Below are 57,671 nucleotides of genomic sequence, written 5' to 3'. Positions count from 1 at the left end.
CGAACTGCTGCCACTGCGGCAGCATCACCGCCTCGTGCACGATCGCATTGGCTCGCCCGGCCAGCACGTGGTCCAGCGATTCGAAGGGGCGTTCGTCCGCCAGGAATTCGCCATCCCACCCGATGACATCGATGCCGGCGCGGTCGAGCAGTGCGTGCGCGGCGAGACCGACGTGATTGACCCCGTCGTGGATCGCCGTCGCCACCGTCAGTCGCGGCGCGCGCGCACGCAATTCCGCGAAGGTGGTGACGCCGAGAGAACGGTGGATCGCCACGACCAGGCGGTCACGTTGTGGGACGACACCCAGTGCGCGCAGATCGGGAAAGAACTCGTCGCAGTATGCGCCACGGCCGTCGAGTGCGGCCGCCGCGAACGCGGCGGGCGTGGTGAGGGCGATATCGACCTCGCGGCGTCCGACGGCACGGACGCCGTCGATGAATCCGCGACCGTTCCAGATCGCGATCCGGGTATCGGGTCCGCTGCGGTCACCCAATTCCTGGGCCACCCAACCGCATACGCGATGCAGATTCGCACCTCCCCAGTCGCCCATCAGTTGCAGGGTCAGGGAGCGGTCGAGCCTCGGCTCGTCGGGGCGGGTAGTCATCGGGACGCGACCTCCGGCTGCGGGCCGTCGGCGCGAACCCGGTTACGGAGCACGCCTACGCCGTCGACCTCGACGCTGATCGAGTCACCGTCGGTGAGGAACAGCTGCGGGTCACGCCGGAAACCGACCCCGCCCGGGGTGCCGGTTAGGATCAAGTCTCCTGGGGTGAGCGTGGTGAAGGTGGAGATGGTGGCGATCAAGCGCGGAATCGAGAAGATCAGCATCGACAGATCCGATTCCTGAACCTTCTCGCCATTGAGAATCGTTCGGAGACCGACTTTGTCGATATCGACGCCGTCCGGTGGGATCAGGTAGGGACCGATCGGCGTACTGGCATCCCAGGCCTTACCCTGCATCCACTGGTGGGTCTTGTACTGGAAGTCGCGCATGGTCACGTCATTGGCCACCGTGTAGCCGAGGACATGGTCGAGGGCGTCGGATTCGGCGATGCGGCGGCCGGGGCGGCCGATCACCACGACCAATTCGCCTTCATAGTCGACCTGCTCGGACTCCGCAGGCAGCACGATGTCGTCGTAGGCGCCGATGAGGCTGTCGGCGAACTTGGGGAAAAGCACCGGGTACTTCGGCATTTCCCGGTTCGTCTCGGCGACATGTTCGCGGTAGTTGAGCCCGACGCAAAAGACCTTCGACGGCCTCGGCACCACGGGCAGAAGCCGCACCTCATCGACCGGGACGGTGCCACGAATGTCTCGGACAGCGATGCGCAGCACGTCCGGGGTGGTATCTGCCCCGATTTCACGGAGTTCCGCCAACGGCACCAGTGACGTACCCTGCACTTCGCCCACCCGCCGGACTCCGCGGCGCTCGAAGGTTGCGTAGGCCATGGTCATTTCCCTTCGCTGGTCTTGCGCCACGAGGCGAGTTGGCCGCCCCACAGGTTCACGGTGTTGGGGATCGGCTTCCAGCGCCGCGGCACGTAGGTGACGCGGTCGTCGTGGAACTTCTCCATCTCTGCGGAGAGTTCGATGTGGTTGCCCGCTGGGTCGTCGAAGAAGACGAACAGGTTGTTGCCGGGCCCATGTCGACCGGGTCCCCAAGTGACCTCGATGTTTTCGTCGGTGAGCCGGTCACACCAGGTTTTGAAGTCCTTCCACTGCGCCAGGTCGTAGGAGTGGTGGTCGATATCGCCGCCGTGGCCGACATTCACCACGGCCAGAGTGTGGTGGTCGCGGTCGCTGCGCAGCCAGGCGAAGCGGCCGTCGTCGAGCTGATCGGAGATACGGAAGCCGACCACATCGACGAAGAAAGCCACCATCGTTTCGACATCGTCGGTGCCGAGGGTGATGTGCTGGTATTTGATCGGCCGGCGGCCGGTGTCGGCGGCATGCTCGCCCTCTCTGCGCACCGCGCTGTGAAAATGCACGGGGGTGCCGTGCGGGTCGGTCACCACGATGCCGTGTGCAGTACCGACGCCGCTGTCGAGATAGCCGGCGTCGAGGTCGGTCACGGTGTGACCGGCGCTGGTCAGCCGGTTGGCGATACCGTCGATGCCAACCGGGTCGCGAACTTCGAAACCGTAGTGCCGCAGGGCTTTTTCGCCTTCGAGCAGTTCGATGACGTGGTGGCCGCCGCCCCAGCCCAGGCGCAGTCGTCCATCGGGCAGCTGCTGCTGTACGACCAATCCCAGTACGCGCCGGTAGAACTCGGTGGTGCCGGCAAGGTCGGGAACGGTGAAACCGATGTGCGAGACCGTGGTTCGGGTCAGTGTTCCGGCGGCGTCGCGTTCCCGCAGCACTACGCGTTGTGGTTCATCCATGGCTGAGTGCCCTTTCTGATGGCGAGATCGTCTCGACGGTGTCGGGTGTCCAGGTCCGGACTCGGAGGACGAGGTCGGCGCTGTCGTGCGGAAGCCAGGCGGCTGCCACGATGCGATCGGGTCGGACCAGCACGAATCGTGCGTTGTAGTCGGCGAATTCGCTGATCAGGTCACCGTCCACATCGATGACGACGCGGCGGACGGTGCGCGGCATATGGTCGGTGACAGTCACTTGCACCGGGACGGCATCGAGGCTCACCCTGACGGGTTCGACAGCCTCCCATTCCGTTTCGTCGACTTCGACAGCGAGCAACGCCCAACCGCAGCCGATCACCTCGTCGAGTCGGCGCAGGCGGTGGGTGTCGGTGTCGAATACGAGGGGCTGGCCGATCGGAACCCCCACCAGCTCGGGCCGGTCGGTGGCCGCGATCAGGCCCTCGGTGTACCGCTGCACCGGCCGGTACCGCATTTCCTCAAGGTAGGTACGTCCTTCGTCGGTCGCCAGCGCCAGGGCGACGGCGCGATCCCGCCGGTCGGCGACTCGCGGCGAGGTCGTCATGACGATTCTGCCGAGTCGTTCGGACAGGTCGACGGTCGCCGATGCGTGTGGGTACCGTTCGCTCTGATACGTGTCCAGGGCCGTCGGCGCCAGCCGCCCAGCCAAGACATCGGCCACCTTCCAGGTCAGGTTGGCCGCGTCCCGGATTCCGGAGTTCAAGCCCTGCCCCGCGAACGGCGGCATCATGTGCGCAGCGTCGCCGAGCAGGAAAGAGCGACCGATCATCCACTGATCGGCGACCACGGCGTTGAAGCGGTAGTTCACCGCACGTTCGACCTGATCGGGAGTGATCGAGCGATACCGGGCCACGAGCCGTTCGATGAGCTCGAATGGCGGTTCCTGCTCCGGGGTGCCTTCGCCGGAGAACAGTCGAAACTCGTAGCGGCAGCGGCCATCCAGCCCGGGCACGATCACGTGCGGCCGGGCCGGGTCACCATGATGCATCGCGTATCGCTCGGTGTGGGGGTCCTCGAGGGTATCCACGACGAGCCACACATCCTGGAAGCTGCGCCCGGTCATCTCGATGCCCTGCAGCAGCCGGGTCGCCGACCGGCCACCGTCGCAGCCGAGTACATAGCTGGCGTCCAGCGCGATCTCGCTGCCACCGATCGCCGCACGCACCCGCACGTGGTCCGCATGCTGTTCGAAGCCGATGACGCGAGTTCCGAAGCGCAACTCCACATTCGGCGCTGCCTCGAGCGAATCCGCCAGCACGCGTTCGAGATCGGGCTGAGCGAACGGATTCTTGAACGGATAGCCCAGCCGGAACGGTCGCGGCCCCCGCGCATGGAACAGCGCGACACCATTGCGGTCGTAGTAGCGGGTGCCGGTGCCGGGCACCACCACAGGCATGACCCGATCGACGATTCCGGCCTGCTGGAATACGCGCAGCGCCTCGTCGTCGATGCTGATCGCCTTGGGCTCGTTGCTGGTGCTGGTGTGCTGCTCGAGCACCACGACGTCGACGCCGCGGGCCGCGAGTAGTGCGGCGGCTGTCAGGCCCACCGGCCCGGCCCCGCAGACCACCACATCGGCGTAGCCGATCGGCATGGTCGGCGCCATGGCCTCACCTTCTTCCCGTCCGATGATCGGTTTCTCCCAGCCTAGATTTGGTGTCCTGTTTTTCGAAATATATGTCCTGATTTACAGGACTGCCGATCACGACTACGGTGTTGCACATGGTCGAGAACCCCCCCTCCACCGGCACCTATCGGGAGCGCAATTCCACCGCCGATCGCGCGCTCGACATCCTGCTGCTGTTCAGCGCCGAGCGACCCGTCTGGTCGGGTGCGGACATCGCCGCACGCCTGGGCGTGGCGCGCTCGACCGGCTACCGGTATCTGCAGAGCCTGGCCGGTTCCGGGTTCCTCGAGGATGCCGAGGGCGGATTCCGGTTGGGGACGAAGATTTTCGAGCTGGCCCGGCTGGCACGCGCCGGCCTCGGGCTGTCGGAGATCTCGCTGCCCGCCATGCGGAGGCTGGCCGCGCAGGTGAACGAAACCGTGCTGCTGACCAGACGTTCGGGCCGCTCGGTCGTCTGCCTGGACCTGGTCGAAGCTCAGCACGCGGTACGGCTGTCCTACGAGCGCGGACATGTACTGCCGATCAACGCGGGCGCGGCGGCCGAGGTTCTGCTCGCCTGGGCGGACCCCGACGAGATCACCGCGGTTCTCGAACAAGCACCTTTGGAAAGGTTCACGGCAAAGACTCTCGTTGATCCCGAAGCACTGCGAATTCGCTTGGCCCGCATTCGGAAGCGTGGTCTCGCCGTATCTCAGGGCGGGCTGGACGAGCACGTCCTCGGTGTCGCCGCCCCGATCCGCAATGCCGCCGGTTCGGTATGTGCCGCGGTCAGTGTCGCCGCGCTGGCGGCTCGCGTGCCACGGAGCGAAATCAAATCGGTCGAGACCGCGGTCAGCGAGGCCGCTGCCGCGATCTCTCGTCAGATCGAATTGCGGGACGCCTGACTAGGCTTCGGTCACCGAGACGACTTCATAGACATGCGGATCCGCGATGATCGTCGGGTCTGCGACATGCGCGAGACCGTTGGCGGTGTCGCGCATGGCCTGCCAATGCTCACGAGTACGCCACTGGATGTACTCGGTGACTCGGGTGCCGTCCTCGCTGCGGTGGATGGCACAGCACAGGAAGCCGTCCAGCGTGGAATGTTTCGCGGCGACGCTGCGCAGGCGCTCGACAAGGGCGTGCTGATTCTCGGGTTCGACGGTGAAAACGACGATGAGCGTGTGAACGTCGTTGGATTCGGCGATGGTTGCCATGGTCGGCACTCCTCAGGGCTCGAGGTCGGTGTGTATCACACCGGGTTGGACGCCGTTGCGGGGCAACGGAGTCAGTGATCGCCAACTCGCCGTCGCCACCTCGGAGATGAAGGGCAGGTGGCGGGTGAACCCCGGCTGTTGCCGCGCGAAGGCCAAGTCCTGTTCGGATCGCCAGACCACGTGTTCGTGCACTACTGGTCGATCATGTTGCAGGAAGAAGGATGCGGAGCGGAACCCGGGTAGATGCCGGATGGCCGAGGCAGTTTCGGCGATATTGAAGTCAGCGAGCAGGCGCTGCTGGTCCGGGCCCGTCGCCAGTTCGATCCACACCTGATACTTGTCCCCGCTGTCAGGGCCGAGCGAGGGCTCGTCCGGATCGGCGGTGATGGTGCAGTAGTGGTCACAGATGGCGATCGTCGGTTCCGCCACCCCCATCGTCGCCCCGAGCCCGGCCGCCGCCTCGGCGCGACGACCGGGCAGGATCAGCAAGAGCTGAGCATCGTCGGTGGTGTAGCACGACAGGTTCTCGCTGGTATCCGGAACGACGGGTCGATTGTGCGGCGCGCCACGCAGGATCGTGAACAGTCTCGGCTCGGTCATAAGGTGGGTTCTTTCAGTGATTGCAAGCGCCGGTAGGAAATTGGGCTGTTCAGGCCACCGGAGACGGGCAGGCGGGCACCGTTGAGGAAACTCGCCTCGTCGCGAGCCAGCATCGCGACCACGCCGGCGACGTCGTCGGGGGTACCGGTGCGACCGACTGGGGTCAGCCCCGCGATCATGGCCGGGATCGCGGGTGGCAGGTGACTGCTGGCTTCGGTGCCGATATAGCCTGGATGAATCAGGTTCACGGTGACCCCCGGCCCGGTGAGCTCGTCGACGGCATAAGCGACATACGCGGCCAGCGCGGCCTTGCTGACACCGTTCGCGGCCATCCCCGGTGCGGACGGACCATCGGCCTGCAAGGAACCGATGAGCATGATCCGGCCGTATCCCCGATCGAGCATGCCGGGAGCCACCGCCGTGACCAGCCGGTGTACGGAACCGATGTCGTGACCGAGCTTTCCGGACAACTGCCGGGCGGACAGTTCGAGCAACGGAACCTTCGGGTACGGGGCGGCCGCGTTGGCCACCAGAATGTCGACGCTGTCGACAACGCGGGCAACGGCCTCGAGTAGTGCGTCGGCACCTTCCGGAGCCGTCTCGGCCGCGGTCAGATTGAAGGTGACCAGATGCACCGGGACGGCGTGCTGCTCCCGAATGCCGACAGCCACTTTCTCGGCCGCGGCGCGATCGCGGTGATAGGTCACCACGACGGTGGCTCCCAGGGCGGCCAGCGCCCGAGCGCTGGCGGCACCGATTCCCCGGCTGCCTCCGGTAATCAGCGCGGTGCGGCCGGACAGTGGCCGTTCGGCGCTCATGCCTGGGGGTGGTGGATGGACCGTACCCGCACCAGGGTCGGATCGTATCCCTCGGCGATCGCCGCCGCCTCGGCGATATGTTCGCGGACATCGACGCGCTGCAACGCTTCCTTGTACTGCTGTTCGCTCGCCCACTGGGCATAGTTGACGACCCGCTTGCCGTCCATGCTGAGGTGCATGTTCGCGGAGATGAAGCCGGGAACCGTCACGAAGATCTCCGTGGTCGACCTTTCGAGGGCGGCGACCAGCTCGAGCTGCCGCGCCGGATCAACGGTGAACACGTTGACCAGGGTGACCAGATCGGCGTCGACGGTAATCACGGTTGTCGGGGTGCTCATTGATTCCTCCTGAAAATGAGATGCCTTGGTAGGTTCCGGCCGGTTCCGTGCCTATCTGCTGGCCGAGTACAGCCAGATCGAGTCGCCTTAGCATGCTAATGCGCATAAGCATGCTAAGGCAATGGGTAGTATTGCGCTGTGAACTTTCATGTCGATCCGGATCACTCGATAGGGTTCGCGCTCAAGCGGCTGCAGCAGGCGCTGCGCTCACGCATGGACGCGGCACTGGCCGAACACGGTCTGACCACCCCGCAATACGCGGTACTCGCCATGCTCGGAGAGCACCCGGGGATCTCCAATGCCGAACTGGCCCGCCGCAATTTCGTCGCCCCGCCCACGATGCTGCGGATGCTGCACGCCCTCAGCGAGTCCGGGCTCATCGACCGCGCCGCACCCTCGCCCGACCAGCGCTCTCGCGGGAACGCGCTCACCAAGACGGGCGAGCGCCGGCTCGCGGCGGCCTCCCCGTCCGTGCAGGGGTTCGAGGACCTACTCCGCACGCAGACCGACCCCGAACAGGTAGAGATCATCATGGCCTGGTTGCGCGATTGCGCCGAGCAACTCGACGGCTGAACGCTGCCCCTACCCGGCGCTGTGCGCTCCGGTCATGAGTGCCGCGAGGTCTTCGGGAGCCAGAAATGACGGTGGCGGCGGCGGACCCCAGTTGAACAGTCCTTTGGCTCCTTCGAATGTCTCGGGCGTCCAGAGCTGGCCGTCGACGATGCAGTCCATATCGGAGTAGTACTCGCTGAAGTTGCCCGCCGGATCCTTGAGATACCAGAAGAAGTTGGACCCGGCGTGGTGGCGGCCGAGCCCCCACACATGCCGCGACGGGTCGGCGTCCAGCATCCGGGTGGCACCGCGACCGACGTCGTCGATGTCGTCGACCTGCCAGGAGGTGTGATGCAGGAAGCTGACCGGCGCGTTCAGCACGAGCACATCGTGGTGATCGATCGAGCAGCGCAGGAACGCGCCGGCGCCCTTGATCAGGTCGCTGACCTGGAAGCCGAGCCCGTCGGTGAAAAATGTCCGGGTGACCGCGAAATCGGTGGTCCCGAGCACCACGTGCCCGAGTTTACGGGGGCGCACCGGTTCCTCTCGCACGACTCCCGGTGCGCGAAATCCGACCCGCTCATAACGCCCCGGACCGTTGTAGGCGGTCGGCGCGACGGTCGGCTGGGTGAGCCGGGCGGCGACCTCCACGGTGGCGCGCACGCCGGTGGCCTGTTCGACCGCGCTGATGCGGTGCGCGGTACGGGAGGCATCGATACCGAGGCGGGTGAGGCTCGCGGCGATCCGGGAGATGTCGTCGGCGTCGTCGGCACCGATGTGCAGCTCTACCAATCGGCGTGCCGGAGCCTGCACGATGCGGAGCTGGCGGCCGCCGTCACGGGTGGTGAACCAGCCGTCACCATCCGGAGTGAGACCGAAATCGGTGTAGTAGGAGGCGGTTTCGGCGACGTTGGGGACGCCGATGGTCACCGAGGTGAGGTGATGCAGGGTCATTGCTGGTGGCCTTCCGTGCCGCCCGCGACGAAGCGCTGGCGAAGTTCTCCGATGCCGGTGATGTAGCTGACCAGTTCGTCGCCCGGAGCCAGGAACCGCTGCGGATCACGGCCGACGCCGACACCGGCGGGAGTGCCAGTGAAAAGCAGGTCACCCGGAAGCAGCGGAAGTTTGTGCGACAGCTTCGAGATCAGGGCCGGAATGGTGAATATCAGGTCGCGGGTGCGCCCCTTCTGCATCTCCTCACCATTGATCGCACAACCGAGCTCGAGGTCGTCCGGGTTGTCGAATTCGTCGGGCGTGACCACCCAGGGACCGGTGGGGCCGAACCCCGGCAGCGACTTGCCGAGGCTGAATTGCGGTGATGGGCCGCTCATTTGAGTGATGCGCTCGGAGAGGTCCTGCCCGGCCGTGAGTCCGGCCACGTGGTCCCAAGCATCGGCTTCCGATACCCGGTAGGCCCGTTTGCCGAGGACCACGACGAGTTCGACCTCCCAATCGGTATGCCCACCGACGGGCAGGTCCACCACCGTCACCGGCCCGGTGAGGCAGGAAGTCCACTTGGTGAACATCACCGATGGCGAGTCCGGCGGTTCGAATCCCGATTCCTTGGCGTGCTCGCGGTAGTTGAGACCGATCGCCAGCACCTGACGCGGCGCGGGTACGGGTGCACGGAGGTCGTCGACGGTGAACGGGGTACCGGCGGGCAGATCGGCGACTGCGGCCCAGGCCGTGAATTCCGGCCACACGTCATAGACCGATTGCGGGTCCGGACCGAACCGTCCATCGCTGGCCCGGCCGATATCCACCGCGGTGACGCCGTCCGCGCCGACGAGAACGAGACGGCCGGAAAGATTGGCGATACGCAATTGAAAGTTCCTTCTCTGGATCGAATCCGGCCGGTTCAGACCAGCGGGGTTACGCTGTCCTCGACGCCGAGCAACGCCTTGCCGAACACCTCGTAGCCGACGACCGGCAGCACCACCGCATGCCGCGCGGCCGTCGCCGAGTCGCGCCAAATCCGCTGCAGCGGATTGACTTCCGCGAACGAAGCCGCGCCGTGGGCGGACAATAGGATCTCGATCGCGCGGGTGACGCACTCGGCAACGTACCCGGTGTCAGAACGGACGCGGGCGCGCGCGAGAAAATCGGGGTAGTCGCCGCGGGTCGCGGCGGCGTCGATATCGGCGGCGGCACGGTAGGCATGCAGATGCGCGGTATCGATCAAGCGGGCCGCCTCGGCGATCTGCAACTGAAATGCGACCGAATCCCGTTGCGCGGTAAAGAAAGTGTAGGAGATCGGCTTGTTCGCGGCTTTGCCGATCACATAGTCCAGAGCGGCCTTGCCCATACCCAGCTGTGGACCGATCAGCACCAGCGCCAGGATCGGCACGAACGCCGACCGATACAGGATCTCGTCGGCATGCTCGGTCGGATAGCTACCGGTGATCGCGGGCGGCACCCGCATCACCCGATGCTCCGGCACGAAAACGTCCTCGGCGACCAGGCAATTGCTGCCCGACGACTTCATCCCCGCCACGAACCAGGTGTCCTCCAGATCGAGTTCGGCCCGCGGGATCAGCGCCATACCCTGATCGACCACCTCGCCGGTCTCGTCGGTGATCGGGATACCGAGCGTCGCCCACGTCGCATGCCAGGAACCGGAGTTGTAGTACCACTTGCCGGCCACCCGCCAACCGCCGTCGACCTTGCGGGTCCGGGCCGTCGGTGCCAGCACCCCGGACACCTTCGCCTCCGGGTCCGCGCCGAATACCTCGTCCTGAGCACGCTCGGGGAACAGGCTCGCGATCCACGCGCACACGTTGGTCAGGGTCAGCACCCATGCCGTGCCGCCATCGGCCGCACCTACAGCGGCGGACACATCGAGCATGGTCCGCATCGAAGTCTCGTATCCCCCATAGCGTTTCGGGACCGCGAGCTTGAACAGGCCCGCGTCGGTCATCGCCTGGATGCTCACTTCGGCGACCCGCCGGTTCTGCTCGCCGGCCGCGGCGTTCTCGGCCAGTAGCGCGTGCAGGCCCTGCGCGCGGGCGACGAGTTCAGCGGCGGTGGGTGCCGCCGAAGCCGTGGGTGCCGCCGAAGCGGTGGGTCTCTCCACGTCGGTGTGGGATGTGGCGGTCATGGGTGGTTCTCCTTGATTCGAAAGGATGAGCAGGCACCGAGGTGCCCGGTCAGCGCGAGCAGGCCGCGATATGGTCGGTGATGGATTTGCGGGGACGGACAGCGAAACCGGAATGGGTGCCGAAGGTGCGGTATCCGTACACCAGCGGCGGCTGCGGAGTGGACTCGACGTGGGTGGCCGAACCGATCAACAGCAGGTGATCCCCGGCCTCGACCGTCTGCCACAGATCGCATTCAGCCCACCCGGCCGCCTCCGCCAACCGGGGCAGCCCCCCTGCCGGCGACCACGAGGTGTTCCCGAACCGGTCCGCGCCACGACGGGCGAACAGCAATGCGAGCTTGTCCTGCCCAGCATGCAGGACGTTGATACCGAAACGCCGGGTCTCGAGAATCCGCGTCAGCACGCCTGAACCGCGGTCCAGCGCGATCGACAGCAGCGCGGGTCGTAACGACAGCGAGGCCAGCGAGCTCACCGTGACCCCGTGCGGACCGTCCGCGTCCGCAGTGGTCACGATGGCGACTGGCGCACACACTCCCGCCATCAGGTCCCGGAAGTTCTGGTCCAACATCTCAGCCTCCGTGCGCAGTGATCGCGTAGCCCTCGGGGCCCAGAAAGGTAAAGGTGCGGCCGAAGGGACCGACCTGTGGCGGGCTGACAACCCCTGCTGCTTCGACATCGCGCACCTGCAGCGCGACGCAGTCAGGGCCATCGACGTTGATGGTCATGGGTTCTCCTGGGTTCTTACGTTGTCGCCAACCGAGCGCCGGCAATCACTCGGGCGCTTGGTGATACCAACGGTCCGGCGTCGACCAATCCCAATGTGCTCGCCTGACTCGCTGGTCTCGCCGGTATTCGAGCAAGAACTCCGATGACGCTGTCGAGGCGGCCCCGAGCATGACGACACCGTTCAGGAAGTGCTGCCACACAACGTGTTTCGACAATCGCCTCAGCATGTTGGCCTCCGGAACGTGGACGCGGCGCCTGGCTCGGCTCGATCCGCGCTGGTGCACAATACTGACAGACTGTCCTGATACGCGAAATGATTGTCCTGCGATGCAGGACTGACATCTACCGCTAGCCGGGGCGCGTCGCGGCAGCCGATACCCGGTGGGGAAGTACTGCGTCGCAGCCGGAGTCGACATCGATATCCACCTGCGCTCCAGCCTCCTGATGACGCCGTATGCCGCGTGACGGGCGTTTGATCCACCTCGAAACGAGCGGCTGAGCTTCATCCTGTGCATGTGAACCGGTGTGGATGCACCGTGGGTTATCCGAAGGGCCTCGGTGTGGCCGCGACGATCCCGGTTGTTGCACGGTCGCTGCCGCTAACGGTCCGGGGTGAATCTGATCGTCATCTCGAGCACGTCCAGCTGCCGGCGGCCGTGGTGCTCGAGGGCGTCGAAGTCGGCCGACGTGGCACGGGCGTGGACAAGGTCGACACCGAGCCGGAGCCCTCGTGCACCGCGGCTTGGTGGGTGCCGAGTGGAATGCCCTCGCGTGTCCACTGTGCCTCGGCAACGCGACGCTGGCGGTGGGGTGATTGCGGCGCGGCATCGGGCAACTGTCATGAGCACGGCGCGCCGGGGACGGGCAGGGGCTGGGCTGGTTCGGGTTGGAGGATCTCATCGAGGGGTCATTCCTGGCACCAACCCAGTCCGGGATCGGCGCATCGGCGTCGATCGGCCGCGAGCGCGAAGCCCGGCGACGACCATGTTCGTCATCGAGTCGGGCGCTGCCCTCGGTCGTGCCGTCCTGATGCCAGCCGCCATGCGGATCATGGGCGATTGGAACTGGTGGGCGCCCGCATCGCTACGCACGGTGCACGCGCGCATCGAGATTCGCGAGCAGGTTCCGGTCGTGGTGTGATCGTTCAAGACAGCGCTTTGCGTATCAGATCCACAGTGTCGTCGGCGATGCGCTCGGCGCGCTCTCGCGACACGATTTTCCTCGATATAGGTGAAATTCCAGAACAGTGTGCCGTGGCTGGAATTCACGGCAGCCAAGAAGTATCCGGTGGTCGAGATTCCACCAGCGACCAGCGCGCCGGACACCGTCCAGTCGCCGATACGGTCGGCGAAATCGAAGCGACCGAGATTCGACAGATAGACATTGCCCGGTCCGCGTTGCTCGGCCATCCGCACGGCATTCGCGCTGCGCGCCAGCGACTTCGGCGTCACGATCCCGAGCATCGCGACCAGTGCGAAGCGCTGTTGCGCCGTGATCCGTGCACGCAGGTCACGGTTGGTTCGGTGGGCGACATCCCAGAAATCGACGGCCGGGCCGTACTCGAGCACGGTGGGCAGTGTGCACGCGTAGGCACCGGCTTCCTCGGAGCCGACCGGTGGCATCAACTCGGCGCGGAAATCGACCGGCGAACCGATGGCGAGTTTGCCAGCAACGCAAACGACGACGACCGGCGTGAAGCATTCATGAGCTCCCGGCTGTTCGTCGGAGCGCGGGGCGGCCGGATCGCCAGCGGCGACCTACGCAAGGCGACGCACTGGGACGAGGTGGTCGCGCAGTTGGCCTACGAGCATCTGCGGCGACACGACCTGCGGCACACCGGACTGACGTAGTTCGCCGACGCGGGGATGTCCCTACGGTATTCGACTAAGGCAACGGTGCGCGCGCAGACGAACGAAACGGGCGCGGGCCACGAGTCGACCAGATGGAAGTACCGTCCATTCGAGGGCTACGATTACCAACCCTGTCTGCCACTGAAGCCCAGGTGAGGACCGGCGACAAGATGCACGAGATTCCCCGGCACGAGATCAGCGTGGATTTCGCCCGCAATCAGGTGGACACGCTTCAGCGCTTGATCGAGTCGTCGCTGGAGGACGTCGAGACGGACCCGGACGCGCTCAGCGCCGCACGCAGGCGCGCGCTGATGCGCTTCGCGTACCTCACGGCGCTCGACCCGGCCGCGGGCAAGGAACAGACGTGGCAGGCGGCCGTGTTCGCGTCCCAGACGGCGAACGCGATCTTCGCCCGTACGTCCAAGTCGGACGACACCGTCCGCTACGCGCTGGGCGACCGGGAGTACGGGCTGCCCGTGCTCGGTCCCAACCACCACGCCACGCCGGTCGACTGGCTCTGCGCGGCCTGGCTCGCCATGATCACGCGCAGCGAGCAGCGCATCGCCGAGCTGTGCGAGGTCGGCAAGTACACGCTGCGCAGCAGCGGCGCGCAGGTGGAGGACTACGTCCACCCGTGGGTCGAAACCATGCAGGCCTACCTCAGCGGCGCCCCCGTACCGCCCGCCCTGCTCGAATCCGTGATCGACCTGACCGACCCGGGACAGGCGAAGTTCGCCTCGCGCGACTACATGCTGCTCGTCGCGTACCCATCGGCGAACATCCTGTTCCGCCTCCTGCGCGACACCACCGAGGAGTTCAACGACGCTCTCGTGCAGGCGACCACGGCCCACCGCGACTACTGGCGCCAGGCCGACTTCGAGGACAACCCCGACGGCTTCGTCGCACTGGCCGTGCTCGCCATGGCGATCCGCGGCCGCGACAACGGCTTCCCGGTCGAGATCGAGTCCGACTACCTGCCCGAGAACCTCGTGAACGGCACCTGGTCAAGCCGCTGACGTCCGTGCGGCGGCACTCCGCCGCGTTGGGGAGTCCCGAGTACCTCCCACAGTGTATGTTGCCATGATCGGAGAGATATGAGTTCGCCTGGTGGATATGGCAGGTTCCTCGAGCACATCGAGGGCAAGCTCGGCGGGATCAAACACGTCGAAAGCCCTGAGGTGAGCGGCTCCAACCGGGGATACGCGCTGATCTACACCGACCTCGCCGATCCTGGTGTCGCCACTGTGACGACGAACGGCGTGCGGTTCCAGCAGATCACCTCGATGCTGCCAGCGGAGTTCACCTGCTCACTGCAGGAAGACCAGGAACACATCGCGCGCTACCTGGTCGACACCGTTGCTGGCCTGGCCATCAGCAGCGGCGGCGGCCTGGAATACGAACAGGTCGTCGTCAAGAACGATCAGCCGATCATCGCGGACACCGCGATACACGGCATCCTTACTTCGCCGAGCCCCTTCTTCGGTGGCGAGTTCGACCTCTACCGCGACGACAACGGTCAGCCGTCGTTGCAGATCATCACGCTGCTACCGGTGACCTCGGCCGAAGCTGACTTCGTAGAGGAAGCCGACGCCGAGGAGTTGTACGACATCTGGCGAGAGAACCGGACGAACCTGCTGAACGTCTACCGCGAGTCTGCGCTCTGAAGCTGCCAAATGCCGGGTCACGCGTGCACCAGCACAACCACCCAACGCCAGCGCGACCGCACCCAACAGTTGTCGAGACCTGCCACGACGGATCGTGGAGCTTCGTATAGCAGGCCAACGCCGCATAGAAGTTGCGCATCGCAAAGATTCCAGGTCCAGGTCCCGCGCCGATGTCGATCGCCGCAAAGTGGTCGCCTCTGCCGACCGGAAGCCTTCCGTCAACCAACAGACGTTCGAGTACCTGGAACATCCGGCAGTAGCGGTCAGGCAGGTGAAGAATCAGGTAGGCGAGGGCCTGGAAGATGTCCTCGAACGATAGGTCATCGCAGCGACTCAAAACCGATGGGTACTGATTGATAACCTGACGAGCTCGTTCGGGGTCATCACCAACCACCCAGTCGACCGTTGTCTGCACGGCGACACATACATCGTCCAGCATTCGCTGAGCGACTCCCGACGAACGCATCCACCCGACCGCAGTCTGCCCATGAACACGCTGCCACTGGCGAGCTGTCGGAGGGATTCGAGGACCCGCAAAGTCTCGAGGCTCAGTCACCCAGCCAGACCACCATCTCGGAGCGAATCTGGCAACCGGATCTCGCCATTCGCAGAGGTCCGACAGAAGTGATGACTGATCGCCGATCGAAGCCGACCAGCGCCATGCGTCAGCGTCATTCTCATTTTCCTGCTCAAATCGGGTCCACAGCAGGTAAGGCCGTGCCGACATCGGTCCTCAAGTACTCGTAGAGGGTTTCGCGAACGACGCCGAACTCTCTCGCGAAGGCCGCCTCCAACTGCCGGGTCTGTCCAGTCATCGGCTCTGTCCCACTACTTTCGGCTCTGTCCCACTTTCGGTGGTGACGCTGCCGTGACGGCACGATGTCGTGGTGTGCGAGGTGAATGTGGCTGCTGCTGTGGTATTTTCGGCGTTGTCACCGCTGGTGGTGGAGGAAGTGGTCGATGAGGGCATGCGGGTCTCGGTGCGGGCGAGAACGGCCGGCGGTCCAGCCGAATGTCCGGGTTGCGGGGCCGAATCCGCACGGGTTCACGGCTATCAGCAGCGGACGGTGACGGACGTGCCGCTGGATGGCCGCCCGGTGGTGGTGCGGGTGCGGGTTCGTCGGCTCGTGTGCCCAACGATCGACTGTCGCAGCACGTTTCGTGAACAGGTGCCCGGTGTGCTGGAGCGGTATCAGCGGCGCACCGCCCGGTTGACCGGGCAGGTCCGGTCGGTGGTGCGGGAGCTGGTCGGGCGGGGCGGTGTCCGCCTGCTGCCGGCGCTGTCGGTGCGTCTGTCCAGGCAGACCGCCATCCGGGTGCTGCTGCGGATCCCGCTGCCGCCGCGGCCGGTCCCGGCCGCGATCGGGGTCGACGACTTCGCGTTGCGGCGTCGGCACATGTATTCGACGATCGTGATCGACGCCGACACCCACGAACGCATCGACGTGCTGCCCGACCGCAAGGCCGACACCCTCGCCGACTGGCTGCGCGAGCATCCCGGCGTCGAGGTCGTCGCCCGCGACGGGTCCACCGCCTATGCCGAGGCCGTGCGGCGGGCGGTGCCCGCGGCGATCCAGACTTCGGACCGGTGGCATTTGTGGCACGGGCTGGCGCAGGCGGCCGAAAAGGTGGTCGCCGCGCACTCGAGTTGCTGGGCCGCCGCGGGCCCGAAGCGGCAGTCGCTGGTCCGGGAGGAAAGCACCATCGAACGCTGGCATGCCATTCACGACCTTCTCGATCAGGGAGTCGGGTTGCTGGATTGCTCACGGCGACTGGGGCTTTCGCTGAACACGGTCAAACGCTACTCCCGGGTGCCCGAGCCGCAGCGGCTGCGCCGCCCACCCCACTACCGGGCCTGCCTGGTCGACCCCTACCGCGACCACCTGCGCGCTCGCCGCGCCGCCGAGCCGGGCGTCCCGGTGCTGCGGCTGCTCGCCGAGATCACCGAACTCGGCTACACCGGTGGCCAGAACCTGCTCTACCGGTACATCAACCAGGGTCGCCTCGAGGGCGACCGGATCACACCGTCGCCACAACAGGTGACCCGCTGGATTCTGACCCGCCCGGACAACCTGCCCGACGGACGACGCTCTCACCTGGATGATCTGCTGGCCGCCTGCCCCGAGATGACCGCCTTGGCCGATTTGGTTCGCGAGTTCGCGCAGCTGATGACCGAACGTCGCGGCGCCGAGATCGACGCCTGGATCAAGCAGGTTCGAGAGGCTGGTCTCATCGAGCTCGAACCGTTCCTCACCGGCCTCGACCAGGACCACGACGCCGTCGTCGCCGGGCTGACCCTGCCCTACAGCAGCGGACCTACCGAGGGCGTGAACACGAAGACGAAGCTGATCAAACGCCAAATGTACGGCCGCGCAGGCTTCCCCCTGCTCCGACATCGCATCCTGCTCGGATAGCCAGGGCTACCACCGAAAGTGGGACAGAGCCGTTGTCTTTACAGTCCCGACTTCACCGCGGAGGCTAGTGGTTGGCCCACGGGTGACGAGTGTTGGTTACCGGTCGTGTCGGCGTTAGTGTGGTTGCGCGATCAAGCGGGTGGGGTTCGTTGGTGAGTGTTGCGAGTGCGTGGGCGATTTCTTCGTGGGTGGCGCGGATGTAGGTAGTGGTGGATGCGGTGCTGTCGGTGTGGCCGGCGTGGGCGACGGCGTAGCCGAAGTTGCGTTCAACCCAGGTGAGGGTGGTGTGGCGCAGCCAGTGGGCGCTGACGTTGTAGGCGGCGACCCAGGGCAGCTGTTCGCGCAGCCGGTTCCAGAGGTGGTCGTAGCGGCGGGAAGTGAGGTGTCGGCCGTTGCTGTAACGCAGGACAGAAGCGTTGTCGGATCGGTCCTGGCGAGAGGCGCGGGAGGAGGGACGTTGGCGGATGTGGTCCTGCAGGTGGTGCATGAGGGTGGGGGAGATCGGTTGCCACCGTGTCGTATCGTTCTTTTCGCGGAGGTAGACCTGGCTGTAGCGGGGGTCGAGGTCTCGGATTCGAAGATTTAGTACTCCGCCTCGCCGGCAAGCGGTTTCGACGTGCAGGCGCAGGATGAGCGCGTCGAGTTCGCGGTCGTTGCCTGTGGTGGCCGCGGCATGGAAGATTTCCGACAGCTGCTGGTCGTTGAGGGCGTGGCGGCTGCTGGGCGGCCGTCGGTTCTTGGGTACTCGCAGGGCCGGGTTGTCGGTGAGGTAGCCGTCGTCATTGGCGTGCCGGTATACCCGCCGGATCGCTGCGAGCATGTGCTCGTAGGCACTGTGTCCGCCGCGAGAGTTGCGCCGCACCACAGCATGTTTCTTCGCGTGTTCGGCCAAGGCCCGAATCTCGAGGGCGCTGGGCTCGGTGATCAACCGGCTGCCCCATACCTCGACGAGCCGCTTCCAATATGGACCGTAGTTGCGTAGTGAGCCCGGGGAAGCCGCCGCCTCAACCAACGCGACGTAGGCAGCGAATGTCGGAATCGTCGTCGACCCTGGTGCATCGGCGAGCCTCGCTCGAGTCGGGGACGGTTTCTCGGCAGGTGCCGATCCGGTTGCGTCTGTGATGTCGAGCAGTTGTTCGGGTTGGATGCCGAGTTGGTCGAGCAGCACGCGGGCGGCGGCGATCGCAGACTTGTCTTTTCACCGTGACTCCTCTGCGGTGTGTTGGTGGTGGGTGGAGAGGATGGCGGTGAGCACGTGCGGGGGGGTAAAGCCTCACCGATGACCTGCTCACGGACCCGACCATCAGGACTTGATCACCGGGGTGCAGCCGACATCCGCGGCGTGTGTCGGCTGAGAGGAAGACCCAGCCCTCGCGCAGGGCCGCCGATCGAGGCGTCGATCCTGGTGTGAGGACGATTGCTCCGGCGCCGATGCCCACCGCGAGAGTTCGTAGATCCGACCAGCCCAGCTCGTCGGTGATTCTTTTCAAGCACAAGCGGCCGTGGTGGGTCATGGCCGATACCGCGTAGTGTTCGCGCTCGCCGCGGATGGGTGCCAGCGCAGCAAGATCCGGCATGGGGAGCCGCTGGGATCCTCGCGGGAACCGCCGCAGCGGTGGTGGTGCCCGCGGGCCGGGTAATCGGTGTCATACGACCCCCACCGGGCCGGCGCCAATGAACTGCATCTCGAGCTCCGATCTCTTCGCTGAAAACGGACGTGCATTCACTGCAAGGTTGCCGAGAAGTGGTCATCACACGGTGTCGTGCTGAGGAAGCGGCGAGCTGACGCGCTTCGCGTGAGGGATCGCATCGCCGCGGACCAGGATTATAGGACGTTTATGCATGGGATGGTAGTGCATAGGACGATTACGCTCTGGATCAATGCGCGTGCGACGTATGTGCTTGGGCCGACATGTCCAGTCCAGGAAAGCCCGCGCTCAATCCGACTGCTGCGGCGTTCGGAGCACGCGTGCGTGCCCGTCGGACCGAACTCGGCTGGAGCCAAGAAGCCGCCGCGCATGCTTGCGGAGTCCACTGGACCTACCTCGGGCAAGTCGAACGCGGGCAGCGCAGTCCGCGGGTGGAGAACATCATGAAGTTTGCTGCTGGTCTGCAGACGACGCCAGGACAGTTAATGGATGATCTTCCTGTCCCAGCGGACTCGGTGTGAGGAAGCCGCTGTGCGCGGTCAAATGGTCAGCGCGTCGCGCTGTGGTCGCCGGTGTGGCTGTGCGCAGAGCGGTCGGCGCACATGATGGGCGGCGATCTTCAGGTCGCTTCAGTTCGTTCGATCTGATCGGTCGTCTCGGCGAGCTCTAGCAGCCAGTGGGGACGAGGTTGTGGTGCGGCATCCTTGCGCCGTTGGTGTTCAGTGACCTATTCGGGGTTCGAGGCGGACATCTGCCTCCCGCGTCGTGTGGGTGACCGTCGTGGTGTCAGCGGTGGGGATGCTGTTCGATAGGTGTCGTGGACAGTGTCGACTTCGCGCGGGTCGTAGCGGAATTCGGTCCCGGCTCCGCGCTGCTGGTCGAGCCGGGGTCCTCGGCCGCGGCCCATGTGCCGGCGCGGTGGGCCGGGATCGCAGCGGGTGGGGATTCGCACGCCCGGCGCGCGGCCGCGGTGGCTCTGTGGAATCTCGACTTGTTCGTCGAGGTGCTGCCGCGGTTCGGGGTTGTGTTGGAGGAATGCCTCGACGATGTGCGGGTCTGCCTGCTGCGTGGTGACTGGGTGCTGCTGTATGCGCTGCGCAAGCCGTTTCAGCCGCACGAGTTCCGTATCGGATGGGATCCGGAAACGTTTGGCACCGACCGGCCGCCGTATTGGGACGCGCTGCCGGGTGCGCTACGGGTGTTCCTCACCACGGTGCACGCGGGTTTCACCGATCTCGATGGGGTTTCCTATGGTCCCACCCGCCCCCGGGGCATGCAGACCTATTCCGTGCTGAACTTGCCTGAGGCCGTGCGTAATTGGGAAACGAACGAGGACATTCCGGGTGACCGGGCGATGCTCATCGCCAAAGGATTGGGCGATACCCGCTACTTCGTCTCGCCCGACCTGCCCCGAGGCGCCATCGGCTGGGAGGCCGACGGCCACATGGAGCGGCCACTGGACTTCGCTGGAACCTTTGACGAACTGATGAGCTACGGCTTCCAGCTCGAGCGCGATCGCCCACCCGAGACCACCGCGCCCGAGACACCGCCGACACCTGAAGAATTGCGGCAGGCGATCATGTCCCTGCCCAGGGCGGCGCGGGCGGTCGTGTGGAACCGCGAACTCACCGAGGACGCCGCGCGCGACCGTATCCGCGATCTCGTCGCCGAGCTGCTCGACGCGCTGGGCAGGCAGATGCGCATCCGCCCGCAGGAAGGCCTCGACGGCGAGACGATACTGCCGTTCGATGACGACGCGGGCAACATCTACCAGGTCGACCGACTCGAGGCCCGCTACTTCCTCGACCCACCCGCCCTCGACCGCGCCGACATCTACCCGCCAGTGATCGTCCGGATCTGGGAGCAGCAGGGCTGGACTGTGACGCTGTCCACCGACCCTGACGGCATCGTCACCCACGCCCGCACCTCCGACTGGTACGAACTGACCCTGACCCACCGTGACGACACGTTGCGTCTGTCTGTTGCATCGCCAGGTTTCCACCGACCACACTGATCACTCGGCGGTATGCGACGACCGCAACCACTCGAGCCAGCGGACTCGCTCAGATGCGGCCGAACCTGGCCTCTGCCTTCCAAACCCCGCACCGGCATCCGCACTGCAAGCTCCCAGAACTCCTTGCCGCCGTGCCAAGGCGAGCCAACTGGACCCTCTGAAAAGGCGGCACTGGACGCCCGTACTCTGTGTGTGCCCACGACCTTGTCCTGCCTGCCGGGAAAGCGGTCGCTGACGACTCTTAGCCGGTGTCCGCGCGAGGCGGGATCGCGCCGCTTGCATGGGGATGGTTCGGTCGGACTGATTATCTCGTGCACTCCAGGGGAATGGACCTCGGCGCTATTACTGGGAGTGCAGCCATCGACGGGAACTCGGCAGTTTCGCCGCATTCGGAGGTTCGGCTGATCGTGGCGGCCGGTGGCACTGGCGGGCATATCTATCCCGCGGTCACCACAGTGCGCGCGCTGCGTGAGGAACTGGCCAGCAGCGGGCGTCGGCTCGAGGTGTTGTGGATCGGGCAGGCCGGCGGGTTGGAATCGAGGATCGCGGCCGGCGAGGGTATCCGGTTCGCTGCGGTGGCGACGGGCAAGATCCGTCGCGCGGCTAATCCGTTGAAGATGGTGACTCGCGCCAACGTTGCGGACATGCTGCGTGTTCCGCGCGGTATCGCCGAGGCGTGGCGGACGGTGGGCCGGTTCCAACCAGATGTGGTGCTCGCGACCGGTGGGTACGTCACCGTGCCGGTCGGGTTGGCGGCGTGGCTGCGGCGTCGGCCGCTGGTGGTGCACGAGCAGACTGTCCGTTTGGGCCTAGCCAATCGGGTGCTGGCCCGTCTTGCGGCTCGCGTGGCCCTGTCGTCGGCGTCCAGTCTGGCGTTGCTGCCCCACCGCGCCGCGCGAAGTCCGCGGTCACCGGTAACCCTGTTCGGCCGGAGTTGTTCGACGGTGACGCTGACAAAGCTGTCGCCGCTCTAGGCGCTGACGGTTTCGACCGCAGCTTGCCGACCGTCCCAGACTTTCGCATAATTCGTCTCTTTCATCGACCAGATTGACGAAGCGTATCCCTGCGTGGATGCCGAGATGCTTCGCCCGGCAGCTTCCATGCCCCAAGACGCTCGGGTGCGAGTGCAGATGCACCACCAACGGGCAGCACATGCGGCGGCTAATCATCAGCGGTGTGCTGCGACATCAACACGGCGCTTCATTCCGGTGTCACACCGGCCGGATTCCTGAGGGAAGACGATGAAGCTCCTACAGCGGTGAGCAGCGTCTAGCGTTCGCGTGAGCTGTCGATGGCTCGAGAAGGTAGTTCGCGCTTGCTCTACCCTGGATCATGGCGCACTCGCCGCTGCTCGGTGACCGACACTGGCTTGAGTAATTTGCGACTTGGTCACCGGCTGCGCTCTCCATCGCTACCCACAGTCGTGCCACCCATTACTGCTTCGAGAGAGTCACGATGCGCGCCCGGTAACGACATCGATCTCGCGTACGGATTCCTGTTCGGCGAGAACATCGTCGAATCCGTCGACGACTTGGTCTCCGCCCGATACTGCGCGGGAACCAACGCCGACGGCCGCAACACCTACAACATCCTCGACGTCCAACTGCGCGCTCCGAAACGCTTACCGAAGCGGCGATCCATCACCAACAGCGCCTGCGGCCTCTGCGGCAAGACCGCTATCGAGCATCCGGACCCGCACCCGATTCCGGCGCGAACATACCTATTTCGGCATCGACTCCGGTGTGCTGGCCGGTCTGCCCAGTGAATTGCGCTCACAGCAGCTCGTTTTCGCCGCCACGGGCGGACTACACGCCGCCGGTCTGTTCACGGCGGACGGCACCGCGTTGGTGGTCCGCGAGGACCTCGGACGGCACAACGCCGTGGACCAGGTGATCGGCTAGGCGGTGCGCGAAAAACGCATTCCCTCAGCTGATCTCATGCTCATTGTAAGCAGCCGCGCATCCTTCGAACTGGTGCAAAGGCCGTCATGGCCGGAATCCCGATCCTGGGCGCGGTCTCTGCCCCCAGCTCGCTGGCGGTGGACCTCGCCGCCGAGGCCCGGCTCACCCCTCGTCGGATTCCTGCGCGGCGACACCATGAACATCTACACCATGCCCCAGCGCATCTCGATTCCTCCCGGCGCTGCCGCCGGATAACTGACTCTGGCCGACCGACGCCGACGCCGCGGCCGAGCTGCTCGGCCACCTGCACTTCCGTGGCCACCCCACCCCGATTCAGCCGTTCAATCGAGCAACCGATCCCATGCTGTCGCCCGTCAAACGCACACCTTCGCCATGGGATCACCCGTAGGCAATTCTCTCCAACAAATCCAGCGCTTCGACCACCTTATGAAGTTCGCCGGATGGCAGGCTTTCCGACATGATTTGCGCGAGAGCATTGTTCAGTGGTGCCCGCTGCCCGCCAACCCAGGCCCGACCTTCATCGGTGAGCATCAGGTTCACGCGGCGTCCGTCGATCGGGTCGCGCAAGCCGACAATCAGCCCCTGATCTCGTAACCCGTCGACGACGTTGCGCATCGTCTGCGGGCGCAACATCTCCAGGCGAGCCAGATCGACGGCGGCCATGGCTCCGCATCGATGCAGGCGTCCCAGCACTGCCCATTGCGTCGGGGACAATTGACGCTCATGGGGATCTCTCCGGGCGCGGCGCAAAATCACGGTCAGCGCAGTGCGCAGGCGCGCCGCCGTGGTGGACAGTGCTGTGGCGTCTGCGGTATCAACGCTCACGTACAACTCCTAACTTACTGATCGGTAGCGATCCATAGGCGACGATGGCCGTGCAAAGCCCATCAGCCTGCCTGAACTTTTGCGTCACTAATGGCGATATTGGCATGGTTCTTATTTCGATCCGCCACAGGCCGGCAAGCCCCTGATCCGCGCTCGGCGATTGCGCAGGCGTCGAGGGCACCGGAGGGGTCGCCGTGCATGAACACGGCCCGACGTCCGGGCTGTTCGCCTGATCCCGGCGCTGGCCCGGCTCTGCGGCACCCGCCCTGGCGGGATGGTGCCGCAGCATGCAACCCCTCCGGTGCCCGCTCAACAAACTCCAGGCCGACCTTGGCGCGCAGGGTGCGGGCGGTGACGACTCCGAACTGGAAGCGCGGAGTCGTGCGCACCATGAAGGGTGTCGCCACCGCCGAGTGCGCCCGGACTAGCCGATAGGCAGGCAGAAGGTGTTCTCGGCCGAGCCAAGGGGGATGGGAATACACAATTCCACCGAGCCCGTAACGGGGGTGGCCGCGGGCGCATCCGCTGAGGCTGTGCCGACACCGAGGGCGGTGGCGGACAGCGCGAATGCGACGACGGCGAGCGGGCGGATAATTCTCGAGTTCATACAGTCATCCTCAGTCGTGTTCATGGGGAATTTCCCGGGTTCGGGACGGAACGATCAGATCACGAACTCGAGGGTCCTTGCATGTCGTTTTCCAGAATTTGGATTTCTAGATCAACTCTTTCCGGAGTCGTCGTAGATCATCACAGTAACCAGTGGCATCAACACTAACTGTGACCCGAATGCACACGATAGCGCTGCTCATTGCTTGTGGCAGTTCGTCGCCCGGCATCGGATACGCCGACGTCGACCATGAGTGCCTGTCGTGCTACACCCGTTCCCCGCGCTGTCGGAAACCCATGTACAGCGGCGTGCCCGCCGTCGCAGGAAACTCATTTCTGAAGCAAATTTTCCCGGTGGACGCTGTGAAGCCGAGGAAGACGCTGCCCCTCGAAATAGTGCCGGTCACAAACATTCGTTCGTCCCGTTTTTCGCTTCGCTATTGCCAGTACGTTGAGATCCGAAACTCCCCATGCTGGAGAGGCTGCCGGACACTGATATCTCGGAACCGTCGTCGTTCCGCGGCTGCTTTCGATGCCTGGAGAAATGTTCGACCGACCGGACCGGCCTGTAGGCCTGGTGAAGGAGAAATATGTCCACCGACACCGATGCGACCCGTGTATCGGCCGCTCCACCGGGGAGCCTTTGGTCCGATCGGCTTTCGTCGATCTCCCGCCATGATCTGCCCGCCTCGATCGTGGTGTTCCTTGTCGCCCTGCCGCTGTCGCTGGGCATCGCCATCGCCTCGGACGCTCCGATTGCCGCCGGCCTGATCGCGGCCGCTGTGGGCGGCATCGTGGTCGGGTTCCTCGGTGGGAGCCCGCTACAGGTCAGCGGGCCTGCGGCCGGCCTCACCGTGGTGGTCGCCGAGACCATCCACGAGTTCGGCTGGAAGACCACCTGTTTCATCACCGCAGCGGCCGGCCTGTTGCAGATCGTGTTCGGATTGAGCCGGATCGCGCGCGCCGCGCTGGCGATAGCGCCGGTCGTCGTGCATGCCATGCTCGCCGGTATCGGTGTCACCATCGCGCTGCAGCAGGTGCATGTGTTGCTGGGCGGGTCGTCGCGCAGCTCGGCCTCCGAGAACATCACCGAACTCCCCGGCCAGCTGCTGAACGCGCACGGTGACGACTTCGTCATCGGCGCGATCGTCATCGGCATCATCGTCGCCTGGCGCCGGGTGCCCGAGAAGGTGCGCCTGATCCCGGGCCCGTTGGTCGCGGTGCTGGTGGGTACGGTGCTGTCGCTGGCGCTGCCTGGTGATCCGGACCGTATCAAGATCGACAGCTCGCTGTTCGACGCCATCGGCCTGCCCGCCCTGCCCAGCGGCAACTGGGGCGGAGTAGCGCTGGCGGTGCTTACGATCGCCTTGATCGCCAGTGTGGAGAGTCTGCTGTCGGCGGTGGCCGTGGACAAGCTGCACACCGGCAAGCGCACCGACTTCGACCGCGAGCTGATGGCTCAGGGCACGGCCAACATGGCCTCCGGCATGCTCGGTGGACTTCCGGTCACGGGCGTGATCGTGCGCAGCTCCACCAACGTGGCCGCCGGTGCGCGCACCCAGTCCTCGGCGATTCTGCACGGCGTATGGATTTTGGTGTTCTCCCTCGCGCTCGTCGGCGTCGTGCAGCAGGTCCCGAAGTCCGCACTGGCCGGGTTGCTCATCGTGGTGGGCGTCCAGCTGGTGAAGCTGGCCCACATCCAGCTCGCCCATCGCACCGGCGACCTGGCGGTATACGCGGTGACCATGGTCAGCGTGGTGTTCCTGAACCTGCTCGAGGGCGTGCTGATCGGCTTGGCTATGGCGTTCGCGATGCTGCTGTGGCGAGTGGTGAAGGTATCGATGCAGGTCGCACCGATGCCAGGCACCGACCGCTGGATCGTCCGGGTCGAGGGCACGTGCACGTTCCTGGCATTGCCGAAGCTGACCAAGAAGCTGGCCATGGTGCCGACCGGCACCGACGTACTTGTCGAGCTGACCGTCGACTTCCTCGACCACGCCGGCTACGAGGCCATCCACGACTGGACTCGCCAGCACGAAAGTACGGGTGGCGCTGTGGAATTCGTCGAGATCGGTACCGCGCGCATGGAACACGCCATGACCGGACCACCTCGGCGCGGCCGGGCACGCGGCATGCTCGACGAGGTACTCGGCCCGTGGCGCGAGCGCAGCGGCGACGCGGTCGCAGCGGGAGTGGTCGCCTACCATCGCAGCCACGCCCACGTGATCCGGCCGCACCTGGATCAGCTGCGTGACCGGCAAGATCCGCACTCGCTGTTTCTCACCTGTGCCGACTCGCGCATCGTGCCCAATGTGATCACCAATAGCGGTCCTGGTGACCTCTTCACCGTCCGCAACGTCGGCAACCTGCACCCCGCCGACGGATCGGACGCCTCGATCGAGGCGGCCCTGTCCTTCGCGGTGGACCACCTGAAGGTGCGCGACGTGGTGGTGTGCGGCCATTCCTCCTGCGGCGCCATGCAGGCCTTGCTAACCGGCACCTCCACCGGACCGGGACTGGACAACTGGCTCGCCCATGCCCGCCCGAGCCTGGATGCCTACCGTGCCGGGCACCCGGTGCGGGCGTCCGCGGCGGCCGCGGGTTATGACGAAACCGCCCAGCTGAGCATGGTCAACGTCGCCGTTCAGCTCGAGATTCTGCAACGCCACCCGGTGATCCGTCAGGCCGCGGCTGCCCGCGGCCTGACGGTATCGGGCCTGTTCTTCGACATCTCCACCGCCTGCATGCTCGAGATCACCACCGACGGCGTCAACGAATTCACTGACCGGGTCACCGAACCGGTCATGGTGACCGGTCGGGGGCGAGTTCGCCGGTCCGTCCGATGAACTCGTGCCCCATGGTGATGGCAACACCATCCCGACCACACGTCGACCGCCGAATTGCGGTGTACGCCGCTGCAAAGAGTGAATCCAACCGCTACGGCGGTGCTCCGGCCGACGCGCCTCGTCGGATCTGCTTCGGTGATCGCATCGCTTTCGCGGTTTCCTGGCGGTGCCCTTCGGAGTCCGGGCTGGACTCCTATGCGTGACTATCTCCCCACTGCCCCCGCCGTTGTGCCACACCGCGAGTGCGTGGCACCGCCCGCCGTCGTCTGTCGGCCGGGAACATCGGTGAAGGTGGGTCGAGAAGCGGATCAATGTCTCCGCAGTTCGGTGATGGCCTGGTCAGCGGTGGGTAGGAGGTCGCGACAGTCGCCCGGCTCGCCACCGTGCTGTTGCCCGCCCGATCTCGGTTGTCGGGGGCTCGCCGTAGAGCCATTCACGGGCCAGTCGATGCCAATTGTTGGTCGTCTCGAGCTGGCCGAGTGCGGCGAAGGTGAACAACTCCGCACGCTTGGAGAACACGTGCTCAGCTGGAAGCAGTTGATGCCGCATACCGCGGAATTCGTCCGCCCTCGGATCGACGGCGAGTACCACTGCCGCGGTGGCGAGTTCGGGGGTGATCGTGATCTCCTCGTCGAGCAACTGCCAACCCGAAGCTGCCCAGACGTACTCCAGGCATTCCTGCGGTGTGACGCCCGCGTCCGGGTCGATGATGCCGCGGCCGACCCACGCCTGGTACAGATCCTCGGCCCGGTGTTCCCCGGCGGCGAGCAGGGATGCACGCTCGAACTCGGCGTCCGCGGGGTTCATCCGGTAATAGAGCCCGAAATCCACGAAGGCGAGGCGACCGCCCCCGTCCAGAAGGATGTTGCCGGGATGCGGGTCACCGCAGAACTCGTAGTCGGAGAACAGCGAACCGATGTAGAAGCGGTAGATCAGCTCACCGATCCGGGCTCGGTCGGCCTCAGGCAGAGCCTGAATCTCTTGGAAGGAACTTCCTTCGACGAACTCTGTCACAAGAACGTGGTGCGTGCAGTGTTCTTCGACGCTGTCGGGCACGGTGATGAAAGGATGTTCGTGGAAGCGCGAGGCGACTTCGTGCTGAGTCCGCGCTTCGCGCAGGTAGTCGAGTTCACCGCCGACGTTGCGTGCGATCTCGTCCAGCACGGCGGCGTCGGCCGCGCTCGGCAGCACGGATCTCCACAGCTTGGCGAACAACTGCAAGTTACGCATGTCGGCCTGGACAGCCTCGTCCACACCGGGGTATTTCACCTTCACCGCGACCATGCGCCCGTCACGCAATCTCGCCCGATACACCTGGCCGATCGAGGCTGCGGCCACCGGTGTCTCCTCGAAATCGGCGAATACTCGCGACACCGGTCCCAGATCAGCCTCGATGACCTTCCGCATCGCACTGAACGGAACCTCCGGTGCGCGATCTCGAAGTTCGGCCAGCCTCACCCGAAACAGTTCACGGTGGGACTCGGGAACGAGGTCGACATCGAGAACCGACAGCATCTGGCCCAGCTTCATCGCCGCGCCCTTCATGCCGCCGAGCACTGTGACCATTTGCTGCGCGGCTTGCAGAGCGGACCTCTCGGCGAGTATCTGCCGGGCTTGGTCCGGCCGGCCGATCATAGACAACCGGGTCCCTACTCCACGCGCAGCTTGCCCGGCGACGAGTCGGCCCAGCCGAGTGCCCCGCACCAGTCGACCTCTGGGCAGCTGACCGCCCGCCATCAGCACCTCCGTGGGCCGACCCATGACCTGTATCGCGTACCGCTGGAGCCGGCCGTTCCCGCAACGTGGGCCGTCGATTCAACGGTCTAACAACTTACAACACGCGGCAGTGATAATCGACAGCTGAAGGTGAAGTGAGCAAAGCTCTTTTTCAGTCCGACGACAGGGAAGTGTCATGCCGCACAAGGCCGCCCGACAGCGCCCTCGTCCCACCCAGCGGCGTGCGAAGGAAACGAGGGAGCGGATACTCGACACCGCGGCGCGGTTGTTCGGTGAGTGTGGAATCGCTGAAACCTCGACGAACCGGATCGCGGCGGAGGCCGGCTTGAGTATCGGCACGGTCTACCGGTACTTCCCCGATCGGACCGCGATCGTCGATGAGCTGCTCGAGCGCCTTCTCGAAATCGCGGAGCGGCGCTTCACACACTGGGTGTCCGACTTGTCGCAGCGCCCGATTACCCAGCTGCACCCCTCGTTTCCGAGGATATCCACTGAGATGCTGGATCTGTTAGCCGAAGAGTTGGTCGCCAACGCGCATCTGGTGCGCGCGCTGGGCGGCGAAACGCAATCCCATGGCAGCCGCATTCCCGAGTTCGAACTGCGTCTGCGCCCGCTGGTCAAAGTGCTGTTGATCCAGCTCCTCGGTCCAGGAGACGATCACAAGCATGACGTGATGGCATACGTGCTGATCAATATCGGCTTCGCGGCGGTGCTGCGCACAACGGCCCTGGAGGTCGACGACCACAAACGCCGCGAGGCCATCGCGATGACCGCTCAGATGATCGGCGCATGGCTCGAAACTGAAGTTCGGTCAGCTCGACTGAGGTCGCTACCCTGAGCCCTGCGGCCAGGACTGTGTCAGCGCGTCCTGCGAGTAGCCCCGGGAGTGCGTGTCGAACAGCCGGGAATTGAAGGTGGCCGGGTCCGGCCGCACTCGCAGGTTGGTGTGCGCACCAGTTCACCGCGCTCTTCGAGCGCTATGTCCGAGGCTCGTGGCATGGCGACAAATCCCTCCAACGGCGTTCATTCTCAACCGCTCGATCTTCTGCGATCCGATAAACGATCTGTGGTCGGTGCCGAATCGGGCATTCCGCCCTGATCGGACTGTGGCGAGTGGGCGTCCACGAGCTGGATCCAGTGGCAGCGGCATCGCCCGACGCCTAGCCGATGTTCACTGCGTGCTCGATGTTCGAAAGCTACCGCAAAAAGTGAGCAATCGTGGCGCGCAACCATCCAGATTTTATTCGAACGCTGTGACGAATGGCCTTCCGCCGCAGGTTGACGCCGTGATGCGCCGACATCGAGAGGTGGGGCAAAGAAGAGTGGAACGTGAGTTCGGGAGCCTCTTATCGTTGGACCAACCGATCTTGGAGCGCAGGTCGAATGCGTTCGCCGTGGGAGTTCGGTCGTGCGCGGCGGCCGAGCGCACCATCGGCCAGTAGAGCCGCAGCAACTGGGCGGAAGGGAGTCGACGATGACAACCAACGGAGCACTTCGGAATGGACCGACCGTCTCGGGCGAACCGATGCCATTACCCCCACGGGGCGTGCAGGGGGTGTCTCGGCAGCTGGCCAGATACTCCATCGACAACGTGTCGACCGCCATGCTGCCCGACGACGATGTCGCCCGGGTCTGCCTCGAACTGTCGGTCAGCATGCTGGACAGGCAAGATATTCCGGCGAAGACCGGTCGGCTGGCCGATGCGGCAACCGAGTGGGCTCGGGAGGGCGTGCCTATCGACACGATCCTGCATTCCATCCATGAAGGATTGAAGCTGGGTATGGATCTCGTCTTCTCGAACGGGACGGTGAAGGACTACGCCAGTCTGGTGGACGGCATGAAACTGGTTGTGGAGATGCTCGACATCATGAGCGCCACTGTCGCCCGCGCTTATGCCCGTGAGTCCAAGGCGGCGGTCAGTGAACATCACACCGCCGTTCACACGCTGACCTCCGCGCTGCTGGGGGGATACACCACCGCCGCAATGGTCCGCGCAGACGGAGTAGCCATCGCCGAGGAGTATTCGGTTCTGGCAGTAGAGGTTGCGAACCACCCGGACGAGCAGCATCCGATGCTCGACGGCAAGGTCGTCGCCCGCCGTAAACTGCGCCGCCTGCAGGCCGAACTCGCTACTCGCTGCGGCGAGCACGCACTCGCGCTGCTCAGTGTGGTCGGTGGGACGATCCTGATCCCGACTGCGACGCTGAGCGATGAGCGCCTCGACGAACTGCTCGCCCAGTTGTCGGCGGCCGCTCGCGTACCGGTGACAGCGGTCGTTGTCACGGCGTCGGCCACTGAAGTGCCCGGTGCGGCCGATCGCGCTCACGAATTGCTCGACATGGTGCGGCGGCTGCGATGTGCCCCCGGCCTGTACCGTTTCGCCGATATGGCGCTGGAGTATCAGTTGACCCGGCCGGGTCCGGGTCGTGAAGCTCTCGGGTCGCTGCTGGACTCCCTCGACGATCATCCCGAACTGTTCCAAACCCTGCGGAGCTATATCAGCAATAATCTCAATCGCCAACGCACCGCACGCTCGTTGCAAATCCACACCAACACCGTCGACTATCGGCTCAGGCGCATCAGCCAAGTCACCGGACTCGATCCCACCACCACGTCGGGCGTGTGGCAGCTACGGTCGGCGCTCATCGCCCGCACGTTCACCAAGCGCAGCCATCCCGATATCCATATCGACGCCGTGTGAACCGCCAGGCGGACATACTCGCCCTCTTCATCTACCTGCCTCTGTCGTGAGCAAATTTGCGCGCGGTGGCAGTCGCTGAATGTGACCGCTACGCAGCCGAGCGGACAGTTTGCCAGCTCCGGCGCCTCATAGTGGTGGGGGCTATCCGAAGCTCGACGATGCCACGATTTCGGCGGCGGCTCCTGCCGCGATCAGGCGTGCGGTCATGACAATGACTTCGCGGCGCTCGCCGGTATCGGCGTCGAGTAGCGCGGCGCGGACCGCGGCCGCGAAACCGACATTGATCAGAACGAACGCCCTTGCGTCCTGGCCTGTTTCATTCCCGGGGCCGAGCACCCGGATCAGCAGGACTTTCAGTAGCGCGCGCAGGCGTGGTTCGAATTCCGGGAGACCACTGTTGTAGTAGGCCAGCCCTCCCGCCAACGCCCGCACCAGTGGGGCGTTGGCCACCAGCTCGTCGGTGATGGACTCGAGGATCGTGATGGCCAGCTCGAGAACGGTACTGCCGGCGGAATCGGACACGCTGCGGATGAGGTGCTGTTCGATATTTTCCAGCAGCCTTTGCAGCAGTTCGTCAACCATGACCGCACGGTCGGCGAAGTGCCGGTAGACGGTATTGACGCTCACCCCGGCCTCGGCGGCGATCCGGTTGGTCGAGGTATTGGCGATCCCGTGTTCCCCGAACAGGTGTGCGGCAGTATCGAGAATATGCTCTCTGGTGGCTTTCGCGCGTTCCTGTGTCGGAGGACGAGTCGCCTTCTTCGCCGGGGTCACGTACCCGCTTCTGTCTGCCGGCGCAGGAGGCGCGGTGTTGTGCGACCTGACGGTGCGCCGATTGCCAAGCGTTCAACCTGCGTCATGCCGAGCCTTGCGGGCGTTCGGATTCGATCCACGCCGCGACCGCACGCGCGGTGATGCTGAGAGCCTGCTGACGTTGCGAGTTGTCGATTTCGAGCACCGACGCGCGAAGCGCCGCCGCGATCCCGGTGTTGATCAACACGATACTCATGATGTCGTACTTGTGGTCGTCGCCCGGTCCGAGCAGCTGGATAACCAGCACCTTGGCGAAAAGACGTAGACGGAGTTCGAGTTCGGGGATACCGGTGTCATAGAACGAGACACCGACCGAGAGCGCACGTATCAACTGGGCGTTGGCCATCAGCTCGTCGGTGATGACCTCCAAGATCGACTCCATCAGCTCTGCGGTGGTTTGCCCGGCGAGGCCGAAGACATGCTGAGTGAAGCGTTGTTCGGCATTTTCCACTAGCCGCTCGATCAGCTTGTCCACCATGACCGTGCGGTCGGTGAAGTAACGGTAGACGGTGCTGACGCTCACTCCGGCCTCGGTGGCGATCCGGCTGGTCGACGTGTTGGCGATTCCGTGTTCTCCGAACAGCCGTGCGGCACTGTCGAGGATGTGCTCGCGGGTTGCCTTCGCCCGTTCCTGTGTCGGACGACGGGTCCCACTGTTCGGCGGCATGAGATACTCCTGCCTGCTGTCGCCGGGAAGGTCACCGTCGCCAACCCTACGGTCTTGTACCAGCGGCCGCGGCCCGGAACTGCCGCAACGAAGCGGCGACTGGGGCGGGCGCTCCGACTCCGCGACAACAAGTCCAACCGAAGGGCACATGCGTAGGGCCAGTGATTGCATGGGTCACATCTTCGAGACGGGCGACCGCCGCCCACCCTGGTCACGCCGGTCCCAGGCCGGCCACCCGAAGACTCACAGCGAGCGTGGGGGCATAGCACTCGGTACGGCGTCGTGGCGTTCGGGGCGGGGCGGGCGTAGGCCCGCAAGCCTGGCTACGGCTGGCTCCCGCGGCCTCGAACTCGACCGGCGTGATTGTGCCTGGACAACGGCACCCCTGCATGTTCAAGGGCACTCGACCACCTGCTCAACCGATAGCCGAGGCCCACTTGCAGATGTCACCTCAGGTGAGGGTAGTGACCTCCAGAGTGCCGTCGTGGAAGGCGGCTCGCAGCTGCTTCTTATCGAACTTGCCGACGCTCGTCTTCGGTACCTCGTCGATGAATGTCCAGTGCTCGGGCAGTTGCCACTTGGCGAAGGACGAGGTCAGGTGCGCGCGCAGATCGCGGGGGGTCACCTGGGCGCCGTCGCTGAGGACGACGGCGACCAGCGGCCGCTCGTCCCACACCTGGTCAGGCACGCCGATCACTGCGGCTTCGGACACTGCGGGATGGGCCATGACGGCATTCTCCAGCTGCACGGAGGAGATCCACTCCCCGCCCGACTTGATCACATCCTTGGATCGGTCGGTCAAGCTCAGGTAGCCGTCCTGGGTGATCGAGCCGATGTCGCCGGTGCGCAGCCAGCCATCGCCGAACTTCTCGGGGTCGGCCGCGTCTGTGCCCTCCGGCGCGAAGTAGCGCCCGGTGACCCACGGCCCGCGTACCTCGAGTTCGCCGAGTGAGCGTCCGTCCCAAGGCTGCACCTCGCCGCGGTCGTTCACCAGCCGCGCCTGCACGCCGGGCAGCAGTCGTCCTTGTGTGTAGCGGTAGCGCCAGGCGTCGTCGCCTTCGGCGGTCGGCGGTGCCCACGCGAGGCTTCCCAAGGGGGATGTCTCGGTCATCCCCCACGCCTGGATGATATCGACGCCGTGCCGCTCGGCGAATGCGTCCATGAGTGCGGGTGGCACGGCAGAGCCGCCGACGACGACGTTACGCAGGTGCGTGACGTCCTGCGGGTGGCGGTCGAGCTGATCGAGGACGCCGATCCAGATGGTCGGGACGGCGGCGGCGAAGGTTGGCCGTTCCTGGGCGAGCAGCCGCACGAGGTCCGGGGCGTGCAGGTAGCGGTCCGGCAGTACGAGCGACGCGCCGGCCATGAGCGCCGCGTACGGAATACCCCAGGCCATCGCATGGAACATCGGGACGATCGTGAGCGCGCTGTCGTGCGGGGACAACGCCATTCCGTACGTCGCGCACACCTGCAGTGAATGCAGCCAGATCGAGCGGTGTGAGTACATGACGCCCTTGGCGTCACCGGTCGTGCCGGAGGTGTAGCAGGACGCAGCGGCCGCGCGTTCGTCGAGTTCGGGCCAGTCGTACTCGTCGGGCTGCGCGGCGAGCAGGTCCTCGTAGCGATGGATGACGACCCCTGCCGGGGCGTCGAATTCGACCGGCCCGGAGGAAGTTACGATGACGTGCCGGACGGAGGTCAGGTGTGGGAGCACGTCGGCGAACTGCGCGCTCAGCGAGCCGTCCACGATGACCGCCTTGTCGCCGGCGTGGTTGGCGATATAGACGTTCTGCTGGGGGGCGAGCCGAATGTTCAAGGTGTGGAGGACAGCTCCCATCGCCGGCACCGCGCAGTACGCGGTCATGTGCGCGCGGTTGTTCCAGAGGTAGCTGCCCACGCGGTCGCCTTCCTCGATGCCGAGCGCCCGTAAGGCGTGGGCGAGGCGCGCGGCATCGTGCCCCAACTCGGCGAACGTCATCTGGTCGACGCCGTCGGGTGTCCAGGTCGTGACTCGCGCCGTGCCGTGCACGGTTGTGGCGTAGCGCAGCAGCGTCGCCAGGGACAGCGGCTCGTCCTGCATCGTGCTCAACATGGAAGGCTCCGTTCGATGGGTAGCGTGCGCCGGCGCGTAGGCGCGCGACAGTGGTAATGGGGGAGAGGGGTGGTAGTAGAACGTCAGCGGCGGTGGGCGCCCGGTGTCCACATGGGCCGCAGCAGCAGCGCCTCGTGAATCGCTTGGGCGACCGCCGCTGTCCGGGTGGTCGCGCCGAGCTTGCCGAGGATGCGCTCGACGTGGTGAGCGATTGTCCGCTCGCTGAGATACATGCGAGCGGCGATGTCGGCATTGGTGAGCCCGGCGCAGAGGTGGTCCAGGACCTCGAATTCTTTGGCCGTCAGCTGGTGCGGCGGCTCTTCGCGATGCACGACTGCGCAGACACGAAGATTGTTGGATGACCAGTCGATCCGGTACCACTTCGAGCCACGCCAGCGGAACGAGCCGGACCGCGGGGCCGACCGCACGTTCAGCCCACCCAGCAGGGTCGCGACCTGCTGCATGTCGGCGCGTGGCACATCATCTGCGCAGAACACCAGTCGGCCATCCTCGACCACCGCCACCTCGGCGTCCGGCCCCACCGGCGTGGCGTCCAACAGGGCCGCCACGACCGGCAGAGATCGCTCCAGCACCGCGAGCTGCGCCGGCGAAGGGATGAGGCGGGCGCGGGTGCTCAGGTGCACGTAGCCCGCGTGCTCGCCGGTTTCGGTGTAGTAGCCGATCGACATCCCGCCGTTGAACCCTGCCGGGCACAGGAACTCGCGAGCCGACTCGCTGTTCTCGTAGGTGTAGTCCGGGTCGACCCACCACCGTATCGGCGGTCGAGTCCTGTCCCGGCGGATGCTCGTCAGCGCCGGGTCCCGCGCGAGCAGTGACCGTGTCGTCATCAGTCGCAGCTCCTCGGGCCCGTACCCGCGCTGCGCGAGCACGTGCATCGAGCCGCTGGCCAGGTCGGGGCGTGTGACGATCGCCGCATCCACGTCCATCAACGTGCCGATGCGCTGGAGCAACTGCCCGTGCGGTCGGACTCCGCGTAGCGCGTCCGCGGCAATCGAGGCGAGTTCGTAGCCGAACGCGTCCACCGCTCGCTCGTCCATGCCGCCTGCTCCACGCCACCGATGCCCCTTCCTGCCCATTGTGACGCTTTCAGCCCGCGGCGTGAACACCTGGACGGCGATCTGCCCACGGCATCGCGCGCTCCAACTGCGCGGCCACCGCGATGAGCAGCGACTCCTGGCACATGTCCGCGGCAAGTTGTACGCCGATCGGCATGCCGGCCGAGGACTGCGCCAGCGGCAGGCTGATCGCAGGCAGGCCGGTTTGGTTGAACGGCGGCGTGAAGGACAGGTAGTTGTGGAACAAGTCGCACCAGCTGTTCGCATCGAGGCTGTAGTCGTTGTGGTCGAGGAAGGCGAGCGGCAGCGCCGTGGTGTTCGTCGTCGGAGTGATCAGGATGTCGTAGTCGGTGAAGAAGTTGCCGAATATCCGGCTCGTCTCGTTCTGGATCGCGAGTGCCTCGCCGAACTGTCGGGCGGTCATCTGCTGCCCGGCGCGGTAGGCGATCAGGTTGCTCGCCTCCAGGCTCTCCTCGGACGGAGCGATGCCCGAGAGCGCGCTCGCCGCCTCCGTCATGTCGGTCGCGAACTGGATCCAGAAGCAGTGCTCGGCGATCATGAATCGCTCCCAGTCGAACACCGGGGTTGCGGTCTCGACGTGGTGGCCCAGGCTTTCCAAGATGGCGCCGACTGCCTGGACGGCGGAAGCGACCTCTGGCTCGACGGGTGTTCCGGCCCACGAACTGGTGTGCAGGGCGATACGCAGCCCGCGCCGGTCGGCGGTCAGCTCATCGGTGTAGGGACGGGCCGGCGCCTGGACCCGATAGCGCTCGCCCGGTACCCAGCCGGCGACCTGGTCCAGGATGCCGGCCACGTCTCGGATGCTGCGGGTGATCACGAATTCGGAGGCCAGCCCCGTCGCACCCTCGCCGTGGCCGGGTCCCAGTGACACCACCCCCCGGCTGGGCTTGAGCCCCACCGTCCCGTTGTAGGAGGAGGGGATGCGGATCGAGCCGCCGGCATCGTTCGCGTGCGCGACCGGCACGCCGCCTGCCGCGACGAGTGCGCCGCTGCCACCGCTGGAGCCGCCGACCGACCGGCTCAGGTCCCACGGATTGCGTGTCGAGCCATTCACCAGCGGCTCGGTATTGCCGCCGTAGCCGAACTCCGGCGTCGCGGTCATGACGGTGGTTGCCAAGCCGGCGCGGCGAAAGCGCGCCATCAGTTCGGTGTCGTAATCCAGGGTGACCCCGTGCTCGCCGGTGATACGGCTTCCCCACTTGAACGGTACGCCCGCCGCATGGCAGATGAGGTCCTTCAACCCGAAGGGCGCGCCGGCGAAGGGGCCGTCGGGGTTGTAGTCGAGGGGGCGGTCCCACGGCTCGTTGACGCAGGCGTTGATCTGCGGTTGTACCTTGCCGATCGCCTCGACGGCGACGGTGTGCACCTCCTCGGCGGACACCTCGCCACTGCGGATGAGTTCCGCAAGCCCGGTCGCGTCCTGCCGGGTGTACTCCTCGATGTTCATCTCACTTCTCCGTCCGTCGGTTGGCCGTTGGAGCAAGTAAAGTGAGTCGGGCAATGCCTTCCTAGGGCAGATCTGCCCAATCGACCGTCGTGTCGTGGTCGTTCAGCTAGGGACAAGCTGCCTTGCTCCGTTGGCTCCCGGGCGAGCGCCGCATGGACCTCTACACGACCCGCCTGCTACGGGGCGGCGTTTATCGACGAACACCGGGGTCTCGATGGACCACGTCACCGGCCTGGACGACCACGAGGGCCCGTGGAAGCAATCCCAGTGCGCAACGCCGAGTCAGGCCAGTCGTCTGTCCGCACTGAGCAACGAACGATCCGCACCCGCATCGCCACGGTCGCCGTCAGATCCGGACCGTTCCCCCGCGTTCGTATCTCAGCGTGCTCGTCGACCGTAAACTTCACCAGCCCGTTATGAGCGCGATCGATCAACCTCTGCATAATGCAGAATCACTGAACAATAACTGCGCTAGACTTGGGCGCACGATTCGACCCACAGTATGGGCCAGCGTGGAGCGATTTCGAGGTGGTCGCGTTGGTTACGCGATTCGAAACAAGGCTGCAAACGGCCGCCAACGAGGGCGGCCTCGTGCGGTGTCCGCGCGACGAGGTCCGGGAGCAAGCTGAGGAGACCACGCGCCTACTTCGAGAGCTCGTTCCCTGTTCCGCCTACCTCCTCAGCGCGTGGGACCCTCTCCTCGGCAAGCATGGTCATCGGGAACTGGCTAGCGACGGCTACTCGAAAAGGACTATCGAGCACATCAACGATGGCTTCGTGAGGGATAATCCGGCCTTCCCGCTGATGCGCATGCGAACGTCTGGAGCGCTGCGGTGGCGGGATATGGCCCGGGACTGGAACCTCGACTTCGCGGGGACCATTACTGCTGAGGAGTTCCTCATACCGGAGGGGTTTCACGAAGGGACGACGTTCTGTTTGCGGCTGCCGGATGGCCGGTACACCGGTTCGCTGCACATGAGCTGGTCGAAGCCCTCCGATGCCACCGACGAGGGGCGGGAGACTCTCGAACGGTTCCGGGGGCTCTTTGCCATGGTGTGTGACACGCTCCGCACACCGAAGACCCTCGTCGATACGCTCGCTCCGGGAGCCGGGGCGGTCATCGTGTCGTCTCACGGGATGGTCGCCGAAGTACCCGGCCACGAGACCGGGCCCAAATTGGCCGAGGACAGCGCCCTGCTGCACCTTCTCACCCGTCTGGCCGGGAGCTGGCAGCGCTGTAGTTTTCTCTGGCCGAAGCGGTCCGGGCCCTGCTGGAGAATCACGGTGGTCCCCTGTCCAGACGGTGTAGCTCTGGTGACTGCGGAGGCCACACCGTGGCCGTACGGCCTGACGCCCCGCGAGTTGGAAGTCCTGCATCTCATAGCGAGCGGCTTGTCCAATCCCAAAATCGCCCAGCGCCTATTCATAAGCGTGCGGACCGTGTCGACCCACGTGGAGCATATCTTGACCAAGCTGTCCTGCTCGACGCGCTCACAACTCGTTGCTATTGCGGTCAGCCAGGGGTTGCTCCTCGGCGAAGATCCATGAGGGAGCGGGTCTTTCCCTTTTGGGACAACATTCTGTAGCGAGCGCGGTCGTCGTGGCCGCCAAGCAGATGCCGCATGAAATGGTGCGCGCGCGAGACATTTACGCGGGAAGTAATCCCACGCCACATCCACTTACCCGCGTTTGCTGGGCAAACTTTTCCGACATACCTGCGGTCGTGGTGGGGAAACGCTGACCTTGTCCCCACCACCTGAGACATCGCCTCTCTGCTACACCGACTCGCGGTGGAGTCCTCGAGGACCGCGGGCGCCGGCTATCCCAGCGCGAGGGCCGGCCGCCGGTGCGTCCACGGCGACGCCTCCTCGGAGCGTGCCGCCAGCCGCAGGACATCGGTCTCCCGGAAACGCCTGCCGACTATCTGCATGCCCACGGGAAGGTTCCCTGGAGTAAATTCGACGGGAACGCTGGCCGTCGGGTGCATCGACAGATTGAAAGGCCATGTCAAGACCCAGCCCAGCCACATGTGAACATGCTTGCCGGCAACAATATCTGGGCCAGAGGACATTCCTTCGGCAGACGGAGGCGGAACTGCGATGGTCGGGCAGACCAGGTAGTCGTACTTGTCCAGAACTCTCTGCGTCTGGTCATACCAGCGACTGCGAGCGATGTCCATTTTGATGCAGTCGGCCGCCGACCTGGCGTTACCCAGGTCGAACATCTCGAGGATGAAGTCACACATGCGCGTGCGATTCTCCGGCGTCGCGTACTTCTTGAATAGAGCAGACAACGACGCCCACTTGACCAGCTCGGCCTCGTAAACCTCCTCGGTCACCTTGATCGGAACCTCTTCGACCTGGCAGCCGAGATCACTCAACGTCGATACCGCCTTCTCGACGACCTCCCTGACTCGCGGGTCCACAGCCCAGCCCACATCGGGTGAGTACGCGATCTTCGCGCCGCGAACATCGCCTTGAAGCGCGCCGAGCCAGTCCTCCCCGGTGTCCGGCAAGGAAAAGGGCATCCCGTGCATCCGGGCCTGCCCAAACCGACATCAAGATAGCGGCGCCCCGGACGGCCCATGTCATGGGTCCGAAGTTCAGAAGACTCTCATAGTGAGTCTCCAGGATTCCGGAGGGTTCGCCCGAATTGCGGCTTCAAGCCGAAGGTTCCGCAACAAGAGGACGGGATCTTATCGGGTATGTTGCCCTTGAGCGCCCACGACCCGAACGTCGTCTCGATTCCTTCGACACGGTGATGTCCTTGATCGCGATGGGTACACCGTGCAGAGCCCCCAGTTCTTTGCCGGAAGTGACCGCAGCCTCCGCCTCGCGAGCCTTCGCACGCGCTCGCTCGTGAAGTGTGAAGCAGTACGCGTTGACCTGAGGGTTGATCCGGTCGGCTTGATCGAGGAAAGCATCCACCACCTCAACTGGCGAGAGAATCTTCTGCCTGATCTTCGCCGCCAATTCCGTGGCTTCCATCAGACAGATCTCATTCACGCCCATGGCCCTCTCTTTCTAGGTAAATAGCAAATCAATGTCCACGACTCGTGAAGCGTTCGATCGCCTGGGCCTCGTCAGCTAGCAGAGACTCGCATCCGCCAAGGCGACAGCCTCAGCGCTTCGTTTATCTGCTCCTCGCCGACACACGTAGGATCTCTGCCTGAGTACGCCGAGGCCATATGTCAATCGACCGATTTTGCGTGACCCGAATCTACCCAGACCAGCCTCCGTCGATGCCGCCGGCGGCGCCTTTCGCTCTAACGGGTGCGTCGTATCGGGAAGGCACTGTGCCGTGCCCGCAATAGCCGACGTCCTTCGCGGCGGCCACGTCGGCGACGAGCTTCCGGCGGGATTGATACGCGGGTGATGGTGATCGCCTGGTCGGCGGCGAGCAGGTGCAGGAGGAGTACGCCAATGTCGAGACCGTGGTCGTCGGTGACCACGTTGCGACCCTCCCTGAGGTAGAAGGTGCCGCCAGTGAGGTCGGCGGTGGATGGTGGCGCCGTCGCGGTGCGCGGTCTGTCCGGCGCGGGAGGCTGATCAGAGGCTGGCGCCGTAATTGCCTCCGAGCCCGCCGATGTCGCTGGCTCCCCGGCCGGGAGCGCCTCTGCAACGGGCTCTGCATCTGCCAAGTCGGGAGCACAAATCCGTCAGTTGACGTATGGCGATGCGGTTGTTACGGAACCATCCTGTCAACAGCCGAATCAACACCGAGGAATGGAGTAGCGGCGCTATGAGCAAGAAACTTGTCGATGACGCGATCATCATCGTGGTCGACATGATCAGAGATTTCCTCGAGCCCGGCAAGGAGTGGGTGATCGACGCCGGGCGCGATATGTATCCCAAGACGAAGGAGCTCCTCGAGTTCGCTCGAGCGAATAAGGTGCCGATCGCCTATAGCGCGTCGCATTTCTCGGGTGGGGATCACGGCGGTGGGGACGACCGCCTCGACGACTACTGGCATCAGACGCGCAACAGTTGCATCCCGGGAACCTCGGGAGTCGAGGTTGTAGATACGCTCCGGCCGGAGGCGTTCAGCGAATACGAGGTCTACATCCAGAAGTGGAAGTACAGCTCCTTCTATGCCTCGAAGCTCGACGTGGTTCTCAGCAATCCACCGTTCCGGGGTCGGGATACGATCATCGTCACAGGAATGGCCACGAACTTCTGCTGCCTCACCACCACGATCGATGCTTTCAATCGGGATTACAAGGTCATTTTTGTCGACGACCTGAATTGCACTTTCGACGGTATTGACGGCACGCCCGCCGAGACGATGCATCGGGTCACGGTCGAGACCCTGAAGCAGGGCTACGCCGAGGTTATCGACGCGGAGACCCTCATGGGCCGGTTGCGTGCGGACGTCGCCATTTCCGGGTAGGAAAGGCGCGACGACTCCGTCGCAGTACGGCCGAACCGGCGAACCCTGACACCAATTACTCGCGGCGCTGCTGGCTTGGCTGGTAGCGCCGCGATCAGGGTAACAGTCGAGATCCACGTGAGGAACGTCAGGAATGAAATGGTTGGTGTACGGGAGGGTGAAGTCATGACGCGCACGATCGGTGATATTGCTCCGATAGCCGCGCGGCGATTCGGGGCCCGCGCCGCGTTCGTTATCGAGGGTCGGACCGTGTCGTTCATCGACCTGGAGCGTCAGTCGAATCGTGTCGCGAACGGACTCACGAGCACCGGCGTCGTAGCGGGCGATCGAGTTGTGCTGTATGGACACAACTGTGTCGAATGGATCTTCGCCTACTACGGGATCGCGAAGACCGGTGCCACGGTGATACCCGCGAATGTCATGCTGACCCCGGAGGAGGTCAGCTTCATCACCGAGGATGCCGGCGCGCGAGTTGTCGTTGCGTCGGCCGATCGAGGCCGGGCGCTGCTCGAGGCACGAGCGGACCAGACTGCGCAGGTCGTCGTGTGGGGCGGCTCGAGCCCCGGCGCGGCAGCGTTCTCGGACTGGCTCACCTGCGGCGGCCCCGATTTCGCTCCTGTGGCGCGGGAGCCCGGGGATCTCGCCGCGATCTGCTACACGTCGGGGACGACGGGTCGCCCCAAGGGAGCGATGCAGAGTCATCGTTCGGTGATCGGCGCCGCGACGGGGACGGCGACGATGGGAGCGAGAGGTCCGCATGACCGGATCGTGAGCGCTCTGCCGCTGCCGCACGTCTATGGATCGTGCGTGTTGAATGCTTCGGTGATGGCCGGCTCGTGCTTGATCATGATTCCCCGCTTCGATGAGGTGGCGGTTCTGAGTGCTATCAGCGAGCAGGCTGCCACACTGATGGATGGTGTTCCGACCGCCTACTACTATCTGCTGGCGCATCCCGACTTCGACAAATACGACCTGTCGAGCCTGAAGCGTTGCTGGGTCGGTGGCCAGACCCTGCCGGCGGCCAAGTCGGTCGAGTTCACAGAGCGAACGGGCTGCCCCGTTCATGAGGTCTGGGGGATGACCGAACTGGCGGGTGTCAGCAGCGCCAATCCCGTGGTCGGCCCCAACAAGCCCGGGACGATCGGAATCCCTTTCCCCGGCAACGCAATGCGGATCGTCGACGCAAATGATGCGAGCAGAGAGATGCCCGTGGGGGAGCGCGGCGAGCTGATGTTCCGGGGGCCGCTCGTGATGCAGGGCTACTACGGCAACACGGCTGCGACGTCGGACACCATCGAACCGGACGGCTGGCTCCACACCGGCGATATCGCAACGATGGATGAGGACGGGTACTTCACCATCGTCGACCGCAAGAAGGACATGATCCTGACTGCCGGTTTCAACGTCTATCCCGCGGAGATCGAGCGCGTACTGTGCATGCATCCCGCGGTCGCTCTCGCTGCCGTGGCGGCCGTACCCGACGCGATGAAGGGCGAATTGGCAAAGGCCTATGTCGTGGTGAAACCCGGCGCGGAGGTCAGCAGGGAGGCGCTCATCGCGCACTGCCGCGCTCACCTGGCCGCATACAAGGTTCCCCGCGCGGTCCAGTTCGTATCTCAGTTGCCTGTCACCTCGTCCGGGAAGATCATGCGCCGCCTGCTCGGCGACTATGACGACGGCAGCCGCTGAGAGCGTGTCGACGGATGGATGGGGCAGGTGATCAGCGTGTCGCCCGCGACTCCTGCCCCCACCACACCGGGCGGCCTACTTGCGTGTATCGGTCAAATGCTGCATGCCGCTGGCCGATGTGGATCGCTGCGTCGACCATGTCAATCTGCGTTCGTATAGGAGCCCTAGTGAGCAAGCTCGACGAAGTCCTCGCTGACCTGGAGGTCGAAGGCGAGCAGTTGGAGTCACTGGTAGCGGGTCTCACGGACCAGCAGTGGCTTACTCCGACACCAGCTGAGGGGTGGACGGTAGCGCACCAGATCGCCCATCTGGCATGGACCGACGCGGCGGCCATCATGGCGGCAACGAACAAGCAGGGCTGGAACGAGTTGGTTTTGCAAGCGGATGGAGACCTCAGCACGCTAGTGGACGCCGGGGCCTCGACCGGTGCGGAGACCTCGCGGGCCGAACTACTGGCCCGGTGGCGCACAGCCAGAATGCTGCTCGCGAAGACTCTCCGGGCCCAGCCCGAAGGCCGGAGGCTGCCCTGGTTCGACCAGCCGATGAGCCTGACCTCGATGGCAACCGCCCGGTTCATGGAAACGTGGGCGCACGGTCTCGATGTCGCCGAAGCCATTGGTCTGGTTCCCATGCCGACCGACCGCGTGCGGCACGTCGTGCATCTCGGCGTCCGGGCGCGTGCCTTCGCTTTCAAGGCCAACGGCCTTGCCGTCCCTGAAGACGACGTGTTCGTTTCTCTCCGACTGCCCTCCGGCAACGTATGGGAGCACGGCTCTCCGTGCGCGGACAACGCTGTCCGCGGCTCAGCCTACGACTTCGCGCTGCGGGTCACGCAGCGGCGCCATCGCAGCGACCTGGACCTCGTCGCAACGGGCCCTGTCGCGGACAACTGGCTTGACATTGCGCAGGCGTTCGCCGGGCCACCCGGTCAAGGGCGACCTCCGATGGTTCAGGGACTGTTGTGACCGTTTACCCGTCCATCTCACGGCGAATGTGCCGACTCGAATCGCCGACCAAGGTATTCGGGTGTGTCCATCGCATTGGCGGAGACATTCACCGAGCGTCTGGCCCCCGCGCAGATCAGTTCCGCAACGACTGAGCTGACGACGACCGTGACGAGGCCGGCGCCGCCCAAGGATCCGGCCGCTGTCCAGCACGGCGGGCGACACGGATTGCCGCCTGCGGTTGTTGACGAAATCTTCACTGCGGGATCGGGCGAGCAAAATGGTAAATGGTCAAACAGCCGAGACAGGTCGAATCGCGGTTACAGGAGTTCTGACCGGTTGCTGGTGATGGCGGTAATGCCACCACCGCGGCGCCCGGCTGGTATTCGCGGCCAACGGCTTGGCCAGCGCGGCCGTATACCGCCCCTGTCTCGGCGACAGCGCTTCCCCATCCGAGCGCCAGCTGGAAACCTTGTCGGTGCGGGGGCGTAGCGCCGCTGCAATGATCACTAGGATCGCAGTATGAGTGCCCTGCCCGAACACCGTGATACCGGAGATCCCGCCCCGGTGCAGCGCGAGGTGTCACCGGATGCGCCGTCCGGGGTCGAGCTCGAGACTGTGATCGGGCGGCAGGTGCGGGCGTTGCGGCTGGCCAGTGGCTTGTCGGTGGGGGATATGGCGGCGAAGGTGGGGATTTCGAAGGCCATGTTGTCGAAGATCGAGAATGCGCACACATCGTGCAGCCTGTCGACTTTGGCACGGCTGGCGGCGGGGTTGGATGTGCCGGTCACGTCGCTGTTTCGCGGTGCGGACAGTGCGCGGGAGGCAGTGTTCACGCCAGCGGGGCACGGGGCGGTGATCGTCGGGCGCGGCACGCGGGTGGGGCATCATTACGAGTTGCTCGGTTCGTTGCGCGGGCAGCACAAGCGGCTCGAGCCCGTGCTGGTCACGCTCACGGAGGCGAGTGAGACGTTCCCGCTGTTTCAGCATGCGGGGACGGAGTTGCTGTACATGCTCGAGGGTGTGATGGTCTACGGTCACGGCGACTCCGAATACACCCTGCGGGCGGGGGATACGCTGCTCCTGGATGGTGAGGGCGCGCATGGGCCCAGCGAGCTGGTGCGGCTGCCCATCAGGTTTCTGGCCGTCACCGCCTATCCGGATAATTACGTCGAGGACTGAGCGCCAGGTGTGACCCAGGCTGTCATGACGTCAGCCAGGGCTGCCGCGCCGCGATGGCAGTCCACGGGCTCGGCGTGTTCGGCGGGGGAGTGGGACACGCCGGTTGGGTTGCGGACGAAGAGCATGGCGGTGGGTACGCGGCCGGAGAGGATGCCCGCGTCGTGGCCCGCCGCCGTGGCGATGACGGGGAGCTCGCCGAGGTGGGCCAGCGCGTGGGACAGACGCAGTCGTGGTTCTGGTGGGAAATCCACTATGGGCGTGACCGATTCGGTGTGGACCGTCAGTCCGATGCCGTCGGCTGAGGCGTAGGTCCGCGCTCGTGCTTCGATGCGGGAGACCAGCATGTCGAGCGTGGGCTGGTCGGCGGCGCGGGCATCCAGCCAGGCGCGCACCCGGGACGGGATCGCGTTGGTGCCGTTGGGGGAGACCAGCACCTTGCCGAAGGTTGCTACCGCGTGGCAGGCGGTTGCTTCCGTACGGGCGGTGTGCACCGCCGAGGCGAAGGCGAGCATCGGATCGTGGCGGTCGATCAGCCTGGTCGCGCCCGCGTGATTGGCCTCGCCTGTGAAGTCGAATTCCCATCTACCGTGCGGCCAGATGGCGGAGGCGAGTGCGATCGGGCTGTCGATCAGGTCGAGGGCGCGGCCCTGTTCGATGTGCAGCTCCACGAAGACGCCGACCCGATCGGTGATGCTGGGGTCCGCACCGAGCGACTCCGGATTCCGACCTGTACGAATCAGCGCCTCCGCCAACGTGATCCCGTCAACGTCCCGCAGCCCGAGGGCCCGATTGGGCGACAGCGCGCCGGTCGACAACTGCGAGCCGATGCAGGCGACACCGAAACGCGCGCCCTCCTCATCTGAAAAGGCGACCACCGCGATGGGTATCGACGGCTCCATCCCGCGCTCGCGGAGCAGGTCGACAGCCGTGAAGGCGGATACTATGCCCAGTGGACCGTCGAACGCGCCGCCGTCGGGGACGGAATCCAGGTGGGAGCCGGTGACGAAAGCGCCCTTTGGATCTCCGATCCAGTCGCGCGGAAGCCACCAGGCCCAGAGATTGCCGTTGCGGTCTTCCTCCAGATCCATCGAGCGTGCGGCCGCGCAGCCGCGAAACCACTCACGGAGGGTGAGGTCTGGATCGGACCAGGCGAAGCGCCGGTAGCCGCCGGTAGCCGGGTGGCGGCCGACGTCCAGGATCTCCGTCCACAGTGCATCGAAAACGTGCGCGGCCGCAGCCGGCTCGGCGTTCATCCGACCGCTCCGGGGATCCAGTTCGTGCCCGCCAAGGGGACACGAGCCATCGCCGCCGCCTCGACGGTCAGTGCGACGAGGTCTTCGGGTTCGAGGTTGCGCAGGTGGGATTTGCCGCAGGCGCGGGCCAAGGTTTGCGCCTCCATGGTGAGCACCCGGAGGTAGTTCGCCAGGCGACGACCGCCCGCGACGGCGTCCAGGCGGGCAGCGAGCTCTGGGTTCTGGGTTGTGATACCGGCCGGGTCGCGACCTTCCTGGAAATCGTCGTAGCAGCCGGCGGCAGAACCGAGCGCCTCGTACTCGGCGGCGTAGCGAGGGTGGTTGTCGCCCAACGCGATCAGCGCCGCCGTTCCGATGGCGACCGCGTCCGCGCCAAGTGCCATGGCCTTGGCCACGTCGGCCCCGGTGCGAATGCCGCCGGAGACGATCAGCTGCACTTTGCGATGCACCCCTAGCTCCTGAAGAGCTCGCGCCGCTTGGGGAATAGCGGCCAGTGTCGGGATGCCGACGTGTTCGATGAAGACATCCTGGGTGGCCGCCGTGCCACCTTGCATACCGTCCACCACAACGACGTCCGCGCCCGCCTTCACCGCGAGTTTGACGTCATAGTAGGTGCGGGTAGCCCCGACCTTGATGTAGATCGGCTTCTCCCACTGCGTGACTTCCCGCAGTTCCAGGATCTTGATAGCCAGATCATCCGGGCCGGTCCAGTCCGGATGCCGACAAGCGCTGCGTTGGTCGATGCCCTGTGGCAGGGTGCGCATGGCGGCTACCCGCTCGCTGATTTTCTGCCCCAACAGCATGCCGCCTCCGCCGGGCTTCGCGCCCTGGCCGAGTACGATTTCTACTGCGTCTGCCTTTCGCAGGTCGTCCGGGTTCATGCCATAGCGCGATGGAAGATACTGATACACCAGGTATTTGGAATGGCCGCGCTCTTCCGGTGTCATGCCGCCGTCCCCGGTGGTTGTGGAGGTGCCCACAGCGCTCGCGCCGCGCCCCAGCGCTTCCTTGGCCGGGCCGGACAGCGCGCCGAAGCTCATGCCTGCGATGGTGATCGGAATGTCGAGGTGCAGAGGATGTTTCGCATACCGGTCGCCGAGCACCACATCGGTGTCGCAGCGTTCCCGGTAACCCTCGAGCGGGTAACGGGACATGGAAGCGCCGAGGAACAGCAGATCGTCGAAGTGCGGTAGCGGGCGTTTGGCACCCCAGCCGCGGATGTCGTAGATGCCGGTCTCGGCGGCGCGCTGGATCTCGGCGATGACGCGCCGGTCGAAGCTCGCCGATTCGCGTAGCGCCGGATGAATGTTTTGCGGGGTGGTATATGTCATGGCGACCTCCTCAGTAAGCCCCTGCGTTGTCCACATGGAAGTGGTACAGCTGCCGGGCTGAGCCGTAGCGATTGAATTCCGTGGGGTCGGCTTCGAATCCGGCCGCGGACAGCAGTTCGCGCAGTTCGGCCACATGCTCCTCGCGCAGCGGCTTGCGAACGCAGTCCGCGCCCAGCGAGGCGACTGTGCCGCGCACGTAGATCCGCGCTTCGTAGAGCGAATCACCCAGCGCTTCACCGGCATCCCCGAGCACCACCAGGCGGCCGGCCTGCCCCATGAAGGCGCTCATGTGGCCGATGTTGCCACCGACCACGATGTCCACACCTTTCATCGAGATGCCGCAGCGCGCTCCGGCGTTGCCGTCGATGACCAGCAATCCACCGTGCGCGGTCGCACCTGCCGACTGGGAGGCGTCGCCGTGGACTCGCACGGTGCCGGACATCATGTTCTCGGCGACGCCGACGCCGGCGCTGCCGTTGATCGTGACGTTGGCGTGCTGATTCATGCCCGCGCAGTAGTAGCCGACGTTGCCGTCGACGACGATATCCGTGTCGCGGTTCAGCCCACACGCCAGCGCATGGGCGCCGCGCGGGTTCGCCAGAGTCGCCGCAGCCGGAGCATCGGAGCCCAGCAGTACGGAATTGACTGCGCGGGTGCCGAGTGCAGCCACGTCCAAGACGGTGCGCTCGGTCACGATCGCCGCCATATGTACACCTCTTCCGGTTCGGGTTCGAAAATGCGTGCCCGGTCGATGCCCGGCAGATCAGCCAGGGCGCGATACTCCGAGGCCATGGCCACCCAGCGGTCGGTCTCTGCGATGACCGCGGGTTTGCAGGAAATGGCGTCGCGCACCACGGCGAACGAATCGCTCGTGGAGACCAGCAATGTGTAGAAGCCGTCGAAGACCTCGTTGACCAGTTGTAGCGCCTTCTCCAAGTCGGCGCCCTGCCCCAGCTGCGCGGCGACGAAGCGGGCCGCCACCTCGGTGTCGTTCTCGCTGTCGAACTCCACACCGTGGCGTTGCAATTCGTGCTTCACGCTCATGTGATTGCTGAACGAGCCGTTATGCACCAGGCATTGGCCCGCACCGACGGAGAACGGGTGCGTTCCCTCGGCGCTGACCGCGGATTCGGTGGCCATCCGGGTGTGCGCCACACCCTGCCAGCCCTGCGCGGACGGCAGTCCGACACGATGCGCCACCTCGGTGGGGTTGCCGACACCCTTGAGCACCGCCAAATCGTTGCCGAAGCCGATCACCCGGGATAGCGGTGCGAGCACCCGCACCGCGGCGATCAGATCCTCCGACGATGCGATCGAACTCAGCACCACAGTTGGACCTTGAGCATGCGCAATTACCGGCACTCCCAGGGCTGTGGTGAGCTTTTCACCGAAGTCATCGGTCGGCAGCGCACAATCCAGCAGCGAAACGGTGGTGGTGTCGGGTGGTGACCACACCGGATCGCCATAGACCGCCATTCCGGCCGAATCCGGTCCGCGGTCGCACATTTGATCCAGCATGCCGGTGAGCAGTTCGCCCAGGTTCGGATACAGCGCGGGATCGCGTAGGTGCAGGCCGACAATGCCGCACATGGTTGTCCTCCAGGGGTTTCAGAAGGCGGTCAGGTAGTGCTCGATCTCCCAGTCGGAGACCGTGTTGTGCCAGGCGAAGAACTCCTCGCGCTTGCGCTCGGTGAAGTAGGCGGCCACACCGGGACCGGCTATGTCGAGGGCCGCGGTCAGCACCGGATCAGACTCCAGTGCGTCCATGGCGTGGACAAGGGTCATCGGGAGCATGTCGCCGCGGCGTTCACCCGGTGCGCCGGGGTCCAGTTCCCGGTCGATGCCGTCGAGGCCCGCCGCTACCGCGGCTGCCATGGCCAGATACGGGTTGGCCGAACCGTCCGCGCCGCGCAGTTCGACGCGATTCGAATCCGGGACGCGTAAGTAGTGGGTGCGGTCGTTGCCGCCATAGGTGGCGTGGCGTGGTGACCAGGTGGCCCCGCTGGACGTACTGGTCGCACCGATTCGCTTGTAGGAGTTGACCGTCGGCGCGATGATGCCTTGCAGCCCGCACGCGTGCTCGAGCACGCCGGCGAGGAAGCGGTAAGCTGTCGGTGACAGCCCCAGTCCACGCGGATCATCCGCGTCGGGGAAGAGTGGCCGATCATCCGCCCACAGTGACAGGTGCATGTGCATGCCCGACCCGGTGCGGTCGGTGAAGGGCTTGGGCATGAAAGTAGCCTTCATGCCGCGCTTCTCGGCGATCACCGACAACAGGTAGCGGGCGGTGATCACTCGGTCCGCCGTAGTGAGGGCGTCGGCGTAGTCGAAGTTCTGCTCGAATTGCCCGTTGGCGTCCTCGTGGTCGCTGGCGTAGTTGCCCCAGCCCAGCGCGTTCATGGCCTGCGACACCTCGGCCAGATGGTCGTACATGCGGGTCACATCGCGGGCGTCGTAGCAGGGATGGAGGCCCACGTCGGCGGCATCGGCCGGGGTGAGGCCCTGCGGTGTCTTGTCCACCAGGAAGTATTCGATCTCCGCGCCGATGTTGACGGTGTACCCGCGTTCGGCGGCGCGCGCGAGGGTGCGTTCCAGGATCACCCGAGGTGCGAAGGGCCACGGTTCGCCCTCGACGTGCGGTGTGCAGTGCACCATCGCCAAACCCGGCCGCACGAAGGGAATCGGCGTGAAAGTGGCGGCATCTGGAATCGCCATCAGATCGGGGTCGGGTGGCTGCTGGCCCATCATGCCCGCGGCGTATCCGGCGAATCCGACGCCTTCTTCGGCCAGCTGATCCACCGCCTGCACCGGAACCAGCTTGGCGCATGGCTTTCCGGACAGCGTGGTGAACACAGCGAGAATGAAGGCGGCGCCGTAGGCGCGTGCCTGCTCGGGCAGCGTGCCCTGCGTCGTGATGGACGTAGTTGGTGCGGCGGTGGTGAGCTCTATCGCCATGTCGGCTCCTGGGAACAGCGAGGTGGAATAGGTATGGTCGGGTTCAGCGCATTTCACCGGCACCCGCGTACGGGTGAGGGCTGAGCAGCGGGCGGCCCTCTGCGAAGCGTGAGTAGCGGAAGGCAGCTGCGTCCACGTGCGGCAGCGTGGTGTGCCCGTCCAGCAGCAGATCCGCCGCCAGACGGCCCACGGCCGGCGAGAACTTGAAACCGTGGCCGGAGAAACCGGTGGCCAGGAACAGACCCGGAACCGGTGACGGGCCGATGATCGGGTTGTAGTCCGGCGTCACGTCGTACGCGCCGACATAACTGCCGGTGATGCGGGGATCGAACATGTGGGGCAGCCGGTGATCGACCCTGCTTATGACCTTCTCGATGGTGGAATCGTCGGCGCGGTTGACGAAATCGTCCGGGTCGATGTACTCCGGCACCGCATGATCACTATTGCCCGCCAGAAGCTCTCCATTCGGTTCGCGGCACAGGTATTGCAGGCACGCGAGGTCCGAGAGCACCGGCACCGGCGGCAACGGCTCCCCTTGATCGATCACAACCAGCTGGGCACGTTGGGCTTTCACCGGCACCTTCACACCGACGGTGGCAGCGAGCCCGGGTGTCCACGGCCCCGCGGCCAGCACGACCGTCCCGGCCTGCACCTCGGTTCCGTCGGCCATCCGGGCGCCTACGACGCGGTCACCGGCCGCCATCAGTTCGACAACGGGCGTTTGCTGGCGAATGCGCACTCCACGCTTGCGTGCAGCCGTGCCGAAAGCCATTCCGGTCAAGTAGGCTTCGCCGCGACCGCCACGTGGCTCGTAGGCGAACGCGGCGAAATCGTCCAGCCGTAGACCGGGCCACAGCTCGGCCATCTCGGCGCGACCGATCAGCTCCACCTCGACACCGATTCCCTGCTGCATGGCCACATTGGCCTTCAGCGGGTCCACATTGTCCGCGCCCACGCCGACCACATAGCCGCACTGCCTGAAACCCATGTCGTCCCCGAAGATTTCGCGCGCGTTCTCGAAGAACGGCACCGACCACCAGGACATGGCGGCCACTGACGGCGCGCCGTAGTGGCAGCGCACCACGCCGCTGGATTTGCCGGTCATTCCCGAGCACAGAGTGTTTCGCTCGACCACCAGCACGTCCGTCGCACCGGACTCGGCCAGCGACCATGCGATAGCGAGTCCTTCCAGGCCCCCTCCGATGATCAGGAACTCGGCTCTGTCGTTCATGCGGATGGACCTCATCTTCCGTCGTTGTCTTCTGTCATGAATCAGTGTTGCACGTTATGAAACATTCCGCATGGTCAAGATGCCGATTGCGCACGTTTCGCAGTTGGGTTCCTCGCCGAGGTGCACGCCATGTTCACTGCCATGGCGCACCTATGCGCATGAGGGGCGTCGTGGTTGGGTGGCACTGTTCGTCGACGGTGGACCTAGTTGGTGGCGATGGTCGGCGATGCCACGCATCGCTTTCGCGGGCTGGCGTCTTTGGGCGGTACGGGCACGGCATGCACTGTCCTCAGCGCGGCCACCGCGTCGATCTGGTCCCGTACCGCGTGTGCCAGTTCGGCTTGGCGCTGAACGGGATCGATTTCAGCACCCGGCCCGAGGACCAGCAGTCCACGCGGCACATTGCAATTCGTCCCGACAACTCCGGCGGTTCCCGCTACAGGGCGGGAGGAGCTACGGCGCCGGCACGACCGCCATCGCGGGCGGTGCGGGCGGCCGCTGGATCCCGACTCCGTCGTGGATGTGCGGGACATTCGGCTTCGAGTCGGTGTTCGGCGGTCGGCTGGGGCACCGGTCTCGACAGTGGGACCCGATTCGAAGGGGCAGGACTACACGTCCCACTCCACGATGGACTGTGACAGTGCCGAGTATGTCTGTTCGGCGGTGGATATCTAGCACTCCCTTTTGGTGGTGAACGCCCAGTTACGCTCTCCCGAGCAGCTTGGTACCGCTTGACCGCGGCCGACAATACGTCAGTTGACCGATTCAAAAGGGTCGACGCCAGCGTCGACACGCCTCCTCACGAGAGCGGGGCTGGGCGAAGCGATGGGGCCGAGCAGTTCGCTTGTGGGCCGCGCGCAGGTCACACCAGCAGCAGACCCCCTCAGCCGCGGCCGGATCGATCGCCTAAGTGGGGATCAGCCGGTGAGCCACGGGCTTGTCGACGGGAGCGCGGCTGCAGTGCGGGGCGTTGCCCCAGCGCTACAAATCCCATCGCACTCCGGCCCCAGCGCATGCGGCGCTATACGTCATTTGACGGATAGCGAGGCCGCGGATCGGGCGTACAATTCTCCCCACAACTGACGGAGTAGATAGCTGGCCGAGTGCAGCTCGAAGAATAGAAGCCTGGTGATCGGCCATGGGCATGGAAACCATTCTGGAGCGCCTGCAAAGCCCCGCCACATCGGCCGACCCGAAGGAGGGGGCCACGTCCTTCGCGGAAGAGGTGTCGGGCATTCTTCGCGAGCTGGTGCCCAGCGCCGCGTACGCACTGTGCGCCTGGGACCCGACGACGGCATCCCACATTCACCAGACCCTGGCCGCCGACGGCTACCCCGAGCGCACCCTCACCCACCTCAACGATTCGTATGTCAGGGACAACCCCGGCTTCCAGCTGATCCACAGACTCACGCGTGCACTGCGGTGGCGCGACATGTCCCAAGAGTGGGACTTGGACTTCTCGAAGACCCAGACCGCGGAGGAATTCCTCATACCCGACGGCTTCCACGAGGGAACCACCATCTGTCTGCGTCTCCGCGACGGACGATACACGGGTTCACTGCATATGAGTTGGTCTCGCCCCCGCGAGGCGACCGACGACCGGCGAGAGACCATCGAGCAGTTCCAGCCCATCCTCGCCCTTGTCTGCGACTCGCTCCGGGCACCACAAGTCCTGGCCGAAGCGCTGGCACCCGACGTCCACGCTCTCGTCGTATCAGCGCACGGGAACGCGACAGAGCTTCCCGGACGAGCGACCGGCCCCGAACTCGCCGAGGGAACCGAGCTGCGGAGGATGTTGGCCAAGCCGCACGGACGGCACCATCACCGCCGCTTCCTCTGGCGTGACCGGATCGGATTGTGTCACCGGATCGAAGTGATCCCGTGCCGTGGTGGTTTGTCACTGATCACGGAACAGGCAGTCCCGTGGCCCTACTGTCTGACGGCCCGCGAGCTGGAGATCCTTCATCTGGTCACATCAGGCCTCTCGAACCCGGAGATCGCCAAGCGGCTCTACGTGAGTCCGCGGACCGTTTCCACGCACGTGGAGCATCTTCTCGGGAAGCTCGGCTGTGCTTCCAGAGCGCAACTGGCGGCGATGGCGGTGAACGAAGGCCTGCTGCTGTGCGAGCAACCCGGTATCGCACGAAAACCGACCACAGACTGATCCGCGGCACGCGCACTGGTCGGTAACGGCCCCGGTGATCATCGGATCGCCGCTGGCTGCATCTCCGACCGGAGTAAGTACACCCCGATCAGTCCGAGCTATAGCTCAAACCGTCAGCGCCGCAACCTATCCCGCGAAGCTCCATTTCGACGATACCGAATCCTCGGTCTTAACCGCGGTTGTGACTGCTCGATCACAGCAGTCCGCCCGGTTCGGACAGCGGTCCTCAGCGTGCAATCCGGTCGGTGGATTCCCAGTTGCGGAGGCCGACTTCGGCGCACCTCACGGCGGCGGTGGTGCGGGTGGAAACACCCAGTTTTGCCATGATGTTCTCGACATGACGAGAGGCAGTCTTCGTTGAGATGCAGAGCATTTTCGCGATCTGGGCATTGGTCAAACCTTCGATGAGCAGCGTGGAGATGTCCAGCTCCCGAGCGGTCAAGCGGGCAGGCACGTCCTCAGCGCGCACGTCGAGCACGATGTGATTGCCTCTGCGGCAGGATCGGACCGCGAACGTCGAGCCCTGCCAGTGGAGATACGCATGGTTGGGAATGCTCATCAGCGACCTCGGAAGCGAAACCGAGATCACTTCGTCGAGGAGTTCCTTCGTGGGCTCCGCTGACGCTGATGACGGTTGAAACCACAGTTTGCGGGCCGGGTCGACCACGACGCGGAACGCATTTTGGTCTTCGGTCGAGGGCGTATCGCTTGTCGCCCACCAGTCGATGAGTGTTCCGAGAAGCGTTTGCGAGGCCGACAGCAATTGCATCGCCTCGTCCGGCGGCTGGTCACGGTCCGTGGTGCTTATATGTAGCGCACCGGTGTATCGGCCGTCCTGATTGTATAGGCAAGCTGTCACACCCTCGTTGAATCCGGAGGGCCGGAAGACATGTTCAGCGGAGAACATCGACTCGTAGGGGAACGGCATATCCTTCCACCGCAACGGTGTCCGGTCCACGGTGCGCATGTACCGATACACTTCGTCGTGCTCTACGAACCAAGTGTTCAGGTGGTGCAGAACAGCTTTCGGATACTCGAGGTTGATGACCGTGTCGTGGCGCCCGGTCACTGGGTTGAACTGGGTCAGCGCAACAGTATCGCCGTGTGATGCTGATCGGAAGATGTGCGCGACCTCCTGATGGAGATCGGCGCTGGGCGTGCGGACGGCGAGTTTCACCCCGATCGCGGCGAGTGCATCGAATGCGGTGACCATCCGCCTCCTTCTCCCGGGCCGGGGGTCAAGACTCGACCGTTTTTATCACTTGAGACGACTTTTGTAAATGGGTTCATGCCCAATGTTCAGTGACCCCTCCAGCAATAGCATCCCCGATCACGCCGACCCGGACCGGATCGGATACCAGCCCAATGGATCTGGAGATCGAAATGACCTTGCCTACTTTGACCCAGCAGTACGAGAGAGAGGCGGTCGCCTTTCGACAGGTGGAGGACTACATCCTCGACCACGAGGTCAGACCGCGCATTACCAGTGCGATCATCGAGGAGCATCGCCGGCTGCCTGTCGGAAAGCATTCGGACGATCTCGAACGCGTCCTGATCTACCTCCGAAAACACCATTTGAGCATGGTCGGCAAATATATCCTCGTCTGCACCGTCCCCCATCAGGAGTGGCGCATCGCCGAGATTACCGGCGAGCCACACCAGCCGCCGCGTCTGCTCGATGACACATATTCCGATCGTTTCGAGGCCGAGCACGGACTCTTCGTCAAGAGGCTCAGCGACAACGGCCTGCTCAATGGAATCGAGGCGTGACCGATGAAGGTACTCGGCTACTCCAAGCAACTGTCCGCCCATCCAGGGGAGCAGATCGACTTCGCTGTCAGCTGTGAAACCCCCACCTATCACGCCGACATCGTCAAGCTCATCCATGGCGACACGAACCCGGATGGCCCGGGGGAGAAGATCGAGCCGGTGGCCACGCATGTCGACGCCGATTTCCCCGGCCGGATCCAGCGAGTGCACAGCGGATCACACGTGATGGTCCCGCACCATCGCCGGCTGGATCTGACCATCGAGTGGACCTTGCAGACACTGGTCTTCCCGACCACTCCCGAGCGGGGCATCCAAGGCCTGATCACCAAGTGGGACGGTGCCTCCGATGCCGGTGTTGGACTGTTCATCGGTGAGGACGGCTCAACCCAGCTGTGGGTGGGCAACGGCGCGGGGAACACGCAGCGGCTCAGCGCCGGGGCACCGCTGATCTCCGGCCTGTGGTACTTGGTCACCGGCTCGCGTACAGCCGACGGCACACTCACCGTCTCGCAGGTACCTGTCGTCACGCCGACCAACAGCCGCTTCGCGGTGGCCTCCTCATTCGCCTCGACTACCGCGATCGTGAGTGAGTACAGCTCGCTGGTTCCGGTCTCCACCGATATGGCCTTGGTTATCGCCGGACAGGTGGATCACATCGCCGACACCGGCCGGATCATCGTCGGGAACCACTTCAATGGAAAGATCGATCGCCCTCGAGTGCACTCGATCGCCCTGTCTCCCTTAGAGGCTGAAGGTCAGATCGAGAACCCGCGAGACCCAGGCCTGATCGCCGCCTGGAACTTCGACACCGAGATCACGCCCGAGGGCATCAAACAGCCGCGCCGAATCACCGACGTGTCCCGCCACGGCCTGCACGGCACCGCGGTCAACATGCCCACGAGGGCGGTGACCGGCTACAACTGGCAGGCGAAGGAACAGAACTTCATCCACGCGCCTTCCGAATACGGTGCTATCCACTTCCACGACGACGACCTCGCGGACGCGGAATGGGATATCGACTTCACCCTCACCGTCCCTGAAGGTCTGCCGTCCGGTCTGTACGCCGCCC

51 protein-coding genes and 1 pseudogene (2 of these 52 cut by a window edge) are annotated in these 57,671 nt (G+C 65.0%); 21 read left to right on the top strand and 31 right to left on the bottom strand.

Going from position 1 to position 57,671, the window contains the following annotated elements; all coding sequences use genetic code 11:
* The 4 genes in view from ON34_RS31825 to ON34_RS31810 are tightly spaced (at most 2 nt apart) and all read right to left on the bottom strand, a layout consistent with a single transcriptional unit that may run on beyond the window.
* Nucleotides 1–604 carry the 5' portion of a TAXI family TRAP transporter solute-binding subunit gene (locus ON34_RS31825; protein WP_040786790.1) on the bottom strand. Its footprint begins 356 nt before the window's first position, so the window shows 604 of its 960 coding nt (coding positions 1–604); the start codon lies at nt 602–604; its stop codon lies off the left edge, out of view.
* On the bottom strand, nt 601–1,449 hold the full coding sequence (locus tag ON34_RS31820) for a fumarylacetoacetate hydrolase family protein (protein ID WP_040786788.1): 849 nt from the start codon (nt 1,447–1,449) through the stop codon (nt 601–603). Before ON34_RS31820 ends, ON34_RS31825 begins: the two co-directional genes overlap by 4 nt.
* Before the next feature lie 2 nt (nt 1,450–1,451).
* A complete protein-coding gene (locus ON34_RS31815; protein ID WP_040786785.1) occupies nt 1,452–2,381 on the bottom strand; it encodes a VOC family protein in 930 nt (309 codons plus the stop codon).
* Nucleotides 2,374–3,990 carry a bifunctional 3-(3-hydroxy-phenyl)propionate/3-hydroxycinnamic acid hydroxylase gene (locus ON34_RS31810; RefSeq protein WP_040786883.1) on the bottom strand — a complete coding sequence of 539 codons (1,617 nt, stop codon included), beginning with the start codon at nt 3,988–3,990 and terminating at the stop codon, nt 2,374–2,376. The genes ON34_RS31815 and ON34_RS31810 overlap by 8 nt, the downstream gene beginning before the upstream one ends.
* A 128-nt stretch (nt 3,991–4,118) precedes the next feature.
* On the opposite strand from ON34_RS31810, the gene ON34_RS31805 reads away from it, so the two are divergent.
* On the top strand, nt 4,119–4,907 hold the full coding sequence (locus ON34_RS31805) for an IclR family transcriptional regulator (protein ID WP_040786783.1): 789 nt from the start codon (nt 4,119–4,121) through the stop codon (nt 4,905–4,907).
* Here the strand turns inward: ON34_RS31805 and ON34_RS31800 are convergent, their stop codons facing one another.
* From ON34_RS31800 to ON34_RS31785, 4 genes are read right to left on the bottom strand one after another with little or no spacing between them, the layout of a single operon-like run.
* Complete coding sequence (locus ON34_RS31800; protein WP_040786882.1) at nt 4,908–5,219, bottom strand: antibiotic biosynthesis monooxygenase family protein; 312 nt, start codon at nt 5,217–5,219, stop codon at nt 4,908–4,910.
* Nucleotides 5,220–5,231: 12 nt separating this feature from the next.
* Nucleotides 5,232–5,819, bottom strand: coding sequence for an antibiotic biosynthesis monooxygenase (locus ON34_RS31795; protein WP_040786781.1), 588 nt, complete (start codon nt 5,817–5,819; stop codon nt 5,232–5,234).
* Entirely contained in the window at nt 5,816–6,637 is an 822-nt protein-coding gene (locus tag ON34_RS31790; protein WP_051023423.1) for an SDR family oxidoreductase, read from the bottom strand. Before ON34_RS31790 ends, ON34_RS31795 begins: the two co-directional genes overlap by 4 nt.
* Complete coding sequence (locus ON34_RS31785) at nt 6,634–6,975, bottom strand: antibiotic biosynthesis monooxygenase (protein WP_040786778.1); 342 nt, start codon at nt 6,973–6,975, stop codon at nt 6,634–6,636. The genes ON34_RS31790 and ON34_RS31785 overlap by 4 nt, the downstream gene beginning before the upstream one ends.
* 138 nt (nt 6,976–7,113) lie before the next feature.
* Between ON34_RS31785 and ON34_RS31780 the strand changes: the two genes are divergently transcribed.
* Nucleotides 7,114–7,548, top strand: coding sequence for a MarR family winged helix-turn-helix transcriptional regulator (locus tag ON34_RS31780; RefSeq protein ID WP_040786775.1), 435 nt, complete (start codon nt 7,114–7,116; stop codon nt 7,546–7,548).
* A 9-nt stretch (nt 7,549–7,557) separates the two neighbouring features.
* On the opposite strand, the gene ON34_RS31775 is transcribed toward ON34_RS31780, so the two are convergent.
* Genes ON34_RS31775 through ON34_RS36955 form a run of 5 tightly spaced genes read right to left on the bottom strand, consistent with a single transcriptional unit; the run spans nt 7,558 to nt 11,349 of the window.
* Entirely contained in the window at nt 7,558–8,481 is a 924-nt protein-coding gene (locus tag ON34_RS31775) for a VOC family protein (protein WP_040786772.1), read from the bottom strand.
* Nucleotides 8,478–9,350: a fumarylacetoacetate hydrolase family protein gene (locus ON34_RS31770; RefSeq protein WP_040786770.1), complete on the bottom strand. Its 873-nt coding sequence runs from the start codon at nt 9,348–9,350 to the stop codon at nt 8,478–8,480. The genes ON34_RS31775 and ON34_RS31770 overlap by 4 nt, the downstream gene beginning before the upstream one ends.
* Nucleotides 9,351–9,385: 35 nt before the next feature.
* Nucleotides 9,386–10,624: an acyl-CoA dehydrogenase family protein gene (locus tag ON34_RS31765; protein ID WP_051023422.1), complete on the bottom strand. Its 1,239-nt coding sequence runs from the start codon at nt 10,622–10,624 to the stop codon at nt 9,386–9,388.
* A gap of 49 nt (nt 10,625–10,673) precedes the next feature.
* Nucleotides 10,674–11,192, bottom strand: a complete 519-nt coding sequence (locus ON34_RS31760; protein WP_040786768.1) for a flavin reductase family protein — start codon at nt 11,190–11,192, stop codon at nt 10,674–10,676.
* Nucleotide 11,193: 1 nt separating this feature from the next.
* Nucleotides 11,194–11,349, bottom strand: a complete 156-nt coding sequence (locus ON34_RS36955) for a hypothetical protein (protein ID WP_169333921.1) — start codon at nt 11,347–11,349, stop codon at nt 11,194–11,196.
* Between the two features lie 1,059 nt (nt 11,350–12,408).
* Here ON34_RS36955 and ON34_RS37930 point away from each other — a divergent pair.
* The 4 genes from ON34_RS37930 to ON34_RS31735 all read left to right on the top strand — a co-directional run bounded on the left by ON34_RS37930 (nt 12,409) and on the right by ON34_RS31735 (nt 17,278).
* Nucleotides 12,409–13,200 carry a hypothetical protein gene (locus ON34_RS37930; RefSeq protein ID WP_373291997.1) on the top strand — a complete coding sequence of 264 codons (792 nt, stop codon included), beginning with the start codon at nt 12,409–12,411 and terminating at the stop codon, nt 13,198–13,200.
* A 170-nt stretch (nt 13,201–13,370) separates the two neighbouring features.
* Complete coding sequence (locus ON34_RS31745; protein WP_157172552.1) at nt 13,371–14,216, top strand: immunity 49 family protein; 846 nt, start codon at nt 13,371–13,373, stop codon at nt 14,214–14,216.
* Nucleotides 14,217–14,294: 78 nt separating this feature from the next.
* Nucleotides 14,295–14,864, top strand: coding sequence for a suppressor of fused domain protein (locus ON34_RS31740; protein ID WP_040786764.1), 570 nt, complete (start codon nt 14,295–14,297; stop codon nt 14,862–14,864).
* A gap of 887 nt (nt 14,865–15,751) precedes the next feature.
* Nucleotides 15,752–17,278, top strand: coding sequence for an ISL3 family transposase (locus tag ON34_RS31735; RefSeq protein WP_040786871.1), 1,527 nt, complete (start codon nt 15,752–15,754; stop codon nt 17,276–17,278).
* 64 nt (nt 17,279–17,342) lie between these two features.
* On the opposite strand, the gene ON34_RS31730 is transcribed toward ON34_RS31735, so the two are convergent.
* Nucleotides 17,343–18,446, bottom strand: a complete 1,104-nt coding sequence (locus tag ON34_RS31730) for a tyrosine-type recombinase/integrase (RefSeq protein ID WP_063821785.1) — start codon at nt 18,444–18,446, stop codon at nt 17,343–17,345.
* Between the two features lie 744 nt (nt 18,447–19,190).
* Here ON34_RS31730 and ON34_RS35365 point away from each other — a divergent pair.
* The 4 genes and pseudogenes from ON34_RS35365 to fdhD all read left to right on the top strand — a co-directional run bounded on the left by ON34_RS35365 (nt 19,191) and on the right by fdhD (nt 23,097).
* Complete coding sequence (locus ON34_RS35365; protein WP_083889941.1) at nt 19,191–19,448, top strand: helix-turn-helix domain-containing protein; 258 nt, start codon at nt 19,191–19,193, stop codon at nt 19,446–19,448.
* A gap of 296 nt (nt 19,449–19,744) precedes the next feature.
* Nucleotides 19,745–20,941, top strand: a complete 1,197-nt coding sequence (locus ON34_RS31725) for a hypothetical protein (protein ID WP_040786762.1) — start codon at nt 19,745–19,747, stop codon at nt 20,939–20,941.
* A 407-nt stretch (nt 20,942–21,348) separates the two neighbouring features.
* A complete protein-coding gene (locus tag ON34_RS31720; RefSeq protein ID WP_051023420.1) occupies nt 21,349–21,915 on the top strand; it encodes a UDP-N-acetylglucosamine--N-acetylmuramyl-(pentapeptide) pyrophosphoryl-undecaprenol N-acetylglucosamine transferase in 567 nt (188 codons plus the stop codon).
* A 380-nt stretch (nt 21,916–22,295) separates the two neighbouring features.
* Nucleotides 22,296–23,097 (top strand): annotated as a pseudogene (fdhD, locus tag ON34_RS38705) (formate dehydrogenase accessory sulfurtransferase FdhD).
* A gap of 144 nt (nt 23,098–23,241) precedes the next feature.
* Here fdhD and ON34_RS34275 read toward each other — a convergent pair.
* Both ON34_RS34275 and ON34_RS31700 read right to left on the bottom strand, forming a co-directional pair.
* Nucleotides 23,242–23,688 (bottom strand): MarR family winged helix-turn-helix transcriptional regulator, encoded by a 447-nt coding sequence (locus tag ON34_RS34275; RefSeq protein WP_157172551.1) that lies wholly within the window; start codon nt 23,686–23,688, stop codon nt 23,242–23,244.
* Between the two features lie 424 nt (nt 23,689–24,112).
* Nucleotides 24,113–24,295: a hypothetical protein gene (locus ON34_RS31700; protein WP_040786861.1), complete on the bottom strand. Its 183-nt coding sequence runs from the start codon at nt 24,293–24,295 to the stop codon at nt 24,113–24,115.
* A 589-nt stretch (nt 24,296–24,884) separates the two neighbouring features.
* Between ON34_RS31700 and ON34_RS31695 the strand changes: the two genes are divergently transcribed.
* Nucleotides 24,885–27,140 carry a SulP family inorganic anion transporter gene (locus tag ON34_RS31695; RefSeq protein ID WP_051023417.1) on the top strand — a complete coding sequence of 752 codons (2,256 nt, stop codon included), beginning with the start codon at nt 24,885–24,887 and terminating at the stop codon, nt 27,138–27,140.
* Between the two features lie 339 nt (nt 27,141–27,479).
* On the opposite strand, the gene ON34_RS31690 is transcribed toward ON34_RS31695, so the two are convergent.
* Complete coding sequence (locus ON34_RS31690; protein WP_040786857.1) at nt 27,480–28,877, bottom strand: ABC1 kinase family protein; 1,398 nt, start codon at nt 28,875–28,877, stop codon at nt 27,480–27,482.
* A 175-nt stretch (nt 28,878–29,052) separates the two neighbouring features.
* Between ON34_RS31690 and ON34_RS31685 the strand changes: the two genes are divergently transcribed.
* Nucleotides 29,053–29,715, top strand: coding sequence for a TetR/AcrR family transcriptional regulator (locus ON34_RS31685; protein WP_040786757.1), 663 nt, complete (start codon nt 29,053–29,055; stop codon nt 29,713–29,715).
* A gap of 636 nt (nt 29,716–30,351) precedes the next feature.
* A complete protein-coding gene (locus ON34_RS31680) occupies nt 30,352–31,578 on the top strand; it encodes a PucR family transcriptional regulator (RefSeq protein WP_051023416.1) in 1,227 nt (408 codons plus the stop codon).
* Nucleotides 31,579–31,719: 141 nt separating this feature from the next.
* Here ON34_RS31680 and ON34_RS31675 read toward each other — a convergent pair whose 3' ends face one another.
* The 5 genes from ON34_RS31675 to ON34_RS31655 all read right to left on the bottom strand — a co-directional run bounded on the left by ON34_RS31675 (nt 31,720) and on the right by ON34_RS31655 (nt 37,694).
* Nucleotides 31,720–32,352 (bottom strand): TetR/AcrR family transcriptional regulator, encoded by a 633-nt coding sequence (locus ON34_RS31675; RefSeq protein WP_040786753.1) that lies wholly within the window; start codon nt 32,350–32,352, stop codon nt 31,720–31,722.
* A gap of 82 nt (nt 32,353–32,434) precedes the next feature.
* On the bottom strand, nt 32,435–33,058 hold the full coding sequence (locus tag ON34_RS31670; protein WP_040786750.1) for a TetR/AcrR family transcriptional regulator: 624 nt from the start codon (nt 33,056–33,058) through the stop codon (nt 32,435–32,437).
* Nucleotides 33,059–33,509: 451 nt separating this feature from the next.
* The gene (locus ON34_RS31665) at nt 33,510–35,150 is read right to left on the bottom strand and encodes a long-chain fatty acid--CoA ligase (protein ID WP_040786747.1); all 1,641 of its coding nucleotides are present in this window, start codon (nt 35,148–35,150) and stop codon (nt 33,510–33,512) included.
* A gap of 83 nt (nt 35,151–35,233) precedes the next feature.
* A complete protein-coding gene (locus ON34_RS31660) occupies nt 35,234–36,208 on the bottom strand; it encodes a helix-turn-helix domain-containing protein (RefSeq protein ID WP_040786744.1) in 975 nt (324 codons plus the stop codon).
* A 49-nt stretch (nt 36,209–36,257) separates the two neighbouring features.
* Entirely contained in the window at nt 36,258–37,694 is a 1,437-nt protein-coding gene (locus ON34_RS31655) for an amidase (RefSeq protein ID WP_040786740.1), read from the bottom strand.
* Nucleotides 37,695–38,231: 537 nt separating this feature from the next.
* Here ON34_RS31655 and ON34_RS31650 point away from each other — a divergent pair.
* Nucleotides 38,232–39,242, top strand: coding sequence for a response regulator transcription factor (locus tag ON34_RS31650; RefSeq protein WP_157172550.1), 1,011 nt, complete (start codon nt 38,232–38,234; stop codon nt 39,240–39,242).
* 271 nt (nt 39,243–39,513) lie between these two features.
* Here ON34_RS31650 and ON34_RS31645 read toward each other — a convergent pair whose 3' ends face one another.
* Entirely contained in the window at nt 39,514–40,221 is a 708-nt protein-coding gene (locus ON34_RS31645; protein WP_157172549.1) for an amidase family protein, read from the bottom strand.
* A gap of 133 nt (nt 40,222–40,354) precedes the next feature.
* Nucleotides 40,355–40,705 carry an amidase family protein gene (locus ON34_RS35355; RefSeq protein ID WP_083889939.1) on the bottom strand — a complete coding sequence of 117 codons (351 nt, stop codon included), beginning with the start codon at nt 40,703–40,705 and terminating at the stop codon, nt 40,355–40,357.
* A gap of 730 nt (nt 40,706–41,435) precedes the next feature.
* On the opposite strand from ON34_RS35355, the gene ON34_RS34045 reads away from it, so the two are divergent.
* The 4 genes from ON34_RS34045 to ON34_RS31625 all read left to right on the top strand — a co-directional run bounded on the left by ON34_RS34045 (nt 41,436) and on the right by ON34_RS31625 (nt 45,898).
* Nucleotides 41,436–42,083, top strand: a complete 648-nt coding sequence (locus tag ON34_RS34045; RefSeq protein ID WP_051023415.1) for a cysteine hydrolase family protein — start codon at nt 41,436–41,438, stop codon at nt 42,081–42,083.
* A 165-nt stretch (nt 42,084–42,248) separates the two neighbouring features.
* Nucleotides 42,249–43,772, top strand: coding sequence for an AMP-binding protein (locus ON34_RS31635; protein ID WP_040786732.1), 1,524 nt, complete (start codon nt 42,249–42,251; stop codon nt 43,770–43,772).
* 167 nt (nt 43,773–43,939) lie between these two features.
* Nucleotides 43,940–44,737 (top strand): TIGR03084 family metal-binding protein, encoded by a 798-nt coding sequence (locus tag ON34_RS31630; protein WP_040786851.1) that lies wholly within the window; start codon nt 43,940–43,942, stop codon nt 44,735–44,737.
* A gap of 501 nt (nt 44,738–45,238) precedes the next feature.
* Nucleotides 45,239–45,898 carry a helix-turn-helix domain-containing protein gene (locus ON34_RS31625; protein ID WP_040786729.1) on the top strand — a complete coding sequence of 220 codons (660 nt, stop codon included), beginning with the start codon at nt 45,239–45,241 and terminating at the stop codon, nt 45,896–45,898.
* Here ON34_RS31625 and ON34_RS31620 read toward each other — a convergent pair.
* Genes ON34_RS31620 through ON34_RS31595 form a run of 6 tightly spaced genes read right to left on the bottom strand, consistent with a single transcriptional unit; the run spans nt 45,883 to nt 52,668 of the window.
* Nucleotides 45,883–47,151 (bottom strand): allantoate amidohydrolase, encoded by a 1,269-nt coding sequence (locus ON34_RS31620; protein WP_040786727.1) that lies wholly within the window; start codon nt 47,149–47,151, stop codon nt 45,883–45,885. The two genes, ON34_RS31625 and ON34_RS31620, sit on opposite strands and share 16 nt — an antisense overlap.
* On the bottom strand, nt 47,148–48,482 hold the full coding sequence (locus tag ON34_RS31615) for an FMN-binding glutamate synthase family protein (RefSeq protein WP_040786725.1): 1,335 nt from the start codon (nt 48,480–48,482) through the stop codon (nt 47,148–47,150). Before ON34_RS31615 ends, ON34_RS31620 begins: the two co-directional genes overlap by 4 nt.
* A gap of 10 nt (nt 48,483–48,492) precedes the next feature.
* Nucleotides 48,493–49,188, bottom strand: coding sequence for a GltB/FmdC/FwdC-like GXGXG domain-containing protein (locus tag ON34_RS31610; RefSeq protein ID WP_040786723.1), 696 nt, complete (start codon nt 49,186–49,188; stop codon nt 48,493–48,495).
* Nucleotides 49,173–50,072 (bottom strand): class II glutamine amidotransferase, encoded by a 900-nt coding sequence (locus ON34_RS31605; RefSeq protein ID WP_040786720.1) that lies wholly within the window; start codon nt 50,070–50,072, stop codon nt 49,173–49,175. Before ON34_RS31605 ends, ON34_RS31610 begins: the two co-directional genes overlap by 16 nt.
* Before the next feature lie 18 nt (nt 50,073–50,090).
* Nucleotides 50,091–51,437, bottom strand: a complete 1,347-nt coding sequence (gene glnT / locus ON34_RS31600; protein ID WP_040786717.1) for a type III glutamate--ammonia ligase — start codon at nt 51,435–51,437, stop codon at nt 50,091–50,093.
* A gap of 43 nt (nt 51,438–51,480) precedes the next feature.
* A complete protein-coding gene (locus tag ON34_RS31595) occupies nt 51,481–52,668 on the bottom strand; it encodes an NAD(P)/FAD-dependent oxidoreductase (RefSeq protein WP_040786715.1) in 1,188 nt (395 codons plus the stop codon).
* A 1,138-nt stretch (nt 52,669–53,806) separates the two neighbouring features.
* Here ON34_RS31595 and ON34_RS31585 point away from each other — a divergent pair.
* A complete protein-coding gene (locus tag ON34_RS31585; RefSeq protein WP_040786712.1) occupies nt 53,807–54,832 on the top strand; it encodes a helix-turn-helix transcriptional regulator in 1,026 nt (341 codons plus the stop codon).
* Between the two features lie 226 nt (nt 54,833–55,058).
* Here the strand turns inward: ON34_RS31585 and ON34_RS31580 are convergent, their stop codons facing one another.
* Nucleotides 55,059–56,045, bottom strand: coding sequence for a response regulator transcription factor (locus ON34_RS31580; RefSeq protein WP_040786710.1), 987 nt, complete (start codon nt 56,043–56,045; stop codon nt 55,059–55,061).
* 152 nt (nt 56,046–56,197) lie between these two features.
* On the opposite strand from ON34_RS31580, the gene ON34_RS31575 reads away from it, so the two are divergent.
* Both ON34_RS31575 and ON34_RS31570 read left to right on the top strand, forming a co-directional pair.
* Nucleotides 56,198–56,602 (top strand): N,N-dimethylformamidase alpha subunit family protein, encoded by a 405-nt coding sequence (locus ON34_RS31575; RefSeq protein WP_051023414.1) that lies wholly within the window; start codon nt 56,198–56,200, stop codon nt 56,600–56,602.
* 3 nt (nt 56,603–56,605) lie between these two features.
* Nucleotides 56,606–57,671, top strand: partial view of a N,N-dimethylformamidase beta subunit family domain-containing protein gene (locus ON34_RS31570; protein WP_040786708.1) — the beginning only. 1,241 nt of this gene lie beyond the right edge of the window; the window shows 1,066 of its 2,307 coding nt (coding positions 1–1,066); the start codon lies at nt 56,606–56,608; its stop codon lies off the right edge, out of view.

Origin of the sequence: Nocardia pneumoniae NBRC 100136 (assembly GCF_000308755.1) — a bacterium.
GTDB lineage: Bacteria > Actinomycetota > Actinomycetes > Mycobacteriales > Mycobacteriaceae > Nocardia > Nocardia pneumoniae.
This window is presented reverse-complemented; position numbering and strand designations above follow the sequence as displayed.

Coding starts and splice junctions, on each gene's coding strand:
- ON34_RS31820 (WP_040786788.1), bottom strand. CDS start 1,449: ATGGCCTACGCAACCTTCGAGCGCCGCGGAGTCCGGCGGGTGGGCGAA.
- ON34_RS31815 (WP_040786785.1), bottom strand. CDS start 2,381: ATGGATGAACCACAACGCGTAGTGCTGCGGGAACGCGACGCCGCCGGA.
- ON34_RS31810 (WP_040786883.1), bottom strand. CDS start 3,990: ATGCCGATCGGCTACGCCGATGTGGTGGTCTGCGGGGCCGGGCCGGTG.
- ON34_RS31805 (WP_040786783.1), top strand. CDS start 4,119: ATGGTCGAGAACCCCCCCTCCACCGGCACCTATCGGGAGCGCAATTCC.
- ON34_RS31800 (WP_040786882.1), bottom strand. CDS start 5,219: ATGGCAACCATCGCCGAATCCAACGACGTTCACACGCTCATCGTCGTT.
- ON34_RS31795 (WP_040786781.1), bottom strand. CDS start 5,819: ATGACCGAGCCGAGACTGTTCACGATCCTGCGTGGCGCGCCGCACAAT.
- ON34_RS31790 (WP_051023423.1), bottom strand. CDS start 6,637: ATGAGCGCCGAACGGCCACTGTCCGGCCGCACCGCGCTGATTACCGGA.
- ON34_RS31785 (WP_040786778.1), bottom strand. CDS start 6,975: ATGAGCACCCCGACAACCGTGATTACCGTCGACGCCGATCTGGTCACC.
- ON34_RS31775 (WP_040786772.1), bottom strand. CDS start 8,481: ATGACCCTGCATCACCTCACCTCGGTGACCATCGGCGTCCCCAACGTC.
- ON34_RS31765 (WP_051023422.1), bottom strand. CDS start 10,624: ATGACCGCCACATCCCACACCGACGTGGAGAGACCCACCGCTTCGGCG.
- ON34_RS31760 (WP_040786768.1), bottom strand. CDS start 11,192: ATGTTGGACCAGAACTTCCGGGACCTGATGGCGGGAGTGTGTGCGCCA.
- ON34_RS36955 (WP_169333921.1), bottom strand. CDS start 11,349: ATGACCATCAACGTCGATGGCCCTGACTGCGTCGCGCTGCAGGTGCGC.
- ON34_RS31745 (WP_157172552.1), top strand. CDS start 13,371: ATGCACGAGATTCCCCGGCACGAGATCAGCGTGGATTTCGCCCGCAAT.
- ON34_RS31740 (WP_040786764.1), top strand. CDS start 14,295: ATGAGTTCGCCTGGTGGATATGGCAGGTTCCTCGAGCACATCGAGGGC.
- ON34_RS35365 (WP_083889941.1), top strand. CDS start 19,191: ATGTCCAGTCCAGGAAAGCCCGCGCTCAATCCGACTGCTGCGGCGTTC.
- ON34_RS31700 (WP_040786861.1), bottom strand. CDS start 24,295: ATGAACTCGAGAATTATCCGCCCGCTCGCCGTCGTCGCATTCGCGCTG.
- ON34_RS31695 (WP_051023417.1), top strand. CDS start 24,885: ATGTCCACCGACACCGATGCGACCCGTGTATCGGCCGCTCCACCGGGG.
- ON34_RS31690 (WP_040786857.1), bottom strand. CDS start 28,877: ATGGCGGGCGGTCAGCTGCCCAGAGGTCGACTGGTGCGGGGCACTCGG.
- ON34_RS31685 (WP_040786757.1), top strand. CDS start 29,053: ATGCCGCACAAGGCCGCCCGACAGCGCCCTCGTCCCACCCAGCGGCGT.
- ON34_RS31680 (WP_051023416.1), top strand. CDS start 30,352: ATGACAACCAACGGAGCACTTCGGAATGGACCGACCGTCTCGGGCGAA.
- ON34_RS31670 (WP_040786750.1), bottom strand. CDS start 33,058: ATGCCGCCGAACAGTGGGACCCGTCGTCCGACACAGGAACGGGCGAAG.
- ON34_RS31665 (WP_040786747.1), bottom strand. CDS start 35,150: ATGTTGAGCACGATGCAGGACGAGCCGCTGTCCCTGGCGACGCTGCTG.
- ON34_RS31660 (WP_040786744.1), bottom strand. CDS start 36,208: ATGGACGAGCGAGCGGTGGACGCGTTCGGCTACGAACTCGCCTCGATT.
- ON34_RS31655 (WP_040786740.1), bottom strand. CDS start 37,694: ATGAACATCGAGGAGTACACCCGGCAGGACGCGACCGGGCTTGCGGAA.
- ON34_RS31645 (WP_157172549.1), bottom strand. CDS start 40,221: ATGCCCTTTTCCTTGCCGGACACCGGGGAGGACTGGCTCGGCGCGCTT.
- ON34_RS35355 (WP_083889939.1), bottom strand. CDS start 40,705: ATGGGCGTGAATGAGATCTGTCTGATGGAAGCCACGGAATTGGCGGCG.
- ON34_RS34045 (WP_051023415.1), top strand. CDS start 41,436: ATGAGCAAGAAACTTGTCGATGACGCGATCATCATCGTGGTCGACATG.
- ON34_RS31635 (WP_040786732.1), top strand. CDS start 42,249: ATGACGCGCACGATCGGTGATATTGCTCCGATAGCCGCGCGGCGATTC.
- ON34_RS31625 (WP_040786729.1), top strand. CDS start 45,239: ATGAGTGCCCTGCCCGAACACCGTGATACCGGAGATCCCGCCCCGGTG.
- ON34_RS31620 (WP_040786727.1), bottom strand. CDS start 47,151: ATGAACGCCGAGCCGGCTGCGGCCGCGCACGTTTTCGATGCACTGTGG.
- ON34_RS31615 (WP_040786725.1), bottom strand. CDS start 48,482: ATGACATATACCACCCCGCAAAACATTCATCCGGCGCTACGCGAATCG.
- ON34_RS31610 (WP_040786723.1), bottom strand. CDS start 49,188: ATGGCGGCGATCGTGACCGAGCGCACCGTCTTGGACGTGGCTGCACTC.
- ON34_RS31605 (WP_040786720.1), bottom strand. CDS start 50,072: ATGTGCGGCATTGTCGGCCTGCACCTACGCGATCCCGCGCTGTATCCG.
- glnT (WP_040786717.1), bottom strand. CDS start 51,437: ATGGCGATAGAGCTCACCACCGCCGCACCAACTACGTCCATCACGACG.
- ON34_RS31595 (WP_040786715.1), bottom strand. CDS start 52,668: ATGAACGACAGAGCCGAGTTCCTGATCATCGGAGGGGGCCTGGAAGGA.
- ON34_RS31585 (WP_040786712.1), top strand. CDS start 53,807: ATGGGCATGGAAACCATTCTGGAGCGCCTGCAAAGCCCCGCCACATCG.
- ON34_RS31580 (WP_040786710.1), bottom strand. CDS start 56,045: ATGGTCACCGCATTCGATGCACTCGCCGCGATCGGGGTGAAACTCGCC.
- ON34_RS31575 (WP_051023414.1), top strand. CDS start 56,198: ATGGATCTGGAGATCGAAATGACCTTGCCTACTTTGACCCAGCAGTAC.